Raw genomic sequence first — 44,186 nt, forward strand, 5'->3', positions numbered from 1 at the left:
GGCGGGGCCCTCGGGGTGCGTCTTGTCTACTACTCGTGGAAACGGCCCGTTTTCGACGTCGGACCATCCAGGTTCAGCCGATCAGGGGGTCAGCTCGGCCAGGGCGATCCGGACCGGGACGGGGCCGGCCAGCTCGATCTCCGCGCCGGCGGTGCGGTGCGGGCGCTCGCGGTAGCCGCCCGCGCTGTGGAGCTGCAAGGCGCGCAGCTCGACCCGACCGCCGCGGGCGAACTCGAGCAACCACAGGAACGGGATGCCGGCCTCGGCGTAGGCGGCCACCTTGGTCTCCCGTTCGGCCGCGGTGTTGCCCGGTGACCAGACTTCCACCGCCAGCTCCAGGTCCTCGGCCGGGAAGCTGGTGGCGGTCGGCGGCCGCCGAAGGAGCGCCACGTCCGGGATGAGCGCGGTTCGGAGTGCCGTGGTGATCTCGACGCCGACGCCGAGCACCGGGTACAGATCGGTCCGGCCGGCGGCCTTCACCGCGTCCCACAGTGCCCTGTACAGGGCCCCGGTGGCGTACTGGTGGGGACCTCCAGGAGGCGGCGACACGTGCCAGTAACCCCAAATCAGCTCAAGGCGGCCGCCGTCGTCGGGCCGGTCGGCGGTACGCCACTCGTCTACGGTGTGCGGGCCCAGCGGGTGCTGGAGGTCGGCGACTGCGGACACCCAGCATCACCTCCCGTCGTCGTCTGCTGGCCAGTGTCCCACACCCGGCCGCGGCGAAGGAGCGCCGCGACCGGGGCGGGTGTGCTGGCGTGCTGGTGGGCTCATGCAGGTGGAAGGCGTGTCAGCTTGTGGTGGCGTGGGTGATCGCGGCCGCGACGTCGGCGGCGTGGGCACGGCCGAGGCTGTTGGTGGCGTTCTCCCGGAGGTTGACGGGCACGCCGCCGCCGAGGCTGGCGGCGATCCGCAGGGTTCGCCCAGGGCCTCCGGAGGCGCGCAGCTCCCCGGAGTCGAGCGCGGCCACGACGTCGGCCCACAGAACACGGGCCAGCGGCGACCCGTCGCCGGTCAGGTCGGGGTCGTCGGTGTAGTCCACGAACAGACGGAAGTCGGCCCGGTCGAGCCAGCCGCCGCTGATCAGCAGATCGGCGGCGGCTTCGTCCGGCGGGCTTCCGGCGGCACGTGCCCGCACCGCGGCGGCCAAGTCGTCGGTGCTCAGGTTCGCGGTGTCGCTGCTCATCGGGTTGAGCGCTCCTCGGTGTGGTGGTGTGCTGTCGGTCTGGTGCTGGTCACAGCTGCGGGCCTCCGTCTGTGAGGGGACTGGCGCACTCAACGTAGACCCGAACCAGGGTGCTCGTGCCGCGGTTGGGGCGGGGCTCGGAGACTTCCTGGACGTCGAACTCCCGGCGGAGTCGGGCCACGGTGGTCTCGGCCTCCGCGGCGGTGCACATGATGCGGATCTTCACGCCGAGGCCGCCGCAGGTTCGGCAGTGCCGTCGATCGTGGCCACCGCGGCCTGGCGGCGGGCCTGGTGGGGCATCTCGGCCAGCCGACCGGTTCGGGTCTGGCACTCACGGCCGGGCTCGGCTCCGCACGTGGTGCACGGCTCGGCGCGGGTCTGCTCGCGGATGCGCTTCTCCCGTTCGGCCGCCCGGCGCTTGTCGGCGCGTTTGGACTCCCACCGGTCCAGCTCGGGCAGCCCGTCCAGGCCCTCCAGGTACGGGATACCGGGCTCGGCCTGGTCGGCCCGCCACGGCGTGTCCGGCCGGGCCAGCGCGGCGACCTGGTGATGTGTGAGCACAGTGGAGAGCCGTTTTCCGTACCGGGTCTTGTCGGTGTCCGCCCCGTACGCGGCGAAGCCCCAGGGCTCGGTCCCGCCGAAGGTGCGGGCCAGCGGCCGCTCCTCGGTGATGATGTTGTCCACCTCGGCCAGGGTCTCCGCCAAGCCGGAGATCCGGCTGGCCTGGCCGCTCAGCTCGTCGCAGACCTGCTCCAGCTCGACCGGCACCGCCGGCCGCTCGGCGGCCACCGCCAGCTGGCGCAGCCAGACCGCGGCCGCGGACAGGTGCGTGACCAGTTCCTCCAAGGTGATCCGGTCCCCCGCGCGCAGGTGCGCCGTGTCGGCCGGGTCTGTGCTTCCTTGCGTAGTCATGCGACCACTGTAGCGGGCTATGTCAAATGAAACACCAGGTCAAACGGCATGGTCTGGCGGGTTATCACACATGATTATTGGTCCATTGGAGCAGTGCCGGCCCGGTTTTTGCCGGTGGTGGCGGTGCTCAGCCGCGGGTGGCTCGTTCGGCGGCCGCGCGGAGTATGTCCCCGGTGGTGATGATCTTTCCGCGCAGTTCGCGGCGGCGGGCCATGTCCTCCTGGCGCGGGCCTTTGCCGAACGCCAGGCTCATGGCGATGGCGAGTCCTTCTGGCCCGCCGATGCGGTCGGCCGCGCCCAGGCCGTCGCCGAATCGATCGGCCCAGGCTTGTAGCTCGCGCTCGGCGGGCTGGGATTCCCAGTAGGCCGCGCGGCGGACCTGTTCCCACAGCTGGCGCGGCAGGTTGCAGGCCAGGCGGCCCTGGCCGTCGCCGGCGCGGCCGGAGGCGAGTTCGACGCCGACGCGGCGGCCGGGAATGCTGGCCTTGCCCACTGGGATCGGCTTGTACTTCCTGTTCCAGCCGTTCTCGGCCAGGACCTTCTCCAGGTGGTAGGCCAGCAGCGCGTCCCGGCTGGCCGGGCACTCTCCCGAGTACCGGCGGCGAAGCCGTTCGGCCTCCAGGGCGGCGCGGGCATCGCGGCGCGCCGCGGGGTCCTTGATCTCGTGGACTTCGGCCAGGGCGTCGGTCCACCATTCGCCTTCGCGCTTCTTCTCGGCCTTGACCTTGGCGCGGACAGCGCGCTCCAGCTCGGAGTCACAGGTGGTGGAGAAGCTGCGTCCGTCTGCCACGGTTCCGTCCTGCTGGTGTCGGTACTGGCCACGCCCCGCCGGTGGCGGTTAATCACACATGATAAATGGGCCGAACGTTCTGCCGGTGGACCGACTCCCCTCCCCCGCAGTGGTAGTTCGACCAGGCCGCCCCTACGTTTTGCCGGACGAGACACCGGAGAGGCGAAGGAGGCGCCGGGGTGACTTCCCTTCCCTGCCGTGCGCCAGAGTCTCCGGTATGTGTCTACACATCCGGCCTCACGTTATCGCGTCTCAGGCGAACTCAGCCCTTGTTTTTCGTCTTGATCTTCACTCGTTGGGCTGGACTTTTATTTTTAATAATCTAACAAGTGTTTTGACTTCCTCAAAATTAAAAGTCGCCGTAGAGTGATGGGTATGACTGAGCCTGCCGTGACCTCCCCCGAACCTGATTCGGCCCCCGTCCGCATCTGCGGATATCGCAAGTGCGACCGCCGGTTGCCGGCCCAGAAGGGCCGGGGGCGGCCGCTGGAGTTCTGCAAGGACCGCCAGTGGCCGCCGGGCGGGAAGTCCTGCCGGGAGATGGAGGCCGAGGCGAAGCAGGCCGAGCAGGCGGCCGGGCTGGACGTGCCGCTGGCGACGTACCGGGAGGTATCGGAGCCGCTGCTGGAGGTGCTGGACGGGCTGGCTGTGCGGCTGACCGAGCACGCCGGCGCGGTGCGCGGGGTGGAGTCCGGGGCGCTGGCCCGGATCACCGACGCCGAGGAGACGACCCTGCGGGCGGTCGCGCGGGCCGAGGAAGCCGAAGGCGAGCGGGCCAAGGCAATCCGCCAGTCGGAGCGGGACCGGGCCGAGGTGACGCAGGCCCGCGAGGACGTCATGGCCGCCAAGCGCATGGCGCGCGAGGCCGAGGCCGAGAAGGAGCGGGAGGTGAGCGCGGCCTGGCGGAAGACCGTCGAGCACGAGGGCAAGCGGGCCGCGGCCGAGGCGAAGGCGGAAGCGGTGTCCGGGAACCTCAAGGCGATGACGGACCGGTTCAACACGTTGGCCGAGGAGGCCAAGGGGCTGGAGAAGCGGAACAAGGAACTTGACCGCAAGGCCGCGGCAGCCGAGGCCGAGGCGACGGCCGCCGAGAAGGCCCGCCAGCAGTTCGAGGCCACGGCGACGGCGAAGGCGGCCGAGGCGGAACAGGAGCGCGCGGCCGCGGCCGAGGCCCGCGGGGCGGCGACGCGCGCCGAGGAGCGGCTGGCCGAGGTCCAGGCCGAGCTGACCGAGGCGAACGGCACCGTGGAGCAGCTGCGCAGCGACGTCACCGGGGCCCGCGCCGAGACTGCCGTGGAGAAGGGGCGCGCGGACACCGCCGAGCGGGAGCTGGCCGAGGCCCGCGCCGAGGTCGAGCAGACCGGCGGGCAGCTCACGGAGGCGAACCGCACCGTGGAGCAGCTGCGCGGCGACGTCACCAGGGCCCGCGCCGAGGTCGAGCGGTTGACGACCGAGCTGGCCGCGGCGACGTCGGCCGCGGCGACGGTGGACCAGCTGCGCGGGCTGCTGGCCGAGGTCACGAAGGGCAAGGGCGCGAAGTAGGCGCGGGGCCGTCCTCGAGAGCGAACAAGCAGCCGGCCCCCGGTCCGCGATGGACCGGGGGCCGGCTGCTGTTCTACGTGGCCACGTCGTACACCTCGGCGAACCCTTCGCGCCGGAGCCGCCGGCGGGTCAGGGTCCGCACGGTCCACCACATCCGCACCACCACCAGCGCCGGCACTCTCCGCGGCCGGGATCGGTTGCGGCGCAACGTCTCCAGCAGTGAGCACCGGAGCCGGACCGCGACCGGTGCCGCGCCGTGCTCGGCGGCAAGTGCCCGCCATCGGGCTCGGTCCCGCGGGTGGGCCCCGGTCGCGTCGATCGTGACGTCTCGCCCGGCGGCCAGGTGGTCGGCGGCGCGCGCCTGGACGAGATCGAACGCCGCGGCCGAGGCCGCCTGGTCCTCCTCGCCGGTGCCGATCTCGGCGCGGGCGCGGTCGGTCGAGAGCACCGCGCCCAGCTCGGCGCGGTCACGACACCACGTGCTCTTGCCCGTGCCGGGGGCCGCGATCAGCACTCGGAGCCAGGCCCGAGGCGGGGTCTCCCCTCCCCCGGTGTGCTGGTGTTCTGATGGGTTGCCGCTGCTCACTGCGGACATGTGGCCAGTCCCTTCGTGAGCGCGGCCCGCTCGGCCGCGGTGACGGCGAGGCCGTACCGGGCCTTGACGCCGGTGTAAATCCGGCTGTACCCGCACGCGAACGCGGGCGGCATGTACTGGTCGGCCGTCTTGTCCCGCTTGTCTCTCGCGTTGGCCTTGTCCTGCACCGCGAGCAGGTTCCCGAGGTCGTTGGCGGCCTGGATGCGCCGCTCCAGCGGCCAGGCCGCGGCCCCGGCCCGCCACTGGGCGGCGAGCGGGACAACGTGGTCAATCTGGACCTTGGCCAGCGGAACCTCGGTGCTGGTGTACGGGTCGTGCAGCACGCCGGCGGTGACCTTGCAGCGGCCGCGGCCGGGTTTGCGCTGCACGTCGTCCAGGTCGCGGGCCAGCACTTGCGATCGCTGGTCGCAGCCGTCGCCGTCGGTGTCGATCCACGGGCGACCGAACACGCACGCCTTGCCCTTGTCGCAGTCGCGTTCGTAGCCGTCCATCGGGCCGGGCGCGGCTTCGCGCAGCTGCGCGAGCAGGGTCCGGGCCTCGGCGGCGGCCGGAGTGCCGGCGGGCAGCCGGTCCAGGCGGACCTGGCCGCCGGGCGCGGCCGGGCTGGTGCTGGTGGTCGGCGCGGCCGTGGTGGTGCCGGCGGCCGCGGAGCTGGTGGGGGTCCGGGGCGGGGTGCATCCGGCGAGCAGCGCCAGGACGACGGCGGCCGCGGCCGCGCCGCGGAAGGTTCGGCGGGTCATCGGTTCCTCAACCTCCAGACGTGCATGGCGGTGGCCAGCTCGGCCTCCCGCCGGATCTGCGGGTCCACCAGGTGCGCCCAGCGCTGCCACAGGGCACGGCCGGCCGGGGTGAGTTCGACGCGGCGAGCGGTGAAGAAGTAGCGGCCGGAGCGGACGCGGATCAGGCGACGGCCGAGGGCGACCAGGCCGGCGCGTTCGAGTTCGCGGACGGCGTTCTCCTCGGCGAGGCCGAAGAACCCGCCGGTGGTGTCGTGCTTGCGGCGGTCCTGGCGCAGGTTGCACCAGGTGTCAGCCAGATCCGCCTCGGCGGTGTACGGGCTGGCCGACAGCACGATCTGGCCGAGGCCAACCAGGTGGAGGGCACGGTGGGTCGGCCACGCGCGGTCCGCGCACGGGCGGTGTTCGGGCTCGGCGGCCGGGATCTCCTCGACGGCCCACAGCGCCGGCGGTTCCTCGGCCGGTGGCCTCGGCGAGGCCGAGCGGTTCCGCCAGTAGTGGACAGCTCCGCCGCCCCACCGTGGGGACTGGCGTGGCAGGTTCTCCAGGCCCTCCAGCGGCGGCTGGCCGCCGGGTTCAAGCGTGGCCGCGGCTGTGTGGCCGCGGACGTGGTGCGGGATCATCAGCGGTGACTCCGTTCTCCTTCAACGCGTGTTCGGGGTCCGCCGGTCCGGCGCGGTCGGGGTGGCTTGTCAGGGCGTCCCCGACCGGCCGGCCGGTTGTCAGTCGTCGCCAAGCACCTGGTCCCAGAACTGCGGGTCGTCCTCGTAGCGCGGTGCGGTGGTGCACAGCTCGCAATTCTGTTTGCCGTGAGCGCCGCAGATCCCCATGACGGTGGGGTGGATGCGGGTCGGCGGGATGTTGTTCGGGTGGTGCTTGCAACTGGTGTTGTGGAGCTGGCCTGTGGTCGCTCCGCAGTCGTCGCAGGCGTTGGATTTCCTGGCCATGATCGTGTGTCGTCCTCTCGGTTCATCGCGTGTTCGGGTTCGCCGGTCCGGCGCGGTCGGGGTGGCTTGTCAGGGCGTCCCCGACCGGCCGGGCCGGTCGTCTGTGTGCTGGTGTGCTGGTGGGTTGGTGCTGCTGGCGGGCCCGAAAAGGCGGGTGTGTTCGGTGCCGAGTACGGCGGCCTCGAAGATGGCCAGTTCGGAGGTCCAGCGCTGGACGGGCCAGTCCGCGGCCAGCTGGAGCTGGCACGCTTCACCGGAGCCGCGGCGGCCGGTGACGGTGACCATGCCGGCGGCGTCCGGGTCGGTGACGTGCTCGACCTGGACCAGGTGGTCCCAGACGTCGCTCTGGTTCGGGTCCACGATCCGCGCGCCGGTCTCCAGCTGGCCGGCGCGGGTGTGGTCGGCCCAGAACTCCGCGGCGTCGTGGCTGTTCATCGTCGCGTCCCTCCTCACTCGCCGGGGCAGTCCTCGCCTGGTGCGTACCGCGGTTCTTCGCCGGGTTCGGGTACCGAGCCCTTGAGCGGGATCACCCAGTAATGCGGGTGCGCCGGGCGGGGGCTGGCGTGGAACTCGTCGACGGGCAGGCACCGCACGGTGGGGACCGGCCGGTCCAGCGGGCGGCCGCTGGTGTCGCAACAGGTCATGGCCGAGGAGTCGGCGACGATCCAGGGGCCGGAGACGTCCGGGCGGGCCGGGTGCGCGATCGGCGGCCGCGGTGCCGCCGGGGCGGCGGGGGCGGCCGCGGTGGTGGGGCCGAGGCCGGGGGTGTGCGGGTAGGACAGCCGGATCACGCCGAAGAACAGGGCGACGATCAGGCCGGCCAGCGCGCCGAGCAGGAGGAGGCGGACGGTGTTGTTCATGCGCTCCCCTCCCCCGCTGGTGTGCTGGTGGGCTGGTGGTCCGTACCTGGTGAGGTGGTGGTTTCGGTGTCGTCGGCGCGGTCGTACACCGCGCGGTACGCGGTGTGGCCGAGGTCGCCGAGCAGGCCGCCGGCCTTGGCGGTGCCCCAGAGGTCGGCGAGCGCGGCGAGCGCGGTCCGGGTGCGGTCGATCGAGCCGGTTTCGGCGTCGGCGGCCGCGGCGGCGTGCAGCTCGGCGACGGCGGCCGCGTTCGCCGCGGTGTCCACCTTGGGCGGTGCGGCCGGGACGGTGAGCCGGTCGGCGGGGCCGGTGCGGGCGGCCTGCACGAGGGCCAGGGCGACGTCCCCGACGCGGCGGGCCTGTTCGCGGCGGAGGCGTTCCTGGACCATCCGGACGACCCGGCCGCCGTCCTCGCGGCCGTAGCCGAGCAGGCGGGCCACCTTGTCCTGGCTGAGGTTGCCGTGGTGGTACAGGGCCCAGGCCAGGGCGTCGGTCGCGTCGCCGACCAGCCACGCGGCCAGTTCGCGCACGGTGCCGGCGGCCTCGGTGACGGTGGCCAGGTGCCGCTCCCGGTCGGGGTCGTCGGGGTTGTCGAGCGCGGCCGCGGCGGCCAGGGCGGCCGCGACGGTCAGCAGGTCGTTTCGCATGGGGTCCTCTCTGGGGTGGTCGTGACAGTGGCGGGCGGGTTCGTCACGAGCGGCGGAGGGCATCGGTGATCGAGTCCGCCAGGTCGGGACGGTTCTGGATCAGGACCGCGGCGGCGGCCTCGATCATGTCCATGTGGTCGAACGCCAGCGGCGTGGCGGTGTTCACCGACGCCAGCGGGAACCACCGGGCATCGGCGGCGTCATCGGCGGCGAAGATCGGCGGCATTCCGGGGAGGAAGTCGGTGTAGACCACGGCGACGTACCAGCCGCGGGCATCGCGGCCGGGTGTGTCGAACACGCCCACCTGGGACGCGGTGGTGGTGCTGGCGTCCAGGCCGGTCTCCTCCGCCAGTTCGCGGACAGCGGCCGTGCGGCTGGACTCGTGGGGGCCGTCCACGTGGCCGCCGGGCAGTGCCCAGGAACCGGCGTGCGGGTTCTTCTTGCGCTTAATGAGGGCCACGTGCGGGACGCCGTGGTCATCGGTGGAGAAGGCGACGAAATCGGCGGCGTACTTGGGGCGGTCGTGATCGCTCACGGTGGGTTCCTTCCGGGTGGTGTGCTGGCGTGCTGATGGGTTGTCACTGGTCATGGCGAGTATTTCGGCGGGTTCGGGTGGGATCGCAGCGGGGGCAGTACGCGCCGAACTCCGCGCCTTCGCTGCGATGGACGGCCCAGTGGGGCTCGGTGAGCAGCACGCCGGCGGTCACCTCGGGCGGGTAGCCGAACACCAGGCCGCGGACCACCTTCGGTAGTTCTCCGTGCTGCTCGGCGGCGTCGATCAGCTCCAGATGGCCCCAGGCCAGCAGGTCCGCCGCGGCGCGCTCCCCCAGGTCGCCGGGCAGCACCCGGCGGTACTCGGTCGCCAGGCCGGGCAGGTCGAAGCGGTCGGCGAGCGTGCCGGGCTGTGCGGCGAAGGCCCAGCAGCCGGGCCGCTGGAGCCGCACCACCAGGCCCTCCTCGGTGGCCTGCTCGGCCCAGCTGCGCATGGCCGAGCGGGGCATGGCGGGATGCTGGCGGATGCCGAAGTACCCGGCCGGTTTCCGGCCGGTGTGGATCGCTTCGCCGATCCACTCCTCCGCGTCCTCGAACTCCGGGGCGAGGTTGACCAGCTCGTCCAGGATCACCCCTCGTTGGGCCCTGATCGGATTCCACGGGCTGACCAGCTCGGAGCGCCAGGTCATGCGCGGGCCACGCCAGCGCCAGATCATCCAGCCGTCCACCGCGGCCGCCCAGTCGGTGAGGCCGTCCGGGCCGGACCGGTGGTAGATCCCGTGGGCCGGGACTCCGGCGGGTCGCCAAGGCCCGGAGTTGGTCCACCAGGGATTGAGGCGGGTCCGCCAGGTGTCCGGTTCGCACAGGTCCGGGGTGCGCGGGTCGTCGGCGTGGGCGGGGTCGAGCGTCCAGCCTCCGAGGTCGCGCCAGGCCGGGCTCCGCCGGGTGAGGCGGGCGGGCAGCAGGTCCAGCAGCACGGACATAGTGTGCTGGCGTGCTGGCTGGCCGATGCTGGTCAAGTGGGTCTTTTTCACTCCGCGGTTCACTTCCCGTTCACTCCCCTATTAGTCCCCGTTTAGTCCCCGATGGTCAGTAGTCGATCTTCGAGGCGATGAACGCGGCCGGGTTGTTCGCGTTCACCGACCACGCCACGTCCTCCTCCTCGATCGCTGCCAGGACGGCCAGCGGGTCGTGGCCGGCTTCCTCGGCCTGGTGCAGATGCCAGGCCACCGCGCCGAAGGCGTCGCCTTCCTCGTTCTCCCCGATCACCGCGGCGGCCACCTCCTCCGGGAAGACCTCGCGCACGTAGTCCGCCGCGGCTTCCCTGCGCTTCTGGTCGTGCTCGCTCATGGTCTTGATCCCCTCTCCGTTTGACTACTTCAGTAGTCACTATTTGACTACTTCAGTAGTCATTGCGCAACCCCTCCATTCGGGTGGATGCTTGGGTGAAGCACCGCGTGGTGACCGTGGAGCATGGCGCGTTGTCCCGCGTGGGCGTGTACGCAAGCCCAGCGTTTCTAAGCGGCCCGGATGGGCGGGTGACCTGCGACCAAGCGGATAAGCACGCGGCACCCCTCCCCCGCCTCCCCTGCTGCGGACCCGCGAAAACCCGTGCGGCGGGCCGCCGCGGCCGCCGCGTGCTTGACAATGCAGCGGGGGAGCGCGGAGGCACCGGTAGGGCAGGGGAGCCTGTAACCCGTTTGGAGTAACCCGCTTGGTGGCCTCGACCTGCGAAAAGAGCGGTTTTCGCTTGGGTGGGGAGGGGTCCGAAAACGATCATTTCGCCGACCGATTTCGATCCGCGGCGGCCGGCGGCCGAGGCCGTGAACCTCGCTCGGCCGCTCCTGCTCTCGCTCCTGCTGTCCTCTTCGGAACCGCTCCGGGGCTCGAGCTCCGGAGCCGCCGGCCCGAACCTCGGCCCGGAACCGCTCCCCTCCCCCAACGCTCAACTTCGCCACGCTCCCCTGGTTCGGCACGCGCCACGCCCCCGCCGAACCCCAAGCGGCAACGCCAGTCCCAACCGGCCCGAGCGCCGGGGGAGGGGAGTGGATCTTCGACGCGGCGATCCTGGACCCCCGCGGCGAGCACCAGGACGGCCGACCAGGGGAGTGGGGCCCGGCTCGACCTTCGGGCCAGCTGGCTAGCAGGGGAGCGGAAACGACCTCCGCGGCCTCGGCCCGGCCCGCGGAACCAGGGGAGAAGGCGACCGGACCCACCCAACAGGCAAGCAGGCCGGGCCGAGATCGAGGTAAACCCGCAGGCCAGGGGCTGATGTAAGGCGGGTTATCACACATGATTACTTCCCTTCCCCCGCGCCGGCCGGGTCGATCAACCCCGACGTTTTCGCAAAAAGCCCAGGTCAAAGCGCTAATGACCAGGGGAGGGGTCACCTTGCCCCGTTCGGAAGACTTTTTATGTTGAGAAAATTAAAATGTATTTGATTTTCTCAAAAATCAAAGTCGAACCTGCTCGGTCTGGCGACTGGAGCATTTTGGGCCCTGAGTTGCGCTCTAAGGCGGATTCCTGGCTGTCATCGACCTAAGCGGACACGTTGGTCTTTGGCTGCGTCATGGGGGAGTCTCCCCGATTCCAAACTGGCGCGGGGTCGGGTTGACCGCGGAGAGTCGATCATGGGTCCGCTTCCTGGGGCTCCAGAAGCGACGGAGACGGCCGAACTGGTCTTGTCGGGGGTCTCGGAGGCGGGGGAGGGGTCCCTTGGCCTTCTGGACGTTTTCAGCGGCGTTCGCCAGTGGCGGGCGTCCCAGCTCGCGCGCGCGTTACGTTGCGTAACTTCTGTTGCTCAACTTGCACCGTGAACGTCACCACCTACGGAAAATGAACCAAGAAAATCGTTGCCCTGTGGGCCGGCGAAGCCGGTTCATAGGGCCTCGCAGGGAGTTTGAGGGCAGCGTGCCCTCAAGGGGAGAACCCAGTGGGAGAACCCAGTGGGGGAGTTCAGTGGGAGAACCCAGTGGGAGGCAACTGCACTCCGAGCGCCGAAAAGATGGCTCTGACCTGGGGATTCATGGCGGCTTCCTAGGGCGGTTGTGGTCTCGGTTTCAAGGGGTGGTTTGGTCCCGTTTTTTGGGGGTGGTTTGGTCCCGATTTCTAGGGGTGGTTTGGTCCCGTTTTTTGGGGGTGGTTTGGTCCCGATTTCTGGGGGTGCCTCCGACGTGCGTTCGACAAGAAAAAAGCCCGCCCTTGGCTGGTGCCAAAGGCGGGCTTGACCTGCGGATCTGTTGCTAGCGGACGGCTCGCTGATCCGGCGGGGAGTCTGGCCGTGCGGTCGGTGTAGGCGACGGGCCGGCAGTAAGCAGCCGGAGGCCGCCACGTTCGCGTCTGGAGATCATGGGAGCGGAGGGAGTGGCGTCCTCATCGTCGGCGTGCCCGCGCTTCGTACGGGACGGTTTCAGGGCCTCCCACACCTCCTCGGGGAGGCTGGCGCGAAGTTCCGCGCGGCGTCGGCGGTCTTCGGCGCGCTCTGCGACCTGCTCCGGGCTCATATGCGGGGCATTGGGATGGTTCAGCCGGACGACCTTGCCGCGGCCGGCCTCATAGACCCCGTGCACCTTGTCCAACTTCTCCACGGTCACCAGGTCGGCCCTGGCCAAGTTGTTCAAGGCTCGGGAGAGGGTGCCGGTGGTGCTGTGGAGCTTCTTGGCCTCGTTGTTCAGACTCAGCTCTACGGCGAAGTCATCGCCAACCCGCCGGGAGAGGTGGACGAGTAGGCCCAGCTCGGCCGCCCCCGGCGGTTCGACGGTCAGTGCCCAGACAATCGCGTCGGCGTTCACGGTGTCCTCTCGGCCAGCGTTACGCGGTCGCTCCATGCTGACCTCCCGCGGCTCCGGTTTTCCAGCCCCGGACCAGGTTCCGCCGGTGTTCGGCGCTTGATCGCTCCACAAACTCAACTGGTCGGGTCTCCGGTTCGCCTGAGTCGTTTCCGCTGGTAGAAGCGTTGACGTCTCGGTTTTTGGGGGTGGTTTCGTCGTCATCGGTGGTCGCCTCGTCGGTGGTGGGCTTCCCAGTTCGGGGGCGGTATGGGGTGCGGTCGCCATCACGCTCGGCAAGTACCCCGCGAAGGCATTCGGTCAACTCCTCGCGCTCCTCGGTGTCCAGCTCTCGCGCCAGGGGCAAGATCACGGCCGCGCGTCCGTCCGCGACGTCCACCAGCACCATTCCGGCCTCCTCCAGCTCTTGGCGGAGCGCGGGCACGGTCACCGGTGATACCCCGGCCGTCTTCGCCAGATCCGCGGCGGAGACCTCACACCACGGGGGCCTGGTACCGCCGTCGTTGTTCTTCGGTTGCAACTCCCAGACCGCGCCGAGCAGTCGAAGGGCCTTCGGGCTGATCCCGTTCTCCTCGGCCACCAGCTTGTCCAGCGAGTGAACAGGGATCTTGACGTACTGCGCAGCCGTGACCACGGTTCGGGCTGACGCTCGGCCTTGGCCTCGCCGGTGGTTCTGGACGAACGCGGGTTCTTGGCCCTTGCTGTTGTTGTGGTCGCGCAGCAACGGGGCCATTGCCCGTTTCCACTGCTGTGTGGAGAACCCCAGCCGGGCCGCGCCGACCTCTCGCCGCATTACTGCGGGGGAGGCCGGGCCCGACCTGCTGTCGATCAGTAGAAATACAGCGACCGAGGTAGCGGGGTGGTTGCGGGAGCGAAGGAGCAGCGTCGGGAGGCGGAGGTGGTGCTTGCCGACTGTGCTCACTTCGCGCAGTCGATCTAGGGGTGAAAGCTCCCCTTGATCAAGGTGGCGAAGCGGTTCGTTCATCACGTTCCCTTGCGTGGACCGTGACACACGCCGGGGGAGGAGTCTGCAAAACGTCGGCCCGGTCCTATACCCTCGGACGGTGGTGAAAGCGCCCTAAGACTTGTGGCCGATGCTTTGCAGGCGGTTCCCCCCGCCGCCGCGTGTCATCTGGGTTTCACCGAGGGCCCGGCTGGGAGCTGCCAACTCCCGGACCGGGCCTTTGGTCTGTCTAGCGGTTGATCCTCGCACCGGAGCCACCCCTGAACAGGGCAACCCGACATGCGCGTGTCGGCGGTCCACCAGGGACTGGCGTGGTGTACGGCATGGTCAGCTCCCGTCAGTCCGCGGCCAGGCCGCCGAGTCCGCGCGGGGGATCGGGTGGTCAATCTCGAACTTGTCGCCGGAGACGCGCTGGTCCAGGACTTCGACGGGCCGGCCATCGGGGAGCGAGGTCACGCGCTGCTGGCGGAGAACAGCCGAGGTGCGCGCGATGGACAGGCGCTTACTGGTCTCCGCGGTCGCCAGCTCGGCGGTAACGATCATGTGCCAGGCCAGCGGGCCGCCCAGGGTCTCCTCGATGCGGTCGTAAATGCCGCCGGGGCCGGGATCGGCCTTCTTCACCGCGGGAACCTCCTCGGCCACCCAGCCGGGGAGGTAGGTGGTGGACAGGATCATGGGCTGGTCGTGGTTGCGTCCCTCGGCCAGGTTGCGCGGCTGGCCCAGGGTGCGGTCCCGGATCACCACCTCCGCGCCGGGCTCGATGTTGAGCAGGTGCGCGACGTCGGGCGGTGCTTCGCCGAGCTGGACTCCGTAGTGGTGGAGGAGCTGATGCCGGCGGCCGCCGGACTGGAGGTAGTAGCCGCGTGCGTCGCGTTCGATGGCGGACCGGGTGAGCCGGTCGCGGCCGGTGGGGTCGAGTACCACGGTTCCGCGGTTTTTCCGTGGCTCGACCAGGTGTTGCTCCCGGAGTAGGCGGTAGGCCCGGCGAACCGTCGAGCGGTTCACGCCGAGCTGGCTGGCCAGGTCGTCCTCACGGGGGAGAACGTGGCCGGGCTCAAACTCTCTCGACAAGATGCGTTGCCGCAGGTCGGCGGCCACTTTTGTCGGGTCGGGCGTGGTCACAGGTCAACTCCTGGTCGGTCGTCGGTTCGCCTCATTTAACAACCTGGCGCGCCGTATTGACAACTGATCGTTTGTCATGTGAGGGTAGTCCTCGTCACCGCGCCACCACGGGCGGTGAGCCCAAAACCAAAAAAGCGGCCCCGGCGGGTGCTGGTAACACCTGCCGGGGCCTGGAGACCGACGTTTGAAGGAGGACGGTCCCCGTGGAACCCATCATCTCAGGTGGTGCCGCTCGGCGAGCGGTGGAGCAGGTCAACCCGGCTCGGCTGGAGGAGCTGCGCGACCGTGCGGCCCTGCTCGCGGTCGGTGTCGAGTCGGCCGAGACGTACCTGGCCCAGGGCGAAGTGATCCCGGAGCCGCTGCTGGCCGAACTGACCGAATACCGCCAGATCACCCGCTACCTGTCCCGCGCGGCCGCGTCGGACCGGCACGCCGAACACCGCACCCACCGCCGTGAAGTCCGCCGGCAGCTGGCGCGCACCTTCGGCCCGGTCACCTCGACCCTGCTCCTCGAGCGCGAGGAGCAGGCGGCATGACCACCACCGGCGTTCGTGAAGCTCTCGCGGTGCTGCCCACCTGGCGCTGGTCGGCGGCCTACGTCGCGGCCGCGGTGGCGGTGCTGCTGCTCAACCTCGTGGCGCGGGTGTCCGGCGCGCTGGTCGGCGCGGTGGCCGGTTACCTGATCGCCGGTCCGCTCGGCGGTGCCGCGGGCCTGCTGGTCGGCGCGTCCGCGCAGGACGGGCCGGTGTTCCGGCTGGTCAGCTCCCTAATCCTGGACGGCTCGGCCCGGCTCGGTGGCGCGATGAACCGCGCGGCCGCCGAGGTCGCCGACCTGGCGCAGGCCGCGAAGGAGACCGCGGAGACCTCCGCTTACGGGCGGCCCCTGGCGGGGGTGAGGGTCTGATGCGCCGGAAGAACCCGCACGTGGACACCGTGGGAGACGGCGGCCTGTTCCTGGCCCTCGGAGCCGGTTTCCTCGCCTTCCTGTTCCTGCTCGGCGTGGTCGCGCTGACGGGGGAGTGGTTCGGCCGCGGCGTTGGCCAGACGGTGCTGGAGGTCGGCCTGTGCGCGGTGTTCGTCCTGGTCGTCGGGCTGGCGTGCCGCGGTGGTGATCGGCGATGAACCAGCCGACGCCGGTCAGCAAACCGCCGTTGTTGTTCGTGGCGGACGAGCTGCTGGACCTGGACGACTCCGCGCGCAGCGGGTTCGCGGTCACGGTGCCGTGCCTGGATATCGGCGACGGTCACGTGTCGGTGTGGCCGCGGTTCCGGGTGAAGACGAACCCGCAGGGCTACGCGCTGTCGATGACGCTCGACCTGCGGGCCTGGTGCATCACGGTGCACGGCCAGGAGGCCGACCTGACGTTGCCGATGGAGTGCCACACCCAGCAGGCCGGCCAGAAGGCCGCCGAGACGTTCCGGGCGCACCTGCTCCAGAACTACGTGGCCGCGCAGGACCCCGAGGCGGTGCGGCAGTGGTGCCGCTGGTGGGTGCAGAACAGCGACCCGTACGCACGGGTCATCGAATGAAAGGGCGCGAAAAATGGCGCTTTTTGGGTTGCTGACCAGGCGTAACCCAGCAGCACGACAGCACAACGGCACGACGGAGGAGAACCAGGTGACGGCGGTACTTGCGGAGGTAGAGGCGGAGATCCGCCTTGCTGACGCGGCGGAGGAGCGGCGGCTCCGGGTTCGCCGGGAGGAGCTGGAGCTGGCCCAGCTGGAGGCCGAGGCAGCCGAGGCGGCCGAGGAGCGCAAGCAGAAGAAAGCCCAGCTCAAGCGCACCACGCGGAAGACCACGCGGAAGACCACGCGGGAGGGCAACCGTGCTCGTCGACGGGCAGCCCGGAAGGCATGGCGGGAACGGTTCCAGGCCGCGTTGGCCGGTCGCCTGGTGCTGCTGCTGGTGTTCTCGGCGGTGGTGACGGCCTGGTACGGGCAGGCCGGCTACCTCTCCGGCCCGGTTGACCAGGGCGGTAGGGGACTGGCGTGGCCGTTCGCGGTCACCGGCGCTACCGCGCTGGAGGTCCTGGGCCTGGCGATGGGCGCGATTGCCCGCGCCGCGGGGGAGCACCGGGACCGCGCGCTCCGCGCCCGGCTGCTCATGTGGGCCGTGATCGCCTTCTCCGCCTGGTCGAACTGGCAGCACAACGGCGTGGTGCTGGCCGCGCTGTCGATCCTCGGGCCGACGTCCTGGGAGATTCACGAGTGGTGGCAGCGCCGCGCGAAGCTGCACGAGGACGGCAAGCTCCGGGCTCGGCCGGTGCGGCCGCGGTTCCCGCTGGACCAGGTTCTCCTGTTCCCGGTGCGGACGCTGCTGGCCTACCGGGTGGCGGTGCGGGATCGGATCGAGGACGCCGAGCTGGCGCTGGATCGGGTCCGGATCGAGCGCGAGACCCGGCGCGCCTTCGGGCGGCGCAACCGCCGGCGGTTCGCCAAGGCGGTCCGGGAGTCGATCGATTCGAGCAATCGGGCGTTGGCCGATCGGGCCCGATCCGAGATCGAGGCCGCCCGCGAGATCCGCGCCGAGGCCGAGGGCATCCTGGCCGCCGGAGCGCTGCTGCTCGGCCCGGATCGGGTCCGCGAGGTCGCCGAGCCGATCACCGCGGCCCTGCCGAGCGAAGCCGATCCGATCGAGCCGGGGGAGCCGATCGAAGCCAGCCGATCCACCGATGACCAGGGCCATCCGATCCGCCGCCGGAGGTTGTTCCGGTCGATCGGACGCCGATCGGACACCCGGCCCGAGCCGATCGAGAACGGCGCGGCCGATCCGATCGAGGCCCCGGCAACCGATCCGATCGAGCCGACCCGATCGGCTCCGGAGTCGATCGAGCAGCCCGGCCCGATCGGTTCCGGTGAGCCGATCGAGCAGGCCCCGGCCGCCGAGTCGGAGCCGATCGAGCGGACCGCGGACACCACCAAGGACGCCAGCCGATCGGTTCACCCGATCCGCCGCCGATCCGCTCGCGGGAAGCCGATCGAGCAGCTTCGGCGCGAGGCGGCCGAGCTGATCGAGGCGAAGGGCTGGACCCCGGAGCAGATCACCGCGGACAACCTGCGGACCGCGTTGCGCTGCTCGCCGAAGCGGGCCCGCGAGATCCGGGACTACTTCCAGCAGCGACCGAACACCAGCCAGGCCGCGGCCTGATCGAGAGAGAGGAGAGGGACGTGGAGGAGAACGTGGTGGTGAGTTTCGAGCAGGCCCGCCAGGCCCGCGGTCACGGTCAGCCGTACGCCGAAGGCGCGACGGCCCCGGCGATGACGACGGACCAGCCCGGCCTGGTCGGCCAGGTGGCCGACTACCCGCAGCAGCCCGAACACCCCGGCCAGGTGCCGCACACCAGCGCCTACAACTGGCAGCAGCCCGGCCCGGAGACCGGCCCGCAGCAGGTTCACCAGCCCTACGGCTACCCGAACCAGGCGTACTACCAGCAGGAACAGCAGTACCCGCCCTACGGCTACCCGCACCCCGGCTACGTGCACGCCCAGTCGGAACGGCTGGACCGGCCGGAGGAGACGCCGATTCCGGGTATGGAGGTGGTGCCCGCCCCGCGGCGGTTTCAACGGCCGCGCCGCCGAGCTCCACTGGCGGTAAACGGCCAGATCAACGGCGCGGAGCTGGTGCGCCGAGCCGACCGCCGGGAAGCTCGGCGACGGCAGGCCCGCACCGCCGGCGGCTGGCTTCGTGTCCGGCTGTGGTGGACCGTGCGCGGCCTCGGCGCGACCGTGCGCGCGGTGTACCGGATCGTCTGGCAGCCGGACATGCCGGAGCTGATCCGCGGCATGAAGGAGACCGACCCCGCCAAGGCCCGCGCGGCCCGGAAGGAGCTGCGCCGCGAGCGGGCCCGCGCGGTCGCCGGGCTCTGCCTGGTCGGCGCGGCCAGCTACGGCGCGGTCGAATTCTGGGGAGACGACCTGGTGGAGGCCCTGCCCTGGTGGTCCTACCCGGCCGCGGCCGCGGTGGTGGTGCCGCTGCTGGCCATCGCCGGACGGGTCGAGCAGGAGGAGACCGAGGAGGAGGTCCAGACGGCCGAGATGCCCGCCGGCCTGGAGCTGTCCAGCTCGGACTCCGGGGTGAAAGCCACGCTCAAGGAGGCGTTCGCGGACCTGAAACTCCGCGCGAAGGTCCACGATGTCCAGCGCGACCCGGCCGGTTGGGGCTGGACCGTGGTGGTTGCCGTGCTCGAAAAGATCACCGAGGGCAAGCTGGAGGACCTGGAGCGGTTCCTGAACACGCCGGTGGGCGGGCTGGTGCTCTCGCCGGAGAACCGGGCCGCGCGGGTGCGGACACTGCGGATCGTCATGGCCGACCTGCTGGCTACGCCGAGCGCGGCACCGCGGCGGCCGCCGCTGTCGCTGAGCGTGCGCCAGCCGGTCGAGCTGGCCACCCGTTTCGACGGCGGCCGCCTGGCCCTGGCCCTGTTCGCGCGCCACATTCTCCTCATCGGGCGCACCCGCTCCGGGAAGTCGAACGCCCTCCACGACATTCTGGACGCGCTGACCGCGGCCGGTGACGTCGTGGTGGACGGCCTGGACCTCTCGGCCGGCCCCGACGTGCGGACGTGGGAGCCCGTGCTGAGGAAGTACGTCGGCGGCCAGGACTACGTGGCCGCGGAGCGGCTGCTGACCGACGCCAAAACCCTGATCGAGGACCGGACGGCCCAGCTCGGCGCGCGGGACTGGAACCCGGAGACGGACGGCCCCGCGCACGCCGTGGTGATTGACGAGTACGGCCTGGTGGCCGCCATTCCGCGGCTGCGCCTGCTGGTGGAGTACGTCGTCACCTACGGCGCGAAAGCCGGTGTGTTCGCCATCCTGGCGAACCAGCGCAAGGTCAAGGAGATGATGGGATCGGCCCTGATCGGCTCCCAGGTCCACATCAAGATCTACCTTGGCATGTCCGACGAGGACGCCGAGGCCCTGCCGAAATCGCTGCGTGAGCAGGGCGTTCGCCCGCAGCACTTCCGCCAGGCCGCGGACAACGACCCCGGCGACGCCGGTAAGGCGTTCGTCCTCGGCGTCGAACCCCTCCCGGTCCTGGTCCGATTCGACCGCACCACCCGCGAGGAGGCCGCCCAGCGCGCCGCCGAGCGCGCCGCGACCCGCCCGCAGCTGCGCGAACGGGACCAGCAGATCCTCCGCCGGAACGAGACCGAAGGCGTTCCCGCGTTGCTGCTGGCCACGCGGGAGGCCGTGCTGTCCGCCTCCAGCGCCGCCGGCCGCGAGCAGGCCCGCGCCTCGGGGGAGGAGATCGTCCGCTACCTCGGCGAACGCGGTCACGCGGTGGACAAGAACGGCTTGACCAGGGCCCTCCGGGAGGCGTCCGGCGGCCTGATCGCCAAGAGCCGGGACACCAACCTGGCCCCCGGCAGCAACCCGAAGGGCTTCTACCTGGAGGACCTGGACAACGCGATCCGCGCGCTTCAAGAGCGGGCCCGGCAGCAGGCCGAGGCCCAGACCACGGGAGGTGTTCATGCCTGAATCAGCCACCAGCGCCGCTCCCGAGCGGCCGCCGGACACGTGCCCGGCCTGCGGGCAAACCGGCGGCAGGCTGACCGGAGGCGTCTACCGCGGCCGCCGGAGCTGGCCGTCCGGACCGCACCAGCACAGCCACCGCTACCGGTGCAACCGGCCCGGATGCGGCCGCCGCTGGTCGCACCTGGTCACGACTTCGGCGGGGCATGAGTAGGGGACGGGGGACCGGCCGGCTGATATCCGGCCGGTCCCGCTCCGCAGCGTAGGACCGACCCGCGACCCCGAGAAGAACCCAAGCGAGTGGAGGCGGCGGCCAGGCTGGCCGCCGCCTCCACTGTGTCCGGGAGCGTGGCGCACACCGGCATCCCGTACGCGCGGCCCAGGTGGATCAAGTACCGGTTCCGCCGCGGGTCCGGACAGTCCGGGGGACAACCGAGCACCACGGTTCGCCCGGCCGCCACGTCGTGCCCGAACTCCACGTTCGTCGTCATCCCCGGCATGTGCACCAGGTCCCGCGGAATCCAGAACAGGACCACGGTAGCCACTGCCCGCGCCGCGTTCTCCCACTCGAATTGATCCCGGTACCGCGCCGCGCGGACCGGGTTTTCCGGCGTCAGCACCACCAGCGGCTCCGGCTCGCGCCAGCACTGGCCGAGCAGTTCGAGCGCCGCCGGCCGCCACGACGGCACCGGCCCGCCGGCTACCGCGGTCGGCCCGGCGAGGAACACGCTCGGCGCGGCCGCCGCGGGAAGCGGCTCGCGGGCCTGCACGACCCGGATCACGCCGGCACCTCCGCCCGCTCCCGCTGCTGGTGCGGTGTCCACGGCAGCGGCAACCCGTCGTCGGGGGAGCGGGGCACCAGGTGCCAGTGAAGATGTGGAACCGTCTGCGTCGCGCACCGGCCGGAGGACTGGATCAGGTTGTACTCCCGATAGCCCAGCTGCGCGGCCAGCTCGGCCGCGCACGCCGCGGCGTAGCCGGTGACCAGCGGGTCACGGTGTCCGGATTCCACGTGCGCGTGCGGGGCGACGATCACGTGACCGGGGATGGCACGCCGGCGCGGGTAGAACGCCGTCGCCTCGGGCCAGCGCTGCACGATGGCGGCCGGGTCCACCTCGGCCGGATCGTCGCCGGGAGCGGCGGGGCAGAAGGGGCAGAACCGCAGACGTTCGGAGGTCATGGTGTCCAGCGTCGGCGGTACAGCCGCGTCTGGACAGGCGTTTCCCGTTGCCCATATCGCGGTCAACGGGGAACCGGTCCGGAGCGTTCGGGCGCACCGGGGGAGGGGACTGGCGTGTCCTTAGCGCGTCGTATAACGACCTCAACGGCCGCGCGATGAAGCGTCGAAACGGTGCCGAGCGCGCCGCCGAACAGAGCGGCCCGTGTTCGCATCTGATGCGATTCAGAGCCGGCGCGCGGGGAACATGCAAGAGGTGCTGTGTGCCCCGGTCGGTCATCTGCAAGACGTGCTGTGCCGGGTGGAGGCGGCGGCGGGAGCAGGCGGCGGGCAGGGCTGGCGTGACGGTCGCCGGGTCGGTGTGGCGGCGGGCCAGGCGGCAGGGGAAGGCGGCAGGGGAAGGCGGCCGGGCGCGGGGGCGGAGATGGGTTCGGCGGAGCGGTGGGGCCAGAACTCGCCGGAGCAAACAGGGCGGTGGGCGGCAGGCTCCCCGCGGCGAGCGAGATAGGCCGTATCCCCTGGATACGGCGGCGGCCGGGCGGCCGCTGGCATGATCGGCGGTGCACGAGCGGGGGCGACCCCCGGCCCACCTCGTCACCTCGGCCGCCCGCCGGCGGCCGGGACGCCGACACCGGGGGGTGGGCCTGTTGCCCGATTCAGCACGACGTCACCGCGGCCGCCAGCCACGCATCTCCGGCGGCTATCCGCACCCGCTGGAGATCCGGCTGACCGAGGCCGACCGGGAGCGGCTGGTGGTCGCGGCCGCGCGGGCCGAGCTCGCGGACGGCGCGTACGCCTCGCAGCTGGTTCACCGCGGCCTGGCCGCCGACGCCGGCACCATCCCGGCGGACTGGCGCGACGTCCTGGCCGAGCAGCTGCACCACCGCGCCACGGTCGCCGGACTCCGCGGCGACGTCGCCGCGGTCGGCCGACTGCTCAACCAAGTGGCCCGCGCCGTCAACTCCGGCGGACACCCGCCATCGGCCGACGTGCTGGCACGACTCGGCGAACGAGTGGAGGCGGTGCTGGCCGCGGCCGAGGAGGGCCTGGCCGAGCTGGACACCCTGACCGCCAAGGCGCGGGACCGGCTGTGAACGGCCGGCCGGGTGACGGCGATACCTTAGTCCAAGTAGTTGATCTTGATTCGCGCGCTGAGCTGGGCAAACCGTGATCGGCCGGGTTGTGCGCGGCTGGCGCGCCCGCGGCCTGATCGCATACCTGTTCGGCCCCGGCCGCCACCACGAGCACCAGGACCCGCACGTGGTGGCCGTCTGGGACGGCTGTGAACGGCTGCACCAACCGCGCGAAACCGCGCCGGGCCGGTTCGACGTCGCCGACCTGGCGGCCGCGCTCACCGCCCCGGCCGCGGCCGCCGGCGTCCCGCAGAACCCGCTGGCGGTGCGCGAAGGCCAGGACCGGCCCCAGGGCCCGGTCTGGCACTGCTCGCTCCGCGCCGCACCCGAGGACCGCGAGCTGACCGGCGCGGAGTGGGCGGAGATCGTGGCCGAGGTGCTGGACCGGACCGGCATCGCGCCCCGCGGAGATCCCGGCGGGTGTCGGTGGGTCGCGGTGCGCCATGCGGCCGATCACGTCCACGTCGCCGCGGTCCTGGTCCGTCAGGACACCCTCCGCCGCGTGCATCCGCGGCGGGACTACCACCGCGTCCGGGAGGCGTGCCTGGCCGCCGAGCAGCGGTACGTCCTGCGCCCGACCAGCCCGGCCGACGCCACCGCCCCGTCCGCGCCGAACCGCGGCGAACAGGAGAAGGCCGCCCGCCAAGGCCGCGAGCCGAGCCGGGAGCAGCTGCGCCGCCTCGTCCGCTCGGCCGCGGCCCGCGCGAGCGGCCCGGAGGAGTTCCTGGAGACGCTGGCCGCGCGCGTGCAGGTCCGGGCCCGCCGAACGCCCGGCGGCCAGCTGGCCGGTTACGCGGTGGCCGTTTCCGGCGACCGGGACCGGCAGGCGGAACCGATCTGGTTCGCCGGGCGGACGTTGGCCGCTGACCTGTCCGCGGCCCGGCTGACCGAGCGGTGGGCCAGCGCCCCGCGGCCGCCGGCCCCGGCCAGCCGCATGGAGGAACGGCGGAGCGCCGCGTGGACCTCGGCGACCGCGGCCGCCGAACGGGCCCGCGCCGAGCTGGCCACCGACCCCGCCGGCATCGCGCACGCCACCGGAGACCTCCTGCTGGTCCTGGCCCACGTCACCGACTCGGCGAGCCAGCCGCCGCTGGAGACCGCGGCCGCCGAGTTCGAGCGCGCCGCCCGCCACCCCGGCCGCGGCCAGCCGGTCACCTGGAGCCGCGCGGCCGCCGACCTGCGGACCGCGGCCTGGCGGCTGGCGCGGGTGCGCACCGGGCCCAGCACCAGCGCGGCCGCGGTGCTGGCGCTGCTGCTGGCCGTGGCCGCCCTGGTGGCCGAGCTGGCGGCCTGGCGGGCCCAGCGGAACCAGCTGGCCGCCGCGGCGGCCGCCGACCGCGCGCGGGAGGCCCTGGCCGGCCACGTCGTCCAGTTCGCCGAGCGGCACCGCGGCCACGCCACGGCCGCCGAGCAGCCCGCGGCCGCCGAGTCGGCGAAGCGCCGTCCTCGAGGGCGGATCGCCGGGCAGAAGCCGCCGGCGCACCTGCACCGCCCGACCGGTGTCCCTGGTCGTCCTGGCCGTGGCCGATGATCGCAAGGGGGAGCGGTCAGGATGCCCCGGCCGGACTCCGGATCAGCCCCGGACGGGTGTGCGGACGGCCTGAGTAGATCTACGCGCCGTCGCTAACGAATGCGACAAATGGCCCCGTTGACGTGCACTATTGGCGTAAGGGGAGTGACAAATCATGGTCAAGAAAAGTGACAAAACTTGGACACGAAGCGAAGCGGGGGAGGGCGACAGTGGCGTTTGGTCCGGGTGACTGGGTGGAACTGGTCCGAGCCGTCGAAGGCGGCGGCTCGGCGGGCCATCGCGGCAAAGTGACGTCCACCGGGTTCCTCGGCGGGCTGGATATCGAGCTGGAGAACGGGACGCGCCTGCGCGGGGTGGACCCCACGGCCGTGGTGGCCAGCGGGCCGTCCAACGCCTCCAGCTCCAGCGGTTGGGGCTGCGCCGTGGTGGCGCTGGCCACGTTGGGAGGTGCGGCGGCCGCGGTGGCGGCACTGGTCCCGTGGGGGTGGAGCGCATGACAGCCGCTCACGACGACCTGACCCCGGCCCGTGCCGCCGGCTACCCCGGCGGTCCCGGACCGGAGAGCGCGGTCCGACCGTTGCCGACCATCGGCGTGGACCCCGGCCAGACCTGGACCGCGGCCGTGCTGCGCGTCGGCGACTTCGGCGAGCACGGCTGGACGATGGGCCCCACCGACAAGTTCGGCACGATCACCCGCGACGCGCTCAACGAAGTGGACAACTGGGACGGCTTCGCCCGCTACGTCGGCCGCCTGATCGACGCCCTGGACATGCTGGTGGACTACGCCAACACCCGATACGGCGAGGTCAGGATGGCCGTGGAGGTCCCCGGCGTCCCGATCGGCTACCAGCCCGGCAGCGCGAAGAAGTTCCAGCGGTTGCCGCTGCGGGACTGGATCATCCCGCGGCAGGTCGCCGCCGCGGTGATCGGCCAGTTCCCCGAAGCCAAGATCGTCCGCCCCGACCACTACGGCCGGCGGCCGAGCAGCGAGTACCCGAAGGAGCTGCGCGGCACCCGGCCCCCGGAGTGGGGACCGAACGAAACCCCGAGGCGAGAACGCGACCACGAACGGGCCGCGTACGACATTGCAGGCGTAGCGGCGGTGATGCCCCGATGACTGGACCGAACGATCCTCACCAGGGACAACAGACGCCGCCGCCGGGCTGGCAGCCGCCGCCCGGCGGCGGACCAGCGCGCCCTCCAGGGCCTCCGTCCGGTCCGCCCGGCGCTCAGCACCAGCCCGGCCCCGGCGGGCCGGGAGCGGGCCACTCAGCGCCTCCTCCGGGCGTAGATCCGCACCTGTGGAACCAGTGGCAGCAGTTGCAGCAGGACCCGCAACGGCGAACCGAGTTCGAGCAGTGGCAGCAAGCCCAGCGACAGGCCCCGCCACCGCCTCCACCACCGCCTCACCAGGCCCCGCCGCAGGCCTCCGCGCCGCCGCCCCCGCAGGCCCAGCAGCAGGCCCAACCATCGGGCGGGGGCGTATCCGTCGCCGAACGGCCAGCAGGGCCCCCGGAGGGCATCCAGCCCCGTAAAAGGCCCTGGTACCAGCGGTTGCCGCGGTGGATGACCGACTGGCGGACCCTGCGGTCCATCATCGTGAGCTGGTGGTACTCGACGGGAACCCGTTCGGTCGGCCAGGAGATCCGGGTGGCGTTCTTCGACGCCCGGCGCGCTCCCGGCTGGATCGTGCTCGGCATGATCGCCGTCTTCTGGCCGCTCTCGGACTGGTCGCTGATGCCGGTCATCATCGCCGCGGCGGTCTGGCTGGCCATGATGTTCGTGACCCGGTTCGTGCCCTGGTGGTACCGGCGGCGGGTCCGCCGCTGGTTCCGGCCCGGAATCGGGCTGCTCGCCCTGGTCGTGCTCGCCTCGGAGGCCGGGGTGTGGGCCTGGCTGCTGGCGGTCGGGCTCTGGCTGATCGTCGCCGCGGTGACCGACACCCTGCGGGCCCGCCGGCGGCTGCTGTCGTGGCTGCTGGCCGCGGTGGCCCGCACGGCCCGCGTGGACCCGGCCGAGCTGCACGTGGAACGCGCCACCTGGGACAACCGGCGGCTTGTGTCCGCCGAGGTCAACCACCGCGGGGTCCTGCGCACCGAAGACGCGGCATCGCGGGCCCGGATCGAGGAGAGCGCGAAGTGGGCCCTTCGCCACGCCGGTATCTACCGCGTGTCCTGGCCGGCCGGGGTCGCCGCGTTCGAGATCGAGGCCGATCCGCCGTTGCCGACGAGCCTCCCGGAGATGGCGCTGGAGGGCCTGCCCGGTATCCCCATCGGCGCGACCGACGCGGCCACCGCAGCCGGGGAGGTGGACGTGGTGGACGCCCAGACCGGGCAACTGGTGTCCTCGATCCCGGTGGCGCTGGTCAACCCCGCGGACGCGCAGCGGCACTACCTGGTGGTCGGTGGGACCGGCGCGGGCAAGTCGGTGTTCATCCGCGGATTCATCGCCCGCGCCCTGCGTAACGGCTGGTTCCCCGGCGGGGTGTTCATCTTCGACGGCAAGGGCGGATCGGATTACATCGTCTTCGAGGGACGCGAAGGCGTGCATTGCGTGGCGCGCACCCCGGAGGAATGGGAAGAAAACCTTCCGCCGATCGTGAACATGATGCGCCAGCGCTACGACGAGGACGCCGAATACCACCGCGGGAACCGTTCTAAGCCGTCATTCCCTCGGTATCTGGTCGTGTTCGATGAGGTCCAGGAAATCCGGAACACCCTCGGTAAAGACGTCTTGGACCCGGTGCTCCAGCAGATCTCGCGGCAGATGCGCGCGAGCGAAGGCCGCTTGATGCTGTGCACCCAGCGCCCGGACGTTTCCGACGCTATGCCCGGCGCGGTCCGGGACATGCTGGAGGACCGGATTGTCCTCGGATTTATCAGCCAAAAGGGGGCCCAGATGGTCATGGACCAGGATTGGCGCTCCGTGGTGGACGAATACGGGAACGAAAGCGTCCCCGGCCGGGGAATGGCCCGGATCGGCGGCCGCCTGCTACGTATCCAAGGGTTCAATTTGCCGCTGCCGCGGGAGCACCCCGAGGTTGAGTACCTGTACCCGCGCAAGCTCGACGCCGCCGAGCAGGAGGGCGGCCAGCGGCCGCCGGCGGGGGAGCAGGAGCTACCGCGCAACGTGGCCCGGTGGGCACCGCGCCAGAAGGCTCCGAGGCCCCCGGAGGCCCCGGAGGAGGGCCAGGAGGGCCGCCAGGAGCGGCTGGCGGACGAGGTGGACGGAGACGCCCCGACCCCGCCGCACGGGATTCCCCGGATCGGTCTGGCGGCCACCGAGCAGGAGGCCGCGGGGAGGCCCGAGCCGCCCGCCGAGCCCGCTCCGGCCGCGCCGCCGCAGGGCCCGCCGGACGGCGGCCGCCGACGCCGCAGGACCGTCTAGGAAAGATCAACACCGGGCACCACTCGGCCCCCGTTCAAGATCAAGAACGGGGGCCGAGTTGCGTCTAGGGGGTGGGGTGTCGGAACAGTGGTTTACGACCCGGCCGCGATCACGTCAGAAGATATCTGACGGCTTCGCCGTCAGTATTCTAACGAGTCGGGCGGGTCGGTGAGCGAAGCGACACGGAATGAACCTTTTTCCGCAGGAAAAACGTGCCGCGCGGGCACCGCGTGGCGGGGGAGGGGAGGGGGCCGTCAGGGCACCCGAGCCGACCCCGCCGGAGGTGCCCGAAGTGGCCTCCAGTGGGGCCGGAGAGGCCCCACTTGAGGAGAGGGAGGGAAGGGAGAACCCCCGGCTTCCAGGGGAGCGGAGCGGACCCAGCAGGCCCCCGTCCGTCGAGTCCGCTCCCCCTTAACCGGCGGCGGGGGAGTGCGCCGAGGCCGATGGCGCACTCAGCCGCACGGCACCAGCCGCCCGTCTTCCGAGGCCGGCGGCCGCCCGTCCCGCAGTCCAGGGCAGGAGGGGACTGGCGTCACCGGTGACCGCGCCAGCGTCGGAGCCGTCATCCGCGGGCCGCGGCCGAGCTCGGCGAGCCCGGACGGCCCCGGACAGCGCGGAGCCCGGCCGAGGACCGACCGGGCTCCGTGAGGGGACTGGCGTGGCGTTACGGGCTACTGCGCCGAGTACGCAAATCGGTTCGACCGGCCGCGAATCCGCGAATCCACATATCACGTTTCGCGCGGTCGGTTTCATTCTTGGGGTTGTGCCACGGACAGTTTTCTATCCGTTCGCCGGATAGAGCGGCCCGTTTTCCATTCTCCTGGATTTCAAGAACGGTTTTCGGCCCCAGTATGTCCGCCGCTGTATTGTCGTGTTTAGGGGACTGGCGTGGGTCGGTGCTCATGCTGTGGCCTCTCCCAATGACTGGAACTTGGCAGTTCGTGCCGCTTCGCGGTCGGAATCCCGGCCGAGCCACTGATACCGCCACTCGGTGTAGGTGATCCGGCCGTTTCTGGCCCACCATGCCCGCAGTTCCTCACTGGAGTATTTGCGGGCTCGCGCGGCCGGACCGGAGAACAGGGAAAGTGGGTCGATCCCCCGCGCCAGTCCCTCCCGGTTGAGCAGCTGGCCGCGGCATTCGGTCTCGGCATCGAGGTAGCTCGTGTACGTGTGGACGTCGTACTCCTCCCGGCAGGTCTGCTCCGCGGACAGTTGTCGGCTCGGCCGCCGAGCCGGGTTGGTGAGGGGACTGGCGTCCTCGGCCTCGGCGGCGGCCTGCCAGGCTGCCTCACGCTCTCGGCGCTGGCGTTCCTGCTCCTGCTCGTGAGCGGCTATCTCGGCGTCCCGCTGCTGGGCCAGCTGGTCGCGCCACTCCAGGGTGTCCAGGACTTGCTCCTGGGCCCGCGGGTCGTCGTCCAGCTCGGCGAGCGCGGCCGCCAGCTGGTCGTCCGAGAGGTCCACCGTGGCGGCCGGGGTGAACTCGGCGGCCCGGCTCGGCGGCAGGCTGGCCGGCGGTTCGGTGGCGGCCGCGGTGGCCGCTTCGTGGGCGGCCACATCCCGGTCCAGCAACTCCACGTACCGGAGCAGGGTGTCCCAGTCCTCGGCCTCGTTCGCCCGGCGGGCGGCACGGTCGTACCGGCCGATCCGCTGGCGGATGCGCGCCAGCGGCCGCCGCGCCGGATCGGTGCACGCCGGGCACCGCCGGCCCCCGTCGTGTTTCGCTCTGCACATCATCGGCCCCCGAAACTTGCGTCTCCCTCATGATCTTGTGTACATCGCGCGGGACTGGCGTGCTTGTGATCTGCGGAAACAGGCGGACAACCCGCTGGTAGATCATGGATAGTGGAGATCGGGGAGAAGCCCGTGAACGGGAGCGTGGAATGCAGTGGAAGCTAGCCGCGGTTGGCGGCCTGTTGTGTGCGGTGGCCGGCGGAGGGTTGTTCGCCGAACATCTCGACGTCCTGGCGGCCGAGGAGGTCTCGGCCGAGCAGCAGCACCAGGAGAACCTGGCCCGGATCATGCCCAACACTCCCCAGGAAATGCTCCGCTCGATCCACGATCTCCTGGCCGAGAAGGACCCGGCGCGGGCGTGCCTCCTGTTCGAGGACCCTCTACGGCCCCAGTTCGGCGCGGCCTTCGGCGAACCGACCTGCGAAGCGGCCATGTTCAAGCTCGCCGCGCAGATCAAGGAGCCGAACAAGTACGTGGAGTTCAACGTCAACTGGCAGAAGGACGTACGCCTGGAGGGCGACACCGGCGCGTTCATCGACGGGTGCGCGGTGACCTTCGGTGGCGGCCTGCTCGATCCGGAGAACGGCGGCGGCGACCCTGGTCCCAAGATCGGCAAACTCCACATGAAACGGATCTTGAAACGCGGGCTCGTGGTGGACGGGTTCACCCCGTGTAACACCGCGGCCGGTCCCGGCGGCACGCCGACACCAGGTGCTCCGCCGCCCTCGGCGGCGCCTCCGACCACCACCGGACCCGGACCGTTGCCGACCTCGCCCCGCGCCCCCGCCGGGGTCCTGGTCGGCTACCTGGCCAAGGGCAACGACGCCGGCGCGTGCAGGTTGTTCAGCGACTCCGGCAAGGCCGCCTTCGCCAAGGCCCAGGGCGTGGCGGACTGCCCGGCCGCGGTGGCCGCCTTCCGCACGAAGATCACCGATCCCGACCGCTACGGGAAGCCGATCGGCGGGGACAGCGACGCCACCGCCCGCAAGGGCAGCTACGGCACGCACGACGTGGACGCCTGCAAACTGAACTGGTCGAACTACACCGTGGACGGCGAGATGCCACCGCCAGGGCCCCAGCTCGGCCGGATGGTGGTCGAGCACCCGCCCGGCAACGACGGGTATTGGATCACCGGCTTTAGCAACTGCTGACCAGCGGCCCGGCGGCCCGTTCCGCTGTGCTCGCGCTGATACCGTGCGTGCTCGGCAAGTGGGTACTTCCTGGAGGGGCAGAACACCGGCATGAGCAACCTTGCGCAGGACGAAAACGAGGGGTTGCCGTTCGTCGGCCCGCTCTTGAGCTGGCTCACGGAGAACGTGATTCCGCTGCTGCTGCTGGTGACCGCGATTGGTCTGCTGTGGCTCGGCGCGGGCAAGGGTGACAACGCCGGAGTGATGAAGCGGGTTATTGCCCTGGTGATCGTGCTCGGGATCGTCGGCCTGGCTCTGACGAACTTCGCCGGCGTCGATATCTCCAAGTGGCTGCTCAACCTGTTCGGAGCGGGGATCTAGGCCGCCAGCACACCAGCACGCCAGTGGGCCGCCCCAGGTCGGGGCGGCCTCATGCTGGTGGACTGTCGGTGGCGTCGGGCATCATGCCCTCTTGTGGCAGCTCCTACCGCACCACTCGACCCGACTACGGCGATCCTGGCCGGGATCTCCGCCCACCAGGTCGGCCTCTTCCGCGGCCGGAACCTGCGCGTCCGCGCGTCCACCGTCGTGCACGGCGTCCGGCTGTGGCCGTGGACGGCGGGGCTCGAGTTGCCGGGCCCGGCGTGCGGGCAGGGCTGGAGCGGGGCCGGCCTCGGCGGCGAGCTGCACCCGACCGACGACCCGGTGACCTGCCACCACTGCCTCCACTCGTCGCAGGCCCGCGCCGCCTTCCGCCTGGACGGCAGCGGGCCCGGCCAGCTGGCGCTGGACCTGGACCTGGACGGCCAGACCGTGCTGGACCTTCCGCTCCCCACCGACTGACCACCGCGGCCGCTGGCTGGTGTTCCAGCGGGTTATGCCTGGTCATCTGATCGGTTACGCTGGATTTCGCGGGTTTCCAGCAGGTCGAGGAGGGGAGGCTGGTCCCTCGTGAGTCAACGCCCCGAGATCACCGGCGGTGGGTACCACCACCTGGAGCCCAACGACGGGTACGACCCGGACGGCTGGCAGGACTTCACGCCGTGGCGACCCGGCGACCCGAGCACCCAGAACGAAGCACCGCCCGCGCTGGCCGCGGAGTTCTCTGCCGGCACCTACACCACCGGCACCGGCGGCCGCGGCTCCGGCAGTGACCGCGGCCGCGGACGGGAAGGGCTCACCGAGAGCCAGGCCGAGGCCCCGGACACCGCCCCGCGACGTCGCCAGCCGGAGAAGCCCAACCGCGTCACGACGCGGAACACCCTCCAGCACCCCGGACAGGTCCAGAGGTTCGAGCCTGGGGACAAGGTTCGCAGCCGCGGCACGATCGCCGGCCAGCTCGGCATGGACCACGTGCCCACCCACACCAAAGGCCGCGTTCTGGATACCCGCCAGGGCCTCCTCGGTGGCAGCTTCGCCACTGTCGCGTTCGAGAACGGGTACGTGGAGGAGATCCAGACCGACGCCATCGAACGCCGCGGCTTCTTCGACTGATCCAGGCCTGTCCCGCTGATGTGCTGACGTGCTGGTGGTCTGTCCCAGCTCACGACCAGGAAACGGGGCGCGGGTGTGCCCACCTGGCGGGCGTGACCGGTTCCCCTGGTGGGTACCTTGGGACAGGGCAAGAACAGGCTTCACCGATCGGGCGGAGGTGCGCGCCATGCAGCACGAGACCAACGACGTCGGCCACCGAGTGCGGGAGATCCGCAACTGGCGGGAGATGAGCCTGGAGACCGTGGCCGGCCTCGCCGGGATCTCGTACGGGCACCTCGGCAAGATCGAGCGCGGCGAAACGCCGTTGAACACGCGGAATCTGCTGGAGAGCCTGGCCTACGCCCTGCGGGTCGCGCCGTCCGAGTTCAACGGCCAGCCGTGGGAACGTGCCGCCGATCCGCTGGGAGCCGCGGCCCACGCCGGGCTCGTCGCGGTGGAGAACGCGCTGGACACCTACGAACTGGGGGAGGACCCCGGCGGCCCGGTGCGGGAATGGCCGGAGATCTGCGCCGACGTCGCCGAGATGCGCAACGCCGGCGCTCTGCACTCGGACTACGCGCTCCAGGGCGAGCTGGCCCCGAAGCTGCTGGCCGAGCTGCACGCGCTCTACGTGCGCCAGCCGTCGCTCCGCACGGAGGTCCTGCTGGCCCTGATCCACTGCTACGCCAGCGCGGTCTGGGTGACCAAGCGACTCGGCGGCCGCGGCCTGTCCATGCTGGCCGCGAAAGAGGCCCAGAAGTGCGCCGAGGAGCTGGACTCGCCCCAGTGGCGCGGCTACACGACCTGGCTCCGCGGGGACGCCACGGGCGCGCTCTCGCGGCCCCAGCAGCACCAGCGCGCCGTCCGCATGGCCGACGAACTGAGGCCGCACCTGGACCACCCCGAGGTGATCCAGGCGTACGGCATGTTGCACCTGTCCGCGGCGCTGGCATCGGCGGTCCAGGCCGACAAGGACAACGCCCGGACTCACCTGGACGAGGCCGAAGACGTCGCGCGACGGCTGGACACCGAAGTGGGCACCTTCGGGCGGCTCTGGTTCGGTACCACCAACGTCGGGGTGTGGCGGACCACCATCGGCCTGGAGCTGGGAGAGGGCCAGCGAGTGGCCGAACAGGCCCGGCTGGTGCACATCGACACCATTCCCTCCCAGAGTCGGCGGGCGGAGTTCTTCGCCGACCTCGGCCGCGTGCTGCTGGCCGAGCGGAAAACCCAGGAGGAGGGCCTGGAGAAGCTGCTCCAGGCCGAAAAGCTCGCCCCGCAGCGCATCCACGCTGACGTCTTCGTCCGCGAAGCGGTCGCCGATCGGCTCCGCGCAGCACAGCGCGACGCCGGCGGCCGCGAGCTGCGCGGACTGGCCTGGCGGCTCGGCATCGCTCCGGCGGGCGTTGCCTCTTCCGAGTGAAACCACCTCGGTTTGTCATTAATGACAAACCGAGGTTTCGCCAGCTCATAGCCTCACTCCTCGTGGTTGAAGGAGGACGGTCCCCGTGGTCGGACGCCTACGGCGTCCCAGTCACGGAAGCCGCCCGCGTAGTCCAGGACGGCGTGGACAAGACCGGTGGAGCGCTCAAGTTCCGCCGCGGTCGCGCCGGGCGCGTGGTGACCCTGGGAGCTACGCGGGCGGCGGTCGTGTTCGACGGTGAAACTGCTCCGGTGGCCATCCGGCCGCACCTTCTGCACGTGATCGAAACCGAGCAGAGGACCGAGGCATGAGCACCGAGACCGCGCTGGCCAGCAGGCCGCCGGCCTCGGTCGAGGGGGAGGCGACCGTGACGACGCGACAGCCGATCGCCCCGCCCGGATTCCACTGGCACGGCTACATCTCGAAGGCGTCCGCGCTGCTGATCCCGACCGCCGAGGACCGCGCCGCACGGTTGGCAACCGTGCCCGCGGTTCTCCTCGGCGCGCCGTACGCGGTGTCCGGCTGGCTCGGGCTCCAGATCCAGGGATACGGCGGCCGGTTCGCCCTGTGGGCCCCCGACCTGCACCGCTGGGAAGACCTGCCCACCGGCGACCCGGCCCGGCTGCGCATGGAGTTCCTGCTGGCCGCGGCCCGCGCCGAGAGCGTGTACGTGTCGGTGAGCGCGGACCCGTTGCCCGAGGTGCGGCTGGTGTTCGCCGAAGCCGTCAGCGACGCGACGTGCAGCGAGCATCGCGGCCAGTTCTCCACGTCGCTCGATGAGCACTACGGGAGGGCCCGGTGACCGAGCTGTCCGCGCGTCGTCCCGCCCTTCCTGCCATGCCGGACGGCAGCCAGCCGAGCACCCCGCAGGAGTGGGCGGCCGCGGTCGGCGAGTGGTGGGCGGACGCCTCCGACGAGGACCGCCTGGCAATCCTGGAAACCAGCTACCACCAGCACAGAGCGAGAAAAGACGGCGAGCGCGCCGGCACCTGAAAAGCCCCCGCCTCATCCCCCCTGCGGGCGGGCCCCGGTTCGGCCCCGGCACCACCTCCCCCCTCGGGTGCCGGGGCCGAGCCACGTTCAGGGCCGGGCGGAAGAGAGCGAGTACGGATGATCGAGGACCAGGCGACCGAGTACCAGCGGGTGCTCGGAGACGAACTGCGCACGCTCCGCCGCGGGCGCGGCTGGACCCGGAAGCAGCTGGCCGCCGCGCTCCAGAGCGACCTGTCCCTACAGACCTTGGCCACCTACGAACTGGGCACGCGGCATTGCTCGGTGGTGCGGCTGGCCGAGCTGTGCCTGGCGATGGAGGAGCAGCCCCAGGACCTCCTGGCCAGGGTCCACCGCCGGGTATTCGCCGAGCCGCCCGCCGGCGTGCTTCGGCTGAACCTCGCGGCCATGCTCGTCGACGACCAGGCGCACCTCGGCCCGCTGGGCCCGCTGTACCGGTGGGCCCGCGAACGGTTCGACAGGGGGCCAGCCGAGGTTGAGCTGGAGCTGGCCGTGGTGGAGTTCTTGGCGAAGCTGTGCGAGACCTCCGTGGAGCAGCTGCTCCACCTGCTCCGCCCGTATCTCCCCGCGGCGGTCGCCCTGGCATGACCAGGGGCGTGACCTCGATCGGAACCCAGCGCGGGCCCTGGATCGTGTGTACCTCGGGGCTGGCCGCGGCCGGGTTCTACGACCTCGTACGGCGGCCGCGGTGCTCGACCGCTCCGGAGCACGACCTGGCGGACGTCGTGGATCTCGGCGTCCGCCAGCTGGACGCGGCCGCCCCGTTCGAGCCGGGCCAGGTGACCGTCATCCGCGGTGAGCCGGTGCGGCTGGTGCCGGTCACCTGGCGGTGGCGGTGGTGGATTCGGTGGCACCTGAACAGCTGGCCGGGGCCCATGCTGCGCGTGGTGCCGCTGTGATCGGCTGGATTGCCGCGGCCGCCGGGCTACGGTGAAAGGAACAACAGCACGCCAGAGGGGGCCTCCGTTGACGAGCGAAAAACCGCACCCGAACCGGATCTATCACGGCCTGGCCGAGATAGACGACGACAACGGGCACTTGATCGTGGTGGAGCTTGGCGGCGGTGGGCCGACCCAACGGGACCAGGCGCAGCGTCTCTACCAGCTGGACAACCCGCACCGATTCAACGGCTATCGGACCTTCCTGTGGGGCTACAACGGCACCAACCCGCGCGAAACGGCCCAGGTCATCCTCACGGACGCGCTCGGCGTCGACCCGCCGGACATGCTGCGCGAGGCGTTCACCAACGACTTCGTGGCCCACTGGGACGAGGAAAGCGAATGGTGGTTGCCGCGGCGAACGATCCTGCGATGGGTCAAGGGCTGGTGCGCCGAGAACCGGGTGGACATCCCGCCCGGCGACGCGGCCGCCACTGACTACCTGGTGAGCCGCTGAAGACCCCCTTACAGGGTGAAGGCCGGGCCGATCCGGCGGGCCTCGTCGGGCAAAGGCCGGCCGACGTCGGCCAGGGCGTCCTCGGGCAGGCCGTCCCGGAGCAGGGTTTTCACCGGCGGGCCCCACAGCAGCGAGACGCACTTGGTGGCCTGCTGGCGGGCGTGCCGCCAGGCACCGGTGACCGGAACGCCGAGGTAGACCTGGCCGTCCGGCCACGTCGGGTCCAGCGCGGCCGCGCCGGCGGCGCACCAGGCGTGCTCGTCGCTGATGCCGAGGCAGCCCGCGCGGACCGCCAGGCCCTCCGCGTAGAAGACGGCGGGGTGGTCGGTGGCGTACAACGTGGCGTTGAGGTAGCAGCGGCCCATTTCGCCGAGGTCGGCCGCGGGAAGGGCCTGCGGGGTGAACAGGCGGCCGACGTCCAGCAGCAGCTCGGCGACCGAGTGATACCGCCAGCCCGCGGCCGCGGAGTCGTGCGCGGTGTTGGACTTCGCCGCGGCGGCCAGCCCGCGCGCCCAGGCGATCAGGTGGCGCTCATCCTCGGTCAGCTCGGCCACGTCGGTCCCTTCGTTGTGCTGGTGTGCTGGTGGGTTGCCGCTGGTCAACGACAGGGGAGTAATGCGGCGAGTAATGGGGAGTGAACGGGGACTATTCCGCGGAGCGGTCCGGCAGGGGCCAGCCGATCGCCGCGAGCGTCCAGCCCTGCTCGGCGTGCGAGTACACCAGAGGCGATACGGCCGAGATCGAGCAGTGCGCGCCCGTGGTCGGGTGCCGACCGGCGACGGTCAGCTGCGGAACCTGCTCGGCGGTGGCCTCGGCGAGCGCACGGGAGCGGTGCGCGCGGACGGCCAGCTGGCCGCCGGCGGCCGCGGTGGCCACGCCCCAGACCATCAGGGCCGGATCATGGTTGGCGAAGTTCACGCGGGCCTCCAGGGTGTGCTGGCGTGCTGATGGGCTGGTCCTGCTCATCGCGTCTCGGCGGCCTGGCCGTCCTCGGCGGCCCGCCAGTCGCGGATCTCGGACAACGGCCAGAACAGCCGGTACAGGTACCGCCTGGCGGGCGGGAACGGGTTCCGCTTCGGCTTTCCCGTGGTGAGGTAGGAGCGGATGGTGGACGGGCTCAGGCAGGCGATCACCGACGCGCCGGCCATGTCCACCCAGACCTCCCCGTCCGGCAGTTCGGGCAGGCCCCACAGGCCGCCGCCGCTCGGCGCGGCCGCGCCGGAGCTGATGGTCTTCCAGCGCTCGGCGAGGTCCGCGCGCTGTTCGTCCATCGTGGCCGTTTCGGCGTGCTCGGTGGGCTGGTGCTCGACGGGGGCGCGGTCGCCGGTCATCGTGGGGAGCCTTTCGTCCAGGGGAGCGGGTCAGACGGTGAGCTGAAACGCCAGCTCGTCGGCGTCCTCGTCGGGCAGCGCCAGACGGGCGGGGAACAGGGCGACGTCCCGGAGCGGCCGGTGGGGCGGCTCGGGGAGCGGGCCGTGTTCGGCGGCCGCGGGCACCGCGGCGTTGTCGGGCAGCTCGAACAGCGGGGCCGTGGTCGGGGCCGGCGCGGGCTCGGGGGCGTCGAACTGGGGGAAAAGGGAGCCGGTCATGGTGTCCTCCAGGGCGGTAGCTTTAACGCTTCTGTCTGGCAGCTTTAAAGCTGCCAGACATGGCGGGAGGTTGTCAAGCGTTTGAGTGTGCTGGTGTGCCAGTGGGCTAACGCAGCTCACAGGCACACCAGCGCGCCGCGTGCGTCTACTCGATGGCCGCGAGCACCGCGCGCCGGTGATCCGGCCACATGCGCGGCAACACGTCGTCGTACAGCTGGTCCACGGTCACCCAGTACGCGCCGGCGGCCTCGTTCACTGCGGGCGCGGGCCCGTCCCCCAGGTTCACGTGGACGGTGTACGTGCACGTCCAGGCGTTGAGGGTGTGCGGGCTGCTGACCGGCCGGATAGCGCGGACCAGTCGCGGCGAGACGTCCCGCGGGACCTCGAATCCGGTTTCGTCGCGCAGCTTCCGCGCCGCGGTGGTCAGGATGCCCTCCCGCGTCACGGCCCGGTCGCCGGCGCGCCACTGGGCCACGGAACGGCCCTCGTCGCTGGGCAGCGCATAGCCGCCCGGCAGAGCCGGGATGACGCCCTGATCGGTTGCCCGCGGCACCAGAAGGACCTGGCCGGCCGCGGTGACCACGCTGTCCGCCACGGTGGCCTCTCCCCAGAAGTAGCTGAATCCGAGGCCCACGGGGAGGCCGATCCGGTCGTCGGCGAGTAGTTGCGTGTGGTGCGGGTGCATCGGCCGCCCGTGTTGATCGAGCAGCCAGCCGCGGCTCCGGCTGTACTCCTGGACCCCGGTGTCCACCTGTACCGGGTCGGAGCCGAGGGAGGTCGGGATCTCCGGGTCCATCGACTCCGGCGAGCCACCGGCGCGGTTCGGGTGGTGCCTCGCGTCGAAGCCGGGCGGCACCTGCGCGCGGTCGCCGCCGGGCACGTAGCCCGCGCTGGTGCTGTGCAGGCGGTCCCCGTATCCGGGCTGGCGGGTCTCGGCGATGTAGCCGGCGATCTCGGCCAGGGTCTCGGCCGGGTACGGGCGGTCCGATCCGAAACCGGGCCCCCAGGTCCGCTCGTCGGGCAGGAGTTCGACGTCCAGGGCGTGCGCTGAGGTGATGGTCATGCACTCCAGGTAACCGCGTCGGTACCCGCTGCGGGAGGGGTTTCCTGTTTCACGTTCGGACCAGGAAACCCTCCCGGTGTGCTGGCGTGCTGGTGGGCTATCGCAGGTTGCCGACGTCAGAAAGGCGGGGATTCGGTGGAGTACTGCACGGGCGGTTCAGTGGATTTGCGGCGCAGGTTGGCGAAGGCGTCCGCCACGGTGTCGCCGGTGCCTTCGCCGATCAGGCCGCCGGTGGGATCAGTTGCACGAGCCAGCACGAACTCCGGTTCTCCGGGGTCGGGGAAAGCCGGGTCGTTGCTGTGCGGAGTGCCGGGATCGTGGGTCAGGGTCACAGTGGCACCGGCGCGGATCAGCTCCTCAACGTCGAGGTATTCGCCGGGGGCCGCGGTAATCACGCGGTCAGCGCACATCAGCGCGGCCACGGCCCGGTGGTGCCGCTCCAGAATCCGCGGGGAACCGGATTGAACCGCCCGAACGTGGTCCCCGAGTTCGGCGCGGGCCTTCGACACCGGCACCACCTGTAACCAGGTCTGCGGCTCGTACAGCTCGGCCAGCGGCACCAGTACCGCCCAGGCCAGTTGTTGACCGTCTCCGCAGGTCAGAAGCGTAGCGGTCGGCTTCGCGTCGTCTCGCCCCTCGGCCGCACCAACCAACTGGCTCCACTCGCCGCGGGCCTGCTCGACGCCGACCGGCTGGCCCCATCGCCGGACGGCCGCGGCCAGCTGCACCTCCCGATTACTCGTGTACGTCGTGACCTGCTCCGGCTTCGGCTCTGCCGGGCTTGGCCGGCCGCGCATCTCCCATTCCCACATGACCACCACCTTACAAAACTTTTGTAAGGTGGTGGCTCAGCGGATCGGGTGAACCATCCGGACGTCGGCGGTTGCCTGCCGTGGTGTGCTGGCGTGCTGATGGGCTACCGCAGGTTGTCCCGCACGATGGCGGGGTGAATGGGCGTACTTGGGTCCGCCCGATAGAGCGCGGGAGGGCGGCCCGTGTGGCCTTCCGCGCGATCCCCTGTCGGCTCCAAGACCCCGGCCGCGGCCAGCTTGCGGTGGAAGTTCGCCGGGTCGAGCCGAACGCCCCAGACCGCCTCGTACACCTCGCGCAGCCTGGTCACGGTGAACGCCGGCGGGCAGAGCGCGGCGGCCGCCGCGGTGTGCTCCAGCCGGGTCCGGACCCGTTCGGCCGCGGCCGCGATGATCCGCCCGTGATCGAGGGCCAGCCGGGCCGGATCGGCCAGGATCTCCTCCACCTCGTGCCACCGGTCTCCGGTCCTCGAGGACGGGGCTCCGGCGACCAGGGCGACGTACGCGATTGAGACGACTCCGCCGACCGGGCCGACGGTGGCCAGCTGCTCCAGCTGGCCACCGCGGCCGCCGGCGACGTCGGCCAGCAGCTCCCGCGCGGTCGTCGCCAGTTCGTCGTCCGGGCCGAGGAACCGACCGGGCAACGCCCAGCGGCGGCCGCCGAAGCCGCGGCCCGCTCGGCGGCCGAGGAGGACCTGGAGGCGGTTGTCCGCGACGGTGGCCAGCACCAGGTCCACCGTGATCGGAATCGGCACCGCGGCGGACAACTCCCCGGTGTGCTGGCGTGCTGATGGGCTGACGCTGGTCAATCCTGCTCGCTAACGTCGCGGTGGCTGACCTTGGCGAGCGTTTCAAACGCGCTGTTGAAGGCGGCCGCGAGGTCTTCGGCCAGGGCGGCAGCACGGGCGAAGTCCGCACCGGCCGCGGCGGTGTGCGTGCTGGCGTCGCCGGTGTGGGCGTAGAGCGTCGGGTCCGTCGCGGAGATCTTGGCCAGGCGGCCGGAGAGCATCTGCGCCAGCTGCGGAAGCCGCCCGGCCAGTTCGTACAGGCGGTACGCGACGTCCTGGACGTCGGTGGTCTGCGGCACCGCGACCGCGCCGGAGTTGAGCACCGCATGGTTGGTGAAGCGGGCCAGCTCGGCCGCGGTGCCCAGCGCGGAGGGCACGCTGTCGCGGTCGGGCGGGAGCGGCCAGTACTTGCCCACCAGGGCATCCGCGGAGGGCCGGATTTCGGGCTGGGGCATGGGGTCAAGTTCCTCTCGGTGGTCTGGCGTGCTGGTGGGCTACTGCTGTTCGGTGGTGGTTTCCGGGTACAGGTAGACGCCTTTTCGTTCGCGTTCGAGTCGGCCGCGGGTGACCCAGTACCCGAGTGCGTTGCTCACCTTGTGCGCGGGATCGGCTCGGCCGAAGTCGGCGAGGCGGGCGGCTACCTCGGTGACGGTGACCCGTTCGCCGGGGTCGAGCACGTGCCAGAGGGCCCGGCGCAGCGGGAGCAGCCGGGCCATGCTGCCCGGCGACGCCGGGGCGTCCGGGTCCTGCTCGGCCAGGCGGATCACCGCGGCGCAGGCGTCGAGCAGGGCGGGCGGGATCTCGACCGCGAGGCCGGCCGCTCGTGCGGTGTCGCGGGCGTTGGCGATGCGTTCCAGCTCGGCGGTTACTTGCGTGACGTGCACGGCGGTTCCTTCGATGTGCTGGCGTGCTGGTGGGTTGGCGCTGGTGAAGGTGGGTTAGTGGTCGGTGTGGGTGTTCTCCACCGCGGCCTCCAGCTCCTCCTCGGAGGGCAAGGTGTAGAGCCGGGTTGTGTCCAGCGATTCGTGGCCGAGCAGTTCGGCGACGGTGACGATATCGACGCCGGAGCGGAGCATCTGGCGGGCGAAGGTGTGCCGGGCGACGTGCGGGCCGAACGGGTCGCCGTTGTCGCTGGGGCCCAGGCCGGCCTCGGCCCCGATGGTGTGCACGACCTCGTACACGGTGCGGGCGGACAACCGGTGGCCGCGCTCGGCGAGCAGCAGCGCCGGGGACTCGGCGGCACCGGGCCAGCTCGGCCGGACGTCCAGCCACGCCTGAACCCGTTCCCGAAGTGCGGCATTGATCGGAACGTCCCGATCCTTGCCGCCGTCCGCGCCCTTGCCGCGCAGGTAAAGCCGCCCCTTGCGGGCGGACAACCGGACGTCGGCCAGGTCGAGCGCCGCGATTTCGGAGGCGCGCGGGCCCGCGTGGTACGGCAGTTCGGCTATCAGCCGGTCCCGGACGCCGCGGGCCCGGCGCAGTGCCGAATATTCGGCGGCCGCAGTCCGTTCGCGGGCCTCGGCCGCGCGCAGGTACCGGAGGGCCTGGCGGTCGTTCATGCTGCGCGGTGCGCGCCGGCGCTTGACGTGCTCGCGCCGCGCGCTGGCCCGGCCGAGACCGCGGCGGGTGTGGAAGTCGTCCAGGGCCGCAAGGACGTTGTTCAGCGTGGCCGGCGATCGGCGGCCACCGCGGCGGCCGGGGGTGGTCTTGAGGTGGGCGCGGTAGTCACGCACGGCCCAGTCCCGCGCGGCCGGGTCGGTCAGCGGGTCGCCGTCGCACTCGCCGAGTTCGAGCCACAGCAGGTAGCCGCGGACGTTGCGGCGGTACTTGTCGCGGGTGCTCGCGCCGAGCGGGGAGCGGGCCAGCCCGGTCTCGTACTCGGTGAGCGCCGCGGCGTAGCGGCCGGTGGGTAGCGGAGTCGGAGCCGGTTCGGCGGAGCCCGTGTTTCCAGAAGTCGATCCGGGGGCCTGCTCGGCGGCTGTGGCCGCGTTTCCAGAAGCCATACCGCAGTCTACCCCTGGAAATGAGTATTTCCAGAAGTGGCCCTATCGGGGGTTCGGGTGGGTCTCCTCTGTCGACAGCAGCGCCACCACGTCCGGCTCGTCGGCGAACGCCTCGCGCAGCTGGACCAGGAAGGGCTCGAACATCAGCGGGGCGAACATCTCCACGCCGGCGTTCTCCTCGCTCGCCCACTGGAGCATCCCGGCCAGCGTCAACGCGGTGTGCGGGCCCAGTTCGAGCGTGAGCCGTTCGCCGCGGTCCTGCCGTCGCTGCATGTCCGCCATCAGGCGAACCGCGCCCGCCAGGTTCGTCTCGGTGCCGGTCATCGGCTCCCCCTCGTTCGAGTTCGCGCGTCGGATCTCCAGCCTGGCAGCTCGGCGAGTCCGGTCGGTACTCCTGTCACCCGAGGGGACTGGCGTGGGCCGAACGCGACAGGATGAGCGCGCCCCCGGCACAAGGCCGGAGGCGGGTGGGGGTCCTCGGTGGCCGGCCGGATGGCATGGCCGCCGAGGACCGCTCGTGTCCTGGTGTGCTGACGTGCTGGTGGGCTACCGCTGGTTGTCGCGCTGTTGGTCGCGTAGCTCGTCCGAGAGCAAGCGCAGGGCAGCCACCCCGAAGTCCCACAGCCCTTGCAAGCCGTGGGCGGTGATGTACGCGTCCACGACGGCATCGGCGGTATCGGCTTCGCCGGATAGGTGCCGCGCGACCGCGCGGACTGCGGCCAGCTGCGCGGCGGGCACGTCCGTACGAGCAGGCCCGTAGACGTCGGGCTGGGCCCATCCGTCGCGGAGCAGCGCGTCAGCCACCAGCCGCGGCGCAAGGTGGGCTATCTGCTGCATCCGGGCCTCCCCGGCCGGGGAAGGCTCGCGGCCGATCCAGTCGGCGAGGCGCGCCCCCGCGGAACTCGGGTTGTCGATCGCTTCGGCGGCGATGCTGGTCAGCACCGCGGCAACCTCGCCGGATGCGGTCATGACCGGCCCCCGATGTACCGATCTGCGGCGATATTCGCGGCTCCACCTGGCGCTGTATCGAGCGTTTGCATGTCCGATCACTCCACCCCAGTTACGTCACATGACGTTTTAGGCGTTCTGGTCGGCACTGTCCCCTACCTGCGCGGTACCGCTGGCGTTGTGACGTGCTGTCTGGCTGACGTGCTGGTGGGCTGGTGGGCTAACGCTGCTCAACCTGCATTTTCGGACTGTTTCAGGCTGCCGAGGAGTTCCACGAGTGCCGAAGTCTTCTCCGGGTCCTTCGGCCCGGTCTCCGGCATGAAGCTCTCCACGTCGAACCCGCGAGCGCTCATCAGCAGCACCAGGCCGGCCGCGTGAAGATCCTGGAGGTCCTGGTCCTCCTCGTCGGCGAAGGCCCGTGCGGCGCTGCGTACCCACCGGGGCACCTTCGAGTTGAAGGCGGTCCGCTCCCACGGGTCCACGCGCGGAATCCGCCGGCGACGCGGACGCGCCGCCGCGCTCTCTTTCGTGCTGGCTTCGTCGCGGGCGGCGTTGGCCTGCGCCACCAGCGACACCGCCACGTTGTCCCCCAGGAGGTTCTGGGCGGTGAATCGCTCGCTCATGCTGCTTTCTCCAGTGCTCGGTCCAGCCAGGCGTCCAGAACCTTGGTGACTTCCGGCTGGCGTGGGTGCTGGTAGTCATGGATCGGCTTCCCCGCCGAGGTGGCCTGGCTGACCACCTGCCGACGCGGGAGCACGTCGTCCCACATCACGCCACCGAACGCGGTGCGGATCTCGCCGAGGCGGGTCCGGTGCTCCTGCAAGTTCTCGTCATGCTGGGTGACCACCGCGGCGGCCTCGCGCATCCGGGGAAGCCCGTTGTTGCCCATCAGCTTGGTGAGCTGAGTCCAGGTGGAGGCGAGCCCCTGTACGCCGAACCGCTCAGGTTCGCACACGGCCAGCACCACCTCGGACTCGCGCGCGCCCATCGTGGTCAGCATGTTCATGGCGGGGCGGCAGTCGCAGATGATCAGGTCCACCAGCGGCCGGGCGTGCTCCATGAGCAGGCTGAACGTGTTCATCACGCCGGGGTCGGACCGCTCGATGCGCTCCAGGCCGAGAGTGGCGGGCAGCAGGTGCACCCCGGACCACTCCGGCCGGGCCGGGTACATGGCCTGTTGGAGGTCAGCCGCGGTCGGCCTGTTCATCTCCAGCAGGTCCACCAGGGCCAGCGGTGCCTCTCGGGGCCGGTCCGCGGTCTCCGCGACCTTCTCAAGGTATTTCGGGTGCGCGATGACGTCTGTCCCGTTGTTCTGCGGGTCCAGGTCCACGTACAGCACCCGCTTTCCGCGAGCACGGGCGGCGGAGGCCAGGCCGAGGGACACAGTGGTCTTGCCGATACCGCCCTTTAGGCCGAGGACGGCGACGCTGGGGGTAGAAGTCACCGGGGCATTGTGGCGCACTTTCTCCGGCGTCACCAGCACGGGCCCACTAACACGCCAGCACGTCAGCCCACCAGCACACGCACCCCGAGGGCCCCGCC

General features: G+C 71.3%; 58 protein-coding genes. 23 read left to right on the top strand and 35 right to left on the bottom strand.

Annotation, left to right across the window (positions count from 1 at the left end; all coding sequences use genetic code 11):
- Positions 1-81 precede the first annotated feature (81 nt).
- The 4 genes from AVR91_RS04095 to AVR91_RS04110 form a co-directional block, all read right to left on the bottom strand.
- On the bottom strand, positions 82-666 hold the full coding sequence (locus AVR91_RS04095) for a Uma2 family endonuclease (protein ID WP_063276361.1): 585 nt from the start codon (positions 664-666) through the stop codon (positions 82-84).
- Positions 667-787: 121 nt separating this feature from the next.
- Entirely contained in the window at positions 788-1,183 is a 396-nt protein-coding gene (locus AVR91_RS04100) for a hypothetical protein (RefSeq protein WP_063276360.1), read from the bottom strand.
- Between the two features lie 222 nt (positions 1,184-1,405).
- Positions 1,406-2,095 (bottom strand): zinc finger domain-containing protein, encoded by a 690-nt coding sequence (locus tag AVR91_RS04105; protein WP_063276359.1) that lies wholly within the window; start codon positions 2,093-2,095, stop codon positions 1,406-1,408.
- 127 nt (positions 2,096-2,222) lie between these two features.
- A complete protein-coding gene (locus AVR91_RS04110; RefSeq protein WP_063276358.1) occupies positions 2,223-2,885 on the bottom strand; it encodes a hypothetical protein in 663 nt (220 codons plus the stop codon).
- Positions 2,886-3,260: 375 nt separating this feature from the next.
- Between AVR91_RS04110 and AVR91_RS04115 the strand changes: the two genes are divergently transcribed.
- Positions 3,261-4,427: a coiled-coil domain-containing protein gene (locus tag AVR91_RS04115; RefSeq protein WP_143253873.1), complete on the top strand. Its 1,167-nt coding sequence runs from the start codon at positions 3,261-3,263 to the stop codon at positions 4,425-4,427.
- Between the two features lie 73 nt (positions 4,428-4,500).
- Here AVR91_RS04115 and AVR91_RS04120 read toward each other — a convergent pair whose 3' ends face one another.
- The 13 genes from AVR91_RS04120 to AVR91_RS04180 all read right to left on the bottom strand — a co-directional run bounded on the left by AVR91_RS04120 (position 4,501) and on the right by AVR91_RS04180 (position 14,579).
- Positions 4,501-5,022 carry an AAA family ATPase gene (locus tag AVR91_RS04120; RefSeq protein ID WP_083737358.1) on the bottom strand — a complete coding sequence of 174 codons (522 nt, stop codon included), beginning with the start codon at positions 5,020-5,022 and terminating at the stop codon, positions 4,501-4,503.
- The gene (locus AVR91_RS04125) at positions 5,010-5,762 is read right to left on the bottom strand and encodes an HNH endonuclease family protein (RefSeq protein ID WP_063276409.1); all 753 of its coding nucleotides are present in this window, start codon (positions 5,760-5,762) and stop codon (positions 5,010-5,012) included. Before AVR91_RS04125 ends, AVR91_RS04120 begins: the two co-directional genes overlap by 13 nt.
- Positions 5,759-6,382, bottom strand: a complete 624-nt coding sequence (locus AVR91_RS42655) for a hypothetical protein (protein WP_063276408.1) — start codon at positions 6,380-6,382, stop codon at positions 5,759-5,761. Before AVR91_RS42655 ends, AVR91_RS04125 begins: the two co-directional genes overlap by 4 nt.
- 99 nt (positions 6,383-6,481) lie before the next feature.
- Positions 6,482-6,706: a hypothetical protein gene (locus tag AVR91_RS04135; protein WP_063276407.1), complete on the bottom strand. Its 225-nt coding sequence runs from the start codon at positions 6,704-6,706 to the stop codon at positions 6,482-6,484.
- 69 nt (positions 6,707-6,775) lie between these two features.
- The gene (locus AVR91_RS04140) at positions 6,776-7,141 is read right to left on the bottom strand and encodes a hypothetical protein (protein ID WP_063276406.1); all 366 of its coding nucleotides are present in this window, start codon (positions 7,139-7,141) and stop codon (positions 6,776-6,778) included.
- A gap of 14 nt (positions 7,142-7,155) precedes the next feature.
- Positions 7,156-7,566 carry a hypothetical protein gene (locus AVR91_RS04145; RefSeq protein ID WP_063276405.1) on the bottom strand — a complete coding sequence of 137 codons (411 nt, stop codon included), beginning with the start codon at positions 7,564-7,566 and terminating at the stop codon, positions 7,156-7,158.
- Positions 7,563-8,213, bottom strand: a complete 651-nt coding sequence (locus AVR91_RS04150; protein ID WP_063276404.1) for a hypothetical protein — start codon at positions 8,211-8,213, stop codon at positions 7,563-7,565. Before AVR91_RS04150 ends, AVR91_RS04145 begins: the two co-directional genes overlap by 4 nt.
- A gap of 43 nt (positions 8,214-8,256) precedes the next feature.
- Complete coding sequence (locus tag AVR91_RS04155; RefSeq protein ID WP_063823204.1) at positions 8,257-8,748, bottom strand: NUDIX domain-containing protein; 492 nt, start codon at positions 8,746-8,748, stop codon at positions 8,257-8,259.
- Positions 8,749-8,791: 43 nt separating this feature from the next.
- Positions 8,792-9,682, bottom strand: coding sequence for a hypothetical protein (locus AVR91_RS04160; RefSeq protein WP_143253874.1), 891 nt, complete (start codon positions 9,680-9,682; stop codon positions 8,792-8,794).
- A gap of 112 nt (positions 9,683-9,794) precedes the next feature.
- On the bottom strand, positions 9,795-10,055 hold the full coding sequence (locus AVR91_RS04165) for a hypothetical protein (protein ID WP_063276402.1): 261 nt from the start codon (positions 10,053-10,055) through the stop codon (positions 9,795-9,797).
- 1,892 nt (positions 10,056-11,947) lie between these two features.
- Positions 11,948-12,532, bottom strand: a complete 585-nt coding sequence (locus AVR91_RS04170) for a cyclic nucleotide-binding domain-containing protein (protein WP_076857253.1) — start codon at positions 12,530-12,532, stop codon at positions 11,948-11,950.
- A complete protein-coding gene (locus AVR91_RS04175) occupies positions 12,516-13,226 on the bottom strand; it encodes a helix-turn-helix domain-containing protein (RefSeq protein ID WP_063276400.1) in 711 nt (236 codons plus the stop codon). The genes AVR91_RS04170 and AVR91_RS04175 overlap by 17 nt, the downstream gene beginning before the upstream one ends.
- 558 nt (positions 13,227-13,784) lie before the next feature.
- The gene (locus tag AVR91_RS04180; RefSeq protein ID WP_083737364.1) at positions 13,785-14,579 is read right to left on the bottom strand and encodes a GntR family transcriptional regulator; all 795 of its coding nucleotides are present in this window, start codon (positions 14,577-14,579) and stop codon (positions 13,785-13,787) included.
- A 203-nt stretch (positions 14,580-14,782) separates the two neighbouring features.
- On the opposite strand from AVR91_RS04180, the gene AVR91_RS04185 reads away from it, so the two are divergent.
- The 7 genes from AVR91_RS04185 (at position 14,783) to AVR91_RS42660 (ending at position 20,267) form a co-directional block, all read left to right on the top strand.
- Positions 14,783-15,115, top strand: a complete 333-nt coding sequence (locus tag AVR91_RS04185) for a hypothetical protein (RefSeq protein ID WP_143253875.1) — start codon at positions 14,783-14,785, stop codon at positions 15,113-15,115.
- Entirely contained in the window at positions 15,112-15,483 is a 372-nt protein-coding gene (locus AVR91_RS04190) for a hypothetical protein (RefSeq protein ID WP_063276397.1), read from the top strand. Before AVR91_RS04185 ends, AVR91_RS04190 begins: the two co-directional genes overlap by 4 nt.
- Positions 15,483-15,701, top strand: a complete 219-nt coding sequence (locus tag AVR91_RS04195) for a hypothetical protein (RefSeq protein WP_063276396.1) — start codon at positions 15,483-15,485, stop codon at positions 15,699-15,701. The genes AVR91_RS04190 and AVR91_RS04195 overlap by 1 nt, the downstream gene beginning before the upstream one ends.
- Positions 15,698-16,108 carry a hypothetical protein gene (locus AVR91_RS04200; protein WP_063276395.1) on the top strand — a complete coding sequence of 137 codons (411 nt, stop codon included), beginning with the start codon at positions 15,698-15,700 and terminating at the stop codon, positions 16,106-16,108. Before AVR91_RS04195 ends, AVR91_RS04200 begins: the two co-directional genes overlap by 4 nt.
- An 88-nt stretch (positions 16,109-16,196) precedes the next feature.
- A complete protein-coding gene (locus AVR91_RS04205; protein WP_063276394.1) occupies positions 16,197-17,726 on the top strand; it encodes a DUF2637 domain-containing protein in 1,530 nt (509 codons plus the stop codon).
- A 20-nt stretch (positions 17,727-17,746) separates the two neighbouring features.
- Complete coding sequence (locus AVR91_RS04210) at positions 17,747-20,059, top strand: hypothetical protein (RefSeq protein ID WP_063276393.1); 2,313 nt, start codon at positions 17,747-17,749, stop codon at positions 20,057-20,059.
- Positions 20,052-20,267 (top strand): hypothetical protein, encoded by a 216-nt coding sequence (locus AVR91_RS42660; RefSeq protein WP_143253876.1) that lies wholly within the window; start codon positions 20,052-20,054, stop codon positions 20,265-20,267. The genes AVR91_RS04210 and AVR91_RS42660 overlap by 8 nt, the downstream gene beginning before the upstream one ends.
- Here AVR91_RS42660 and AVR91_RS04215 read toward each other — a convergent pair.
- Both AVR91_RS04215 and AVR91_RS04220 read right to left on the bottom strand, forming a co-directional pair.
- Positions 20,242-20,835 carry a nucleoside 2-deoxyribosyltransferase domain-containing protein gene (locus AVR91_RS04215; protein ID WP_083737366.1) on the bottom strand — a complete coding sequence of 198 codons (594 nt, stop codon included), beginning with the start codon at positions 20,833-20,835 and terminating at the stop codon, positions 20,242-20,244. The two genes, AVR91_RS42660 and AVR91_RS04215, sit on opposite strands and share 26 nt — an antisense overlap.
- Positions 20,832-21,233, bottom strand: coding sequence for an HIT family protein (locus tag AVR91_RS04220; protein WP_083737368.1), 402 nt, complete (start codon positions 21,231-21,233; stop codon positions 20,832-20,834). Before AVR91_RS04220 ends, AVR91_RS04215 begins: the two co-directional genes overlap by 4 nt.
- 644 nt (positions 21,234-21,877) lie before the next feature.
- Between AVR91_RS04220 and AVR91_RS04225 the strand changes: the two genes are divergently transcribed.
- The 5 genes from AVR91_RS04225 (at position 21,878) to AVR91_RS04250 (ending at position 27,281) form a co-directional block, all read left to right on the top strand.
- Positions 21,878-22,324, top strand: coding sequence for a hypothetical protein (locus AVR91_RS04225; protein WP_143253877.1), 447 nt, complete (start codon positions 21,878-21,880; stop codon positions 22,322-22,324).
- A 73-nt stretch (positions 22,325-22,397) separates the two neighbouring features.
- Positions 22,398-23,894 carry a relaxase/mobilization nuclease domain-containing protein gene (locus tag AVR91_RS04230; RefSeq protein ID WP_063276391.1) on the top strand — a complete coding sequence of 499 codons (1,497 nt, stop codon included), beginning with the start codon at positions 22,398-22,400 and terminating at the stop codon, positions 23,892-23,894.
- Positions 23,895-24,127: 233 nt separating this feature from the next.
- The gene (locus AVR91_RS04235; RefSeq protein WP_063276390.1) at positions 24,128-24,391 is read left to right on the top strand and encodes a hypothetical protein; all 264 of its coding nucleotides are present in this window, start codon (positions 24,128-24,130) and stop codon (positions 24,389-24,391) included.
- Positions 24,388-25,011 (top strand): hypothetical protein, encoded by a 624-nt coding sequence (locus AVR91_RS04240; protein WP_063276389.1) that lies wholly within the window; start codon positions 24,388-24,390, stop codon positions 25,009-25,011. The genes AVR91_RS04235 and AVR91_RS04240 overlap by 4 nt, the downstream gene beginning before the upstream one ends.
- A 449-nt stretch (positions 25,012-25,460) precedes the next feature.
- The gene (locus AVR91_RS04250; protein WP_063276387.1) at positions 25,461-27,281 is read left to right on the top strand and encodes a type IV secretory system conjugative DNA transfer family protein; all 1,821 of its coding nucleotides are present in this window, start codon (positions 25,461-25,463) and stop codon (positions 27,279-27,281) included.
- Positions 27,282-27,945: 664 nt separating this feature from the next.
- On the opposite strand, the gene AVR91_RS44485 is transcribed toward AVR91_RS04250, so the two are convergent.
- Complete coding sequence (locus AVR91_RS44485; protein WP_394329944.1) at positions 27,946-28,185, bottom strand: Rmf/CrpP family protein; 240 nt, start codon at positions 28,183-28,185, stop codon at positions 27,946-27,948.
- Positions 28,182-29,012: a hypothetical protein gene (locus AVR91_RS04255; RefSeq protein ID WP_143253878.1), complete on the bottom strand. Its 831-nt coding sequence runs from the start codon at positions 29,010-29,012 to the stop codon at positions 28,182-28,184. The genes AVR91_RS44485 and AVR91_RS04255 overlap by 4 nt, the downstream gene beginning before the upstream one ends.
- A gap of 149 nt (positions 29,013-29,161) precedes the next feature.
- Between AVR91_RS04255 and AVR91_RS04260 the strand changes: the two genes are divergently transcribed.
- From AVR91_RS04260 to AVR91_RS04305, 10 genes are all read left to right on the top strand, one after another.
- Positions 29,162-30,163 (top strand): hypothetical protein, encoded by a 1,002-nt coding sequence (locus AVR91_RS04260; RefSeq protein WP_143253879.1) that lies wholly within the window; start codon positions 29,162-29,164, stop codon positions 30,161-30,163.
- Between the two features lie 90 nt (positions 30,164-30,253).
- Complete coding sequence (locus AVR91_RS04265; protein WP_063276384.1) at positions 30,254-30,523, top strand: hypothetical protein; 270 nt, start codon at positions 30,254-30,256, stop codon at positions 30,521-30,523.
- Positions 30,524-30,616: 93 nt separating this feature from the next.
- Positions 30,617-30,985 (top strand): hypothetical protein, encoded by a 369-nt coding sequence (locus AVR91_RS04270; RefSeq protein ID WP_063276383.1) that lies wholly within the window; start codon positions 30,617-30,619, stop codon positions 30,983-30,985.
- A gap of 108 nt (positions 30,986-31,093) precedes the next feature.
- Positions 31,094-31,636, top strand: a complete 543-nt coding sequence (locus AVR91_RS04275) for a hypothetical protein (RefSeq protein WP_063276382.1) — start codon at positions 31,094-31,096, stop codon at positions 31,634-31,636.
- Positions 31,637-31,802: 166 nt separating this feature from the next.
- A complete protein-coding gene (locus tag AVR91_RS04280; protein ID WP_063276381.1) occupies positions 31,803-33,038 on the top strand; it encodes a helix-turn-helix domain-containing protein in 1,236 nt (411 codons plus the stop codon).
- Between the two features lie 307 nt (positions 33,039-33,345).
- A complete protein-coding gene (locus AVR91_RS04285) occupies positions 33,346-33,840 on the top strand; it encodes a hypothetical protein (protein ID WP_063276380.1) in 495 nt (164 codons plus the stop codon).
- Complete coding sequence (locus tag AVR91_RS04290; protein WP_063276379.1) at positions 33,837-34,031, top strand: hypothetical protein; 195 nt, start codon at positions 33,837-33,839, stop codon at positions 34,029-34,031. Before AVR91_RS04285 ends, AVR91_RS04290 begins: the two co-directional genes overlap by 4 nt.
- A 117-nt stretch (positions 34,032-34,148) precedes the next feature.
- Positions 34,149-34,637 carry a helix-turn-helix domain-containing protein gene (locus AVR91_RS04295; RefSeq protein ID WP_063276378.1) on the top strand — a complete coding sequence of 163 codons (489 nt, stop codon included), beginning with the start codon at positions 34,149-34,151 and terminating at the stop codon, positions 34,635-34,637.
- Positions 34,638-34,645: 8 nt separating this feature from the next.
- Entirely contained in the window at positions 34,646-34,948 is a 303-nt protein-coding gene (locus AVR91_RS04300) for a hypothetical protein (protein ID WP_063276377.1), read from the top strand.
- Positions 34,949-35,015: 67 nt separating this feature from the next.
- On the top strand, positions 35,016-35,444 hold the full coding sequence (locus AVR91_RS04305) for a DUF6166 domain-containing protein (protein WP_063276376.1): 429 nt from the start codon (positions 35,016-35,018) through the stop codon (positions 35,442-35,444).
- A gap of 8 nt (positions 35,445-35,452) precedes the next feature.
- On the opposite strand, the gene AVR91_RS04310 is transcribed toward AVR91_RS04305, so the two are convergent.
- From AVR91_RS04310 to AVR91_RS04375, 14 genes are all read right to left on the bottom strand, one after another.
- A complete protein-coding gene (locus AVR91_RS04310) occupies positions 35,453-35,998 on the bottom strand; it encodes a hypothetical protein (RefSeq protein ID WP_063276375.1) in 546 nt (181 codons plus the stop codon).
- Positions 35,999-36,089: 91 nt separating this feature from the next.
- Positions 36,090-36,410, bottom strand: coding sequence for a hypothetical protein (locus AVR91_RS04315; RefSeq protein ID WP_143253880.1), 321 nt, complete (start codon positions 36,408-36,410; stop codon positions 36,090-36,092).
- Complete coding sequence (locus AVR91_RS04320) at positions 36,407-36,775, bottom strand: hypothetical protein (protein ID WP_063276373.1); 369 nt, start codon at positions 36,773-36,775, stop codon at positions 36,407-36,409. Before AVR91_RS04320 ends, AVR91_RS04315 begins: the two co-directional genes overlap by 4 nt.
- Positions 36,776-36,805: 30 nt before the next feature.
- Positions 36,806-37,033: a hypothetical protein gene (locus tag AVR91_RS04325; RefSeq protein WP_063276372.1), complete on the bottom strand. Its 228-nt coding sequence runs from the start codon at positions 37,031-37,033 to the stop codon at positions 36,806-36,808.
- A 145-nt stretch (positions 37,034-37,178) separates the two neighbouring features.
- Complete coding sequence (locus tag AVR91_RS04330) at positions 37,179-38,096, bottom strand: NUDIX domain-containing protein (protein ID WP_063276371.1); 918 nt, start codon at positions 38,094-38,096, stop codon at positions 37,179-37,181.
- Positions 38,097-38,212: 116 nt separating this feature from the next.
- A complete protein-coding gene (locus tag AVR91_RS04335; RefSeq protein ID WP_143253881.1) occupies positions 38,213-38,908 on the bottom strand; it encodes a hypothetical protein in 696 nt (231 codons plus the stop codon).
- A gap of 104 nt (positions 38,909-39,012) precedes the next feature.
- The gene (locus AVR91_RS42665) at positions 39,013-39,660 is read right to left on the bottom strand and encodes an NUDIX hydrolase (RefSeq protein ID WP_143253882.1); all 648 of its coding nucleotides are present in this window, start codon (positions 39,658-39,660) and stop codon (positions 39,013-39,015) included.
- A gap of 50 nt (positions 39,661-39,710) precedes the next feature.
- Positions 39,711-40,148 carry a hypothetical protein gene (locus AVR91_RS04345; protein ID WP_063276368.1) on the bottom strand — a complete coding sequence of 146 codons (438 nt, stop codon included), beginning with the start codon at positions 40,146-40,148 and terminating at the stop codon, positions 39,711-39,713.
- Positions 40,149-40,187: 39 nt separating this feature from the next.
- Positions 40,188-40,577, bottom strand: a complete 390-nt coding sequence (locus tag AVR91_RS04350) for a hypothetical protein (RefSeq protein ID WP_063276367.1) — start codon at positions 40,575-40,577, stop codon at positions 40,188-40,190.
- A 54-nt stretch (positions 40,578-40,631) separates the two neighbouring features.
- A complete protein-coding gene (locus AVR91_RS04355; protein ID WP_063276366.1) occupies positions 40,632-41,696 on the bottom strand; it encodes a tyrosine-type recombinase/integrase in 1,065 nt (354 codons plus the stop codon).
- A gap of 42 nt (positions 41,697-41,738) precedes the next feature.
- Positions 41,739-42,020 (bottom strand): hypothetical protein, encoded by a 282-nt coding sequence (locus AVR91_RS04360; protein ID WP_063276365.1) that lies wholly within the window; start codon positions 42,018-42,020, stop codon positions 41,739-41,741.
- A gap of 222 nt (positions 42,021-42,242) precedes the next feature.
- A complete protein-coding gene (locus AVR91_RS04365) occupies positions 42,243-42,665 on the bottom strand; it encodes a hypothetical protein (RefSeq protein ID WP_063276364.1) in 423 nt (140 codons plus the stop codon).
- 209 nt (positions 42,666-42,874) lie between these two features.
- Positions 42,875-43,267 carry a hypothetical protein gene (locus tag AVR91_RS04370; RefSeq protein WP_063276363.1) on the bottom strand — a complete coding sequence of 131 codons (393 nt, stop codon included), beginning with the start codon at positions 43,265-43,267 and terminating at the stop codon, positions 42,875-42,877.
- Positions 43,264-44,088, bottom strand: a complete 825-nt coding sequence (locus AVR91_RS04375) for a ParA family protein (protein ID WP_076857257.1) — start codon at positions 44,086-44,088, stop codon at positions 43,264-43,266. The genes AVR91_RS04370 and AVR91_RS04375 overlap by 4 nt, the downstream gene beginning before the upstream one ends.
- Between the last annotated feature and the right edge of the window lie 98 nt (positions 44,089-44,186).

The sequence above is a fragment of the Amycolatopsis keratiniphila subsp. keratiniphila genome, from assembly GCF_001620365.2.
GTDB lineage: Bacteria > Actinomycetota > Actinomycetes > Mycobacteriales > Pseudonocardiaceae > Amycolatopsis > Amycolatopsis keratiniphila.

Bases quoted from the DNA above. Each gene is read 5' to 3' on its own strand.
- AVR91_RS04315 (WP_143253880.1), bottom strand. From the start codon at position 36,410: ATGAGCAGGACCAGCCCATCAGCACGCCAGCACACCCTGGAGGCCCGC.
- AVR91_RS04295 (WP_063276378.1), top strand. From the start codon at position 34,149: ATGATCGAGGACCAGGCGACCGAGTACCAGCGGGTGCTCGGAGACGAA.
- AVR91_RS04255 (WP_143253878.1), bottom strand. From the start codon at position 29,012: ATGTGCAGAGCGAAACACGACGGGGGCCGGCGGTGCCCGGCGTGCACC.
- AVR91_RS04150 (WP_063276404.1), bottom strand. From the start codon at position 8,213: ATGCGAAACGACCTGCTGACCGTCGCGGCCGCCCTGGCCGCCGCGGCC.
- AVR91_RS04345 (WP_063276368.1), bottom strand. From the start codon at position 40,148: ATGCCCCAGCCCGAAATCCGGCCCTCCGCGGATGCCCTGGTGGGCAAG.
- AVR91_RS04165 (WP_063276402.1), bottom strand. From the start codon at position 10,055: ATGAGCGAGCACGACCAGAAGCGCAGGGAAGCCGCGGCGGACTACGTG.
- AVR91_RS04265 (WP_063276384.1), top strand. From the start codon at position 30,254: ATGAGCAACCTTGCGCAGGACGAAAACGAGGGGTTGCCGTTCGTCGGC.
- AVR91_RS04360 (WP_063276365.1), bottom strand. From the start codon at position 42,020: ATGACCGGCACCGAGACGAACCTGGCGGGCGCGGTTCGCCTGATGGCG.
- AVR91_RS04190 (WP_063276397.1), top strand. From the start codon at position 15,112: ATGACCACCACCGGCGTTCGTGAAGCTCTCGCGGTGCTGCCCACCTGG.
- AVR91_RS04125 (WP_063276409.1), bottom strand. From the start codon at position 5,762: ATGACCCGCCGAACCTTCCGCGGCGCGGCCGCGGCCGCCGTCGTCCTG.
- AVR91_RS04240 (WP_063276389.1), top strand. From the start codon at position 24,388: ATGACAGCCGCTCACGACGACCTGACCCCGGCCCGTGCCGCCGGCTAC.
- AVR91_RS04200 (WP_063276395.1), top strand. From the start codon at position 15,698: ATGAACCAGCCGACGCCGGTCAGCAAACCGCCGTTGTTGTTCGTGGCG.
- AVR91_RS04335 (WP_143253881.1), bottom strand. From the start codon at position 38,908: ATGTGGGAATGGGAGATGCGCGGCCGGCCAAGCCCGGCAGAGCCGAAG.
- AVR91_RS04100 (WP_063276360.1), bottom strand. From the start codon at position 1,183: ATGAGCAGCGACACCGCGAACCTGAGCACCGACGACTTGGCCGCCGCG.
- AVR91_RS04170 (WP_076857253.1), bottom strand. From the start codon at position 12,532: ATGGAGCGACCGCGTAACGCTGGCCGAGAGGACACCGTGAACGCCGAC.
- AVR91_RS04135 (WP_063276407.1), bottom strand. From the start codon at position 6,706: ATGGCCAGGAAATCCAACGCCTGCGACGACTGCGGAGCGACCACAGGC.
- AVR91_RS04320 (WP_063276373.1), bottom strand. From the start codon at position 36,775: ATGACCGGCGACCGCGCCCCCGTCGAGCACCAGCCCACCGAGCACGCC.
- AVR91_RS04105 (WP_063276359.1), bottom strand. From the start codon at position 2,095: ATGACTACGCAAGGAAGCACAGACCCGGCCGACACGGCGCACCTGCGC.
- AVR91_RS04285 (WP_063276380.1), top strand. From the start codon at position 33,346: ATGAGCACCGAGACCGCGCTGGCCAGCAGGCCGCCGGCCTCGGTCGAG.
- AVR91_RS04115 (WP_143253873.1), top strand. From the start codon at position 3,261: ATGACTGAGCCTGCCGTGACCTCCCCCGAACCTGATTCGGCCCCCGTC.
- AVR91_RS04250 (WP_063276387.1), top strand. From the start codon at position 25,461: ATGACCGACTGGCGGACCCTGCGGTCCATCATCGTGAGCTGGTGGTAC.
- AVR91_RS04120 (WP_083737358.1), bottom strand. From the start codon at position 5,022: ATGTCCGCAGTGAGCAGCGGCAACCCATCAGAACACCAGCACACCGGG.
- AVR91_RS42655 (WP_063276408.1), bottom strand. From the start codon at position 6,382: ATGATCCCGCACCACGTCCGCGGCCACACAGCCGCGGCCACGCTTGAA.
- AVR91_RS04330 (WP_063276371.1), bottom strand. From the start codon at position 38,096: ATGACCATCACCTCAGCGCACGCCCTGGACGTCGAACTCCTGCCCGAC.
- AVR91_RS04140 (WP_063276406.1), bottom strand. From the start codon at position 7,141: ATGAACAGCCACGACGCCGCGGAGTTCTGGGCCGACCACACCCGCGCC.
- AVR91_RS04195 (WP_063276396.1), top strand. From the start codon at position 15,483: ATGCGCCGGAAGAACCCGCACGTGGACACCGTGGGAGACGGCGGCCTG.
- AVR91_RS04365 (WP_063276364.1), bottom strand. From the start codon at position 42,665: ATGACCGCATCCGGCGAGGTTGCCGCGGTGCTGACCAGCATCGCCGCC.
- AVR91_RS42660 (WP_143253876.1), top strand. From the start codon at position 20,052: ATGCCTGAATCAGCCACCAGCGCCGCTCCCGAGCGGCCGCCGGACACG.
- AVR91_RS04325 (WP_063276372.1), bottom strand. From the start codon at position 37,033: ATGACCGGCTCCCTTTTCCCCCAGTTCGACGCCCCCGAGCCCGCGCCG.
- AVR91_RS04355 (WP_063276366.1), bottom strand. From the start codon at position 41,696: ATGGCTTCTGGAAACGCGGCCACAGCCGCCGAGCAGGCCCCCGGATCG.
- AVR91_RS04175 (WP_063276400.1), bottom strand. From the start codon at position 13,226: ATGGCCCCGTTGCTGCGCGACCACAACAACAGCAAGGGCCAAGAACCC.
- AVR91_RS44485 (WP_394329944.1), bottom strand. From the start codon at position 28,185: ATGAGCACCGACCCACGCCAGTCCCCTAAACACGACAATACAGCGGCG.
- AVR91_RS04260 (WP_143253879.1), top strand. From the start codon at position 29,162: ATGCAGTGGAAGCTAGCCGCGGTTGGCGGCCTGTTGTGTGCGGTGGCC.
- AVR91_RS04370 (WP_063276363.1), bottom strand. From the start codon at position 43,267: ATGAGCGAGCGATTCACCGCCCAGAACCTCCTGGGGGACAACGTGGCG.
- AVR91_RS04145 (WP_063276405.1), bottom strand. From the start codon at position 7,566: ATGAACAACACCGTCCGCCTCCTCCTGCTCGGCGCGCTGGCCGGCCTG.
- AVR91_RS04220 (WP_083737368.1), bottom strand. From the start codon at position 21,233: ATGACCTCCGAACGTCTGCGGTTCTGCCCCTTCTGCCCCGCCGCTCCC.
- AVR91_RS04280 (WP_063276381.1), top strand. From the start codon at position 31,803: ATGCAGCACGAGACCAACGACGTCGGCCACCGAGTGCGGGAGATCCGC.